Source organism: Pedobacter sp. CG_S7 (assembly GCF_040544395.1).
GTDB lineage: Bacteria > Bacteroidota > Bacteroidia > Sphingobacteriales > Sphingobacteriaceae > Pedobacter.
Genome location: NZ_JBEONS010000006.1, coordinates 57,672 through 115,342 on the forward strand (window position 1 = coordinate 57,672; position 57,671 = coordinate 115,342).

The 57,671-nt window shown below is 37.6% G+C and carries 57 protein-coding genes and 2 riboswitches (2 of these 59 cut by a window edge); of the genes, 20 read left to right on the forward strand and 37 right to left on the reverse strand.

The features are described 5' to 3' along the window. The 7 genes in view from AAKU52_RS05480 to AAKU52_RS05510 are tightly spaced (at most 33 nt apart) and all read right to left on the reverse strand, a layout consistent with a single transcriptional unit that may run on beyond the window. On the reverse strand, nt 1-221 hold the start of the coding sequence (locus AAKU52_RS05480; RefSeq protein WP_354331079.1) for an alkaline phosphatase family protein. It extends 1,138 nt beyond the left edge of the window; 221 of the gene's 1,359 nt are visible here — the first part of the coding sequence; it begins with the start codon at nt 219-221; the stop codon falls past the left edge of the window. 33 nt (nt 222-254) lie between these two features. Next, nucleotides 255-1,463 (reverse strand): metabolite traffic protein EboE, encoded by a 1,209-nt coding sequence (eboE, locus tag AAKU52_RS05485; RefSeq protein ID WP_354331081.1) that lies wholly within the window; start codon nt 1,461-1,463, stop codon nt 255-257. Next, nucleotides 1,464-2,636, reverse strand: a complete 1,173-nt coding sequence (locus AAKU52_RS05490) for a 3-dehydroquinate synthase (protein ID WP_354331083.1) — start codon at nt 2,634-2,636, stop codon at nt 1,464-1,466. It lies immediately after the preceding gene. 16 nt (nt 2,637-2,652) lie between these two features. Continuing rightward, the gene (eboC, locus tag AAKU52_RS05495) at nt 2,653-3,531 is read right to left on the reverse strand and encodes a UbiA-like protein EboC (RefSeq protein ID WP_354331085.1); all 879 of its coding nucleotides are present in this window, start codon (nt 3,529-3,531) and stop codon (nt 2,653-2,655) included. A 13-nt stretch (nt 3,532-3,544) separates the two neighbouring features. Beyond that, the gene (locus AAKU52_RS05500; RefSeq protein ID WP_354331086.1) at nt 3,545-4,531 is read right to left on the reverse strand and encodes a TatD family hydrolase; all 987 of its coding nucleotides are present in this window, start codon (nt 4,529-4,531) and stop codon (nt 3,545-3,547) included. Between the two features lie 2 nt (nt 4,532-4,533). Beyond that, nucleotides 4,534-5,241: an EboA domain-containing protein gene (locus AAKU52_RS05505; protein WP_354331088.1), complete on the reverse strand. Its 708-nt coding sequence runs from the start codon at nt 5,239-5,241 to the stop codon at nt 4,534-4,536. Between the two features lie 11 nt (nt 5,242-5,252). Next, on the reverse strand, nt 5,253-5,618 hold the full coding sequence (locus AAKU52_RS05510) for a transmembrane 220 family protein (protein ID WP_354331090.1): 366 nt from the start codon (nt 5,616-5,618) through the stop codon (nt 5,253-5,255). 240 nt (nt 5,619-5,858) lie between these two features. Next, nucleotides 5,859-5,951, forward strand: a riboswitch (TPP riboswitch). Nucleotides 5,952-6,050: 99 nt separating this feature from the next. Between AAKU52_RS05510 and pnuC the strand changes: the two genes are divergently transcribed. Both pnuC and AAKU52_RS05520 read left to right on the forward strand, forming a co-directional pair. After that, nucleotides 6,051-6,674, forward strand: coding sequence for a nicotinamide riboside transporter PnuC (pnuC, locus tag AAKU52_RS05515; RefSeq protein WP_354331093.1), 624 nt, complete (start codon nt 6,051-6,053; stop codon nt 6,672-6,674). A gap of 3 nt (nt 6,675-6,677) precedes the next feature. Beyond that, a complete protein-coding gene (locus tag AAKU52_RS05520) occupies nt 6,678-7,763 on the forward strand; it encodes an acyl-CoA dehydrogenase family protein (RefSeq protein WP_354331095.1) in 1,086 nt (361 codons plus the stop codon). Nucleotides 7,764-7,808: 45 nt separating this feature from the next. On the opposite strand, the gene AAKU52_RS05525 is transcribed toward AAKU52_RS05520, so the two are convergent. After that, nucleotides 7,809-8,678: a helix-turn-helix domain-containing protein gene (locus AAKU52_RS05525; protein WP_354331097.1), complete on the reverse strand. Its 870-nt coding sequence runs from the start codon at nt 8,676-8,678 to the stop codon at nt 7,809-7,811. 499 nt (nt 8,679-9,177) lie between these two features. On the opposite strand from AAKU52_RS05525, the gene AAKU52_RS05530 reads away from it, so the two are divergent. Both AAKU52_RS05530 and AAKU52_RS05535 read left to right on the forward strand, forming a co-directional pair. Beyond that, nucleotides 9,178-10,617: an MBOAT family O-acyltransferase gene (locus AAKU52_RS05530; RefSeq protein ID WP_354331099.1), complete on the forward strand. Its 1,440-nt coding sequence runs from the start codon at nt 9,178-9,180 to the stop codon at nt 10,615-10,617. A 3-nt stretch (nt 10,618-10,620) separates the two neighbouring features. After that, complete coding sequence (locus AAKU52_RS05535; RefSeq protein WP_354331100.1) at nt 10,621-11,568, forward strand: hypothetical protein; 948 nt, start codon at nt 10,621-10,623, stop codon at nt 11,566-11,568. A 47-nt stretch (nt 11,569-11,615) separates the two neighbouring features. Here AAKU52_RS05535 and AAKU52_RS05540 read toward each other — a convergent pair whose 3' ends face one another. Further along, nucleotides 11,616-12,203 (reverse strand): YciE/YciF ferroxidase family protein, encoded by a 588-nt coding sequence (locus AAKU52_RS05540; protein WP_502931017.1) that lies wholly within the window; start codon nt 12,201-12,203, stop codon nt 11,616-11,618. Between the two features lie 234 nt (nt 12,204-12,437). Here AAKU52_RS05540 and fabV point away from each other — a divergent pair, with 234 nt between their 5' ends. Then, nucleotides 12,438-13,631, forward strand: a complete 1,194-nt coding sequence (gene fabV, locus AAKU52_RS05545) for an enoyl-ACP reductase FabV (RefSeq protein WP_354331101.1) — start codon at nt 12,438-12,440, stop codon at nt 13,629-13,631. A gap of 76 nt (nt 13,632-13,707) precedes the next feature. Next, nucleotides 13,708-13,899, forward strand: coding sequence for a cold-shock protein (locus AAKU52_RS05550; protein ID WP_354331103.1), 192 nt, complete (start codon nt 13,708-13,710; stop codon nt 13,897-13,899). Between the two features lie 73 nt (nt 13,900-13,972). Here AAKU52_RS05550 and AAKU52_RS05555 read toward each other — a convergent pair whose 3' ends face one another. Together AAKU52_RS05555 and AAKU52_RS05560 are read right to left on the reverse strand one after the other, a co-directional pair. Next, on the reverse strand, nt 13,973-14,221 hold the full coding sequence (locus AAKU52_RS05555) for an isoleucyl-tRNA synthetase (protein ID WP_354331105.1): 249 nt from the start codon (nt 14,219-14,221) through the stop codon (nt 13,973-13,975). Further along, nucleotides 14,218-14,418, reverse strand: a complete 201-nt coding sequence (locus AAKU52_RS05560) for a hypothetical protein (RefSeq protein ID WP_354331107.1) — start codon at nt 14,416-14,418, stop codon at nt 14,218-14,220. The genes AAKU52_RS05555 and AAKU52_RS05560 overlap by 4 nt, the downstream gene beginning before the upstream one ends. Before the next feature lie 81 nt (nt 14,419-14,499). Between AAKU52_RS05560 and ileS the strand changes: the two genes are divergently transcribed. From ileS to AAKU52_RS05585, 5 genes are all read left to right on the forward strand, one after another. Then, nucleotides 14,500-17,895, forward strand: coding sequence for an isoleucine--tRNA ligase (gene ileS / locus AAKU52_RS05565; protein WP_354331110.1), 3,396 nt, complete (start codon nt 14,500-14,502; stop codon nt 17,893-17,895). Nucleotides 17,896-17,900: 5 nt separating this feature from the next. After that, nucleotides 17,901-18,284: a TraR/DksA family transcriptional regulator gene (locus AAKU52_RS05570; protein WP_354331112.1), complete on the forward strand. Its 384-nt coding sequence runs from the start codon at nt 17,901-17,903 to the stop codon at nt 18,282-18,284. Continuing rightward, entirely contained in the window at nt 18,284-18,886 is a 603-nt protein-coding gene (locus tag AAKU52_RS05575) for a lipoprotein signal peptidase (RefSeq protein ID WP_354331114.1), read from the forward strand. Before AAKU52_RS05570 ends, AAKU52_RS05575 begins: the two co-directional genes overlap by 1 nt. 77 nt (nt 18,887-18,963) lie before the next feature. After that, on the forward strand, nt 18,964-19,668 hold the full coding sequence (locus AAKU52_RS05580) for an SIMPL domain-containing protein (RefSeq protein ID WP_354331116.1): 705 nt from the start codon (nt 18,964-18,966) through the stop codon (nt 19,666-19,668). Between the two features lie 173 nt (nt 19,669-19,841). Next, nucleotides 19,842-20,156, forward strand: a complete 315-nt coding sequence (locus AAKU52_RS05585; RefSeq protein ID WP_354331119.1) for a hypothetical protein — start codon at nt 19,842-19,844, stop codon at nt 20,154-20,156. Nucleotides 20,157-20,227: 71 nt separating this feature from the next. Here the strand turns inward: AAKU52_RS05585 and serS are convergent, their stop codons facing one another. After that, the gene (gene serS, locus AAKU52_RS05590; protein WP_354331121.1) at nt 20,228-21,499 is read right to left on the reverse strand and encodes a serine--tRNA ligase; all 1,272 of its coding nucleotides are present in this window, start codon (nt 21,497-21,499) and stop codon (nt 20,228-20,230) included. A gap of 48 nt (nt 21,500-21,547) precedes the next feature. Between serS and rsmI the strand changes: the two genes are divergently transcribed. The 3 genes from rsmI to lnt are packed head-to-tail and all read left to right on the forward strand — an operon-like array spanning nt 21,548 to nt 24,562. Next, entirely contained in the window at nt 21,548-22,264 is a 717-nt protein-coding gene (rsmI, locus tag AAKU52_RS05595; protein ID WP_354331244.1) for a 16S rRNA (cytidine(1402)-2'-O)-methyltransferase, read from the forward strand. A gap of 24 nt (nt 22,265-22,288) precedes the next feature. Then, nucleotides 22,289-22,927 (forward strand): PH domain-containing protein, encoded by a 639-nt coding sequence (locus tag AAKU52_RS05600; RefSeq protein WP_354331123.1) that lies wholly within the window; start codon nt 22,289-22,291, stop codon nt 22,925-22,927. Nucleotides 22,928-22,930: 3 nt separating this feature from the next. Beyond that, nucleotides 22,931-24,562, forward strand: a complete 1,632-nt coding sequence (gene lnt / locus AAKU52_RS05605; RefSeq protein ID WP_354331125.1) for an apolipoprotein N-acyltransferase — start codon at nt 22,931-22,933, stop codon at nt 24,560-24,562. Here lnt and AAKU52_RS05610 read toward each other — a convergent pair. Beyond that, nucleotides 24,559-26,199 (reverse strand): NAD+ synthase, encoded by a 1,641-nt coding sequence (locus tag AAKU52_RS05610; protein WP_354331127.1) that lies wholly within the window; start codon nt 26,197-26,199, stop codon nt 24,559-24,561. The genes lnt and AAKU52_RS05610 overlap by 4 nt on opposite strands. A gap of 5 nt (nt 26,200-26,204) precedes the next feature. Continuing rightward, nucleotides 26,205-26,879, reverse strand: a complete 675-nt coding sequence (locus AAKU52_RS05615) for a porin family protein (protein WP_354331129.1) — start codon at nt 26,877-26,879, stop codon at nt 26,205-26,207. 173 nt (nt 26,880-27,052) lie between these two features. Between AAKU52_RS05615 and AAKU52_RS05620 the strand changes: the two genes are divergently transcribed. Together AAKU52_RS05620 and AAKU52_RS05625 are read left to right on the forward strand one after the other, a co-directional pair. Beyond that, nucleotides 27,053-28,324: an alpha/beta hydrolase gene (locus tag AAKU52_RS05620; RefSeq protein WP_354331131.1), complete on the forward strand. Its 1,272-nt coding sequence runs from the start codon at nt 27,053-27,055 to the stop codon at nt 28,322-28,324. Nucleotides 28,325-28,407: 83 nt separating this feature from the next. Then, nucleotides 28,408-29,187: a patatin-like phospholipase family protein gene (locus tag AAKU52_RS05625; protein WP_354331133.1), complete on the forward strand. Its 780-nt coding sequence runs from the start codon at nt 28,408-28,410 to the stop codon at nt 29,185-29,187. On the opposite strand, the gene AAKU52_RS05630 is transcribed toward AAKU52_RS05625, so the two are convergent. Genes AAKU52_RS05630 through AAKU52_RS05660 form a run of 7 tightly spaced genes read right to left on the reverse strand, consistent with a single transcriptional unit; the run spans nt 29,184 to nt 36,077 of the window. After that, nucleotides 29,184-29,903, reverse strand: coding sequence for a 2-phosphosulfolactate phosphatase (locus AAKU52_RS05630; protein ID WP_354331135.1), 720 nt, complete (start codon nt 29,901-29,903; stop codon nt 29,184-29,186). The two genes, AAKU52_RS05625 and AAKU52_RS05630, sit on opposite strands and share 4 nt — an antisense overlap. 19 nt (nt 29,904-29,922) lie before the next feature. After that, on the reverse strand, nt 29,923-31,002 hold the full coding sequence (gene gcvT, locus AAKU52_RS05635; RefSeq protein WP_354331137.1) for a glycine cleavage system aminomethyltransferase GcvT: 1,080 nt from the start codon (nt 31,000-31,002) through the stop codon (nt 29,923-29,925). A 39-nt stretch (nt 31,003-31,041) separates the two neighbouring features. Next, nucleotides 31,042-32,244 carry a glycosyltransferase family 4 protein gene (locus AAKU52_RS05640; protein WP_354331139.1) on the reverse strand — a complete coding sequence of 401 codons (1,203 nt, stop codon included), beginning with the start codon at nt 32,242-32,244 and terminating at the stop codon, nt 31,042-31,044. Nucleotides 32,245-32,260: 16 nt separating this feature from the next. Then, complete coding sequence (rnhB, locus tag AAKU52_RS05645; protein ID WP_354331141.1) at nt 32,261-32,872, reverse strand: ribonuclease HII; 612 nt, start codon at nt 32,870-32,872, stop codon at nt 32,261-32,263. Nucleotides 32,873-32,900: 28 nt separating this feature from the next. Beyond that, entirely contained in the window at nt 32,901-33,995 is a 1,095-nt protein-coding gene (locus AAKU52_RS05650; RefSeq protein WP_354331143.1) for an ABC transporter permease, read from the reverse strand. Next, complete coding sequence (locus AAKU52_RS05655) at nt 33,992-35,122, reverse strand: glycosyltransferase family 2 protein (RefSeq protein WP_354331145.1); 1,131 nt, start codon at nt 35,120-35,122, stop codon at nt 33,992-33,994. The genes AAKU52_RS05650 and AAKU52_RS05655 overlap by 4 nt, the downstream gene beginning before the upstream one ends. After that, entirely contained in the window at nt 35,100-36,077 is a 978-nt protein-coding gene (locus AAKU52_RS05660) for a hypothetical protein (RefSeq protein WP_502931018.1), read from the reverse strand. The genes AAKU52_RS05655 and AAKU52_RS05660 overlap by 23 nt, the downstream gene beginning before the upstream one ends. A gap of 42 nt (nt 36,078-36,119) precedes the next feature. On the opposite strand from AAKU52_RS05660, the gene ruvC reads away from it, so the two are divergent. Then, nucleotides 36,120-36,683, forward strand: a complete 564-nt coding sequence (gene ruvC, locus AAKU52_RS05665; protein ID WP_354331149.1) for a crossover junction endodeoxyribonuclease RuvC — start codon at nt 36,120-36,122, stop codon at nt 36,681-36,683. Nucleotides 36,684-36,797: 114 nt separating this feature from the next. On the opposite strand, the gene AAKU52_RS05670 is transcribed toward ruvC, so the two are convergent. The 12 genes from AAKU52_RS05670 to AAKU52_RS05725 all read right to left on the reverse strand — a co-directional run bounded on the left by AAKU52_RS05670 (nt 36,798) and on the right by AAKU52_RS05725 (nt 47,025). Continuing rightward, nucleotides 36,798-37,184, reverse strand: a complete 387-nt coding sequence (locus AAKU52_RS05670; RefSeq protein ID WP_354331151.1) for an acyl-CoA thioesterase — start codon at nt 37,182-37,184, stop codon at nt 36,798-36,800. Between the two features lie 46 nt (nt 37,185-37,230). After that, nucleotides 37,231-39,558 carry a 5-methyltetrahydropteroyltriglutamate--homocysteine S-methyltransferase gene (metE, locus tag AAKU52_RS05675; protein WP_354331153.1) on the reverse strand — a complete coding sequence of 776 codons (2,328 nt, stop codon included), beginning with the start codon at nt 39,556-39,558 and terminating at the stop codon, nt 37,231-37,233. A gap of 174 nt (nt 39,559-39,732) precedes the next feature. Then, a riboswitch (cobalamin riboswitch) is annotated at nt 39,733-39,921 on the reverse strand. Between the two features lie 204 nt (nt 39,922-40,125). Further along, entirely contained in the window at nt 40,126-40,341 is a 216-nt protein-coding gene (locus AAKU52_RS05680) for a hypothetical protein (protein ID WP_354331155.1), read from the reverse strand. A gap of 58 nt (nt 40,342-40,399) precedes the next feature. After that, complete coding sequence (locus AAKU52_RS05685) at nt 40,400-41,182, reverse strand: 5'-nucleotidase, lipoprotein e(P4) family (protein WP_354331157.1); 783 nt, start codon at nt 41,180-41,182, stop codon at nt 40,400-40,402. A 104-nt stretch (nt 41,183-41,286) separates the two neighbouring features. Continuing rightward, nucleotides 41,287-42,165 (reverse strand): ATP synthase F1 subunit gamma, encoded by an 879-nt coding sequence (gene atpG / locus AAKU52_RS05690; RefSeq protein ID WP_354331159.1) that lies wholly within the window; start codon nt 42,163-42,165, stop codon nt 41,287-41,289. A 27-nt stretch (nt 42,166-42,192) separates the two neighbouring features. Beyond that, nucleotides 42,193-43,767 (reverse strand): F0F1 ATP synthase subunit alpha, encoded by a 1,575-nt coding sequence (gene atpA / locus AAKU52_RS05695; RefSeq protein ID WP_354331160.1) that lies wholly within the window; start codon nt 43,765-43,767, stop codon nt 42,193-42,195. A gap of 53 nt (nt 43,768-43,820) precedes the next feature. Then, complete coding sequence (gene atpH, locus AAKU52_RS05700) at nt 43,821-44,369, reverse strand: ATP synthase F1 subunit delta (protein WP_354331162.1); 549 nt, start codon at nt 44,367-44,369, stop codon at nt 43,821-43,823. 29 nt (nt 44,370-44,398) lie between these two features. Next, the gene (gene atpF / locus AAKU52_RS05705; RefSeq protein ID WP_354331164.1) at nt 44,399-44,893 is read right to left on the reverse strand and encodes a F0F1 ATP synthase subunit B; all 495 of its coding nucleotides are present in this window, start codon (nt 44,891-44,893) and stop codon (nt 44,399-44,401) included. Between the two features lie 72 nt (nt 44,894-44,965). Beyond that, complete coding sequence (atpE, locus tag AAKU52_RS05710; RefSeq protein ID WP_062551197.1) at nt 44,966-45,175, reverse strand: ATP synthase F0 subunit C; 210 nt, start codon at nt 45,173-45,175, stop codon at nt 44,966-44,968. A gap of 38 nt (nt 45,176-45,213) precedes the next feature. After that, nucleotides 45,214-46,347: a F0F1 ATP synthase subunit A gene (atpB, locus tag AAKU52_RS05715; RefSeq protein ID WP_354331166.1), complete on the reverse strand. Its 1,134-nt coding sequence runs from the start codon at nt 46,345-46,347 to the stop codon at nt 45,214-45,216. A 17-nt stretch (nt 46,348-46,364) separates the two neighbouring features. Continuing rightward, nucleotides 46,365-46,730 carry a hypothetical protein gene (locus tag AAKU52_RS05720; protein WP_354331168.1) on the reverse strand — a complete coding sequence of 122 codons (366 nt, stop codon included), beginning with the start codon at nt 46,728-46,730 and terminating at the stop codon, nt 46,365-46,367. 70 nt (nt 46,731-46,800) lie between these two features. Next, nucleotides 46,801-47,025 carry an AtpZ/AtpI family protein gene (locus tag AAKU52_RS05725; RefSeq protein ID WP_354331170.1) on the reverse strand — a complete coding sequence of 75 codons (225 nt, stop codon included), beginning with the start codon at nt 47,023-47,025 and terminating at the stop codon, nt 46,801-46,803. A 153-nt stretch (nt 47,026-47,178) separates the two neighbouring features. Here AAKU52_RS05725 and porW point away from each other — a divergent pair, with 153 nt between their 5' ends. The 3 genes from porW to uvrC are packed head-to-tail and all read left to right on the forward strand — an operon-like array spanning nt 47,179 to nt 53,683. Further along, a complete protein-coding gene (gene porW, locus AAKU52_RS05730; RefSeq protein WP_502931019.1) occupies nt 47,179-49,632 on the forward strand; it encodes a type IX secretion system periplasmic lipoprotein PorW/SprE in 2,454 nt (817 codons plus the stop codon). A gap of 2 nt (nt 49,633-49,634) precedes the next feature. Further along, nucleotides 49,635-51,860, forward strand: a complete 2,226-nt coding sequence (locus AAKU52_RS05735) for a transglycosylase domain-containing protein (protein WP_354331174.1) — start codon at nt 49,635-49,637, stop codon at nt 51,858-51,860. Nucleotides 51,861-51,886: 26 nt separating this feature from the next. After that, nucleotides 51,887-53,683 carry an excinuclease ABC subunit UvrC gene (gene uvrC / locus AAKU52_RS05740; RefSeq protein ID WP_354331176.1) on the forward strand — a complete coding sequence of 599 codons (1,797 nt, stop codon included), beginning with the start codon at nt 51,887-51,889 and terminating at the stop codon, nt 53,681-53,683. An 8-nt stretch (nt 53,684-53,691) separates the two neighbouring features. On the opposite strand, the gene porN is transcribed toward uvrC, so the two are convergent. The 4 genes in view from porN to porK are tightly spaced (at most 19 nt apart) and all read right to left on the reverse strand, a layout consistent with a single transcriptional unit that may run on beyond the window. After that, nucleotides 53,692-54,579 carry a type IX secretion system ring subunit PorN/GldN gene (porN, locus tag AAKU52_RS05745; RefSeq protein WP_354331178.1) on the reverse strand — a complete coding sequence of 296 codons (888 nt, stop codon included), beginning with the start codon at nt 54,577-54,579 and terminating at the stop codon, nt 53,692-53,694. A 2-nt stretch (nt 54,580-54,581) separates the two neighbouring features. After that, on the reverse strand, nt 54,582-56,120 hold the full coding sequence (porM, locus tag AAKU52_RS05750) for a type IX secretion system motor protein PorM/GldM (RefSeq protein ID WP_354331180.1): 1,539 nt from the start codon (nt 56,118-56,120) through the stop codon (nt 54,582-54,584). Between the two features lie 18 nt (nt 56,121-56,138). Then, complete coding sequence (porL, locus tag AAKU52_RS05755; RefSeq protein WP_354331182.1) at nt 56,139-56,951, reverse strand: type IX secretion system motor protein PorL/GldL; 813 nt, start codon at nt 56,949-56,951, stop codon at nt 56,139-56,141. Between the two features lie 19 nt (nt 56,952-56,970). Beyond that, nucleotides 56,971-57,671: the 3' portion of a T9SS ring complex lipoprotein PorK/GldK gene (gene porK, locus AAKU52_RS05760; protein ID WP_354331184.1), read on the reverse strand. The gene runs 637 nt beyond the window's last position; 701 of the gene's 1,338 nt are visible here — the last part of the coding sequence; its start codon lies off the right edge, out of view; its stop codon occupies nt 56,971-56,973.

A 57,671-nucleotide genomic window follows, 5' to 3' on the forward strand; every position in this document is an offset into this window, starting at 1 on the left:
GCATCTATTTTATCGTACCAGCCATTGCCAACTACCCCATGTGTAGAAGGCAGCTTTCCAGTTAAATAAGTAGACTGTACAGCCGTTGTTACTGCAGGTAGTGACGGCGCTATAGAACAAAGATTATTACTTTTTATATAATTTTCAAGAAAAGGAGTATGCTTTCCAATTAAATTGGAAGATAATCCAACAACATCAATTACTACAGTTTTTTTCATCATTCTAACTCTATTTTTAAGGGTGATGAAGCTATCTTAAATAACTTCTTTGATTACCCAATTCAATTCATTGATAATTGATTGAGTGATTGGTAATTTTAACTGTTCCGGTAAAACTCCCCAAGTATAAGTTTCAACCTCCAAGTGGTTCGTAAATGGCGTGTTTTTTTGAATCTCTAAAACTTTCAAAATATCATCTTGTGTAGATTGTAAAAGTCCAATTTCTTTAACCGATATTGGAATATGGAAATGAGCTCTCCACTGTTCTACTGCTTTGTTATTAAAATCCTCCAGCGCCTGTGGCAAATCCGGATAACGCAATAATTGCCCATCTTTTTTTGCCGCTACCACCTGGTGTAAATAGGTAGGTTCATTAAAGGTTTCAAAACTTGATTTTATCTTTTCTCTTTCTTCGGCCGACCTGTTTAAATTAGCTTTTAAAGCAGCGCTGATTTGAATTTTGCCCACTTTAAGTCCTTTTTTGGCAAGCTCTGTTAACACATACTCATGAACTTCATAACCAACAGCAAAATGACAAACATCATAACATAAACAAAGATGTTTTTTGATCGCATTTTCAGCTTCAGCAGCGGAAATGTTAAACGACTTCACAAATTCGGGTATTCCAATAACCAGCAACTCATTTTCAAACCAATCTATGTATTCTCTACCGGTTTCTATGATTCCGTCTGGTTCTGGCTCTAAATCAAGGTGCATTAATTTACCTGTTTGCTGATAAATAATGTTTAGCTCCTTAATTACCTCAATGATATGGCGGGTAGAAGTGTACTTTGCCTGATTTAAAGCTTCTGCTGTTTTAAACCAATGCCTGTAGCTTAATGGAGAAGTAGAAATACCTCCGTCCATCCCCTCAGGCAACAACGATTCCAGAATCTTAAACAACCTGATGGTGTAATCCCTACGGTCGGTGGTTGTCCAATCTGGTGTATGCACATCCGCTTTAACTACTGTATGGTGGAAATCTCCATAAGGAAAACCATTTATAGTAAAAACATAAGCATCATTCTCCTGAAGCCACTGTTTAAACTTTGTCAAAGTAGCAGCATCAAGAAGCTCCAGGCTTGCGGCATGAGAAAGCCTTAAGCCAATTCCAAAAGATTGAACTGGTGCCACGGCCTTCTTTATTACCGGAAAATTTTGCTTTAAAATATCAAAATCTTCTGTCCAGTTTTTTCCAGAATGAATGTTTGTACAATAGGTTAAATGGCCTGAATTAGTTTTCATTTAGGTGTTGGTTTTTAAACGTTCCTTTAATTTCATAAAATCCGAAACATACTTACTTGCTTCCATCAGCAAGTGATGATCCATCTGGTTAACTTCACGACCTTTGCCGAGATCTGTTAACATGGTAATCGTTAATTTACCGCCAAGATGTTCCTGAAACTCCGTTAATCCTTTCAAGAGAGGCGATTGTAAGTCATTTATTTGAATTAGGGGATTTGTCAAATTGAAAAATTGCTTCAGTAGCTTTAAGATACGCTGCAGCTTTCCTTCTGTTAATAAGCCAGATAAAAAAGAATAGGAGCTGTCTAATGCAATCCCCATCGCTACAGCCTCGCCATGCGTAATTTTGAAATCACTCAGCTGTTCTAATTTATGTGCACTCCAATGTCCAAAATCTAATGGCCTTGAAGAGCCTGCTTCAAAAGGATCATCCCCTGCAATATGCTCCAAATGAAGTTGAGCACAACGTTTAATCAAGTAATCCATGCTTTCCGTTGCCCTGTTCACCAACTGAAACGCATGATTTTCAATCCAGCAAAAGAAATCAAAATCCTTGATCAGCGCCACTTTTATGGCTTCAGAAATCCCTGAGTTATAATCCCTGTCGCTTAAAGTTAACAAAAACTGATTATCATTAAATACCGCTGCAGGTGGTGCGAAGGTGCCCAGGAAGTTTTTCTTACCCTGAAAATTCACACCATTTTTAACCCCAACCCCTGAATCATTTTGTGAAAGGACAGTAGTTGGAATGCGAATGTGTTTAATACCCCTGTGTGCAACCGCAGCAGCATAGCCAACCAAGTCTAATACCGCACCTCCACCAATTGCAGCAATGTAGGAATGCCTGTCTATCCCATAGACATTCACCGCTTCAATGAGTTGTTCGAAAAGCTTGGTATCGTTTTTTGCAGTTTCACCTCCTGGCACAATGATGATGTCTTGAATCAATTTAACAGCTGTATGCAAATTAAAATAAGCTTTAATAGCATTTTGAAGGTCTGGATGTGCAGCTGCAACGCCCTGATCCAAAACAAACAGTATTTTTGGTAATACTGCTGCAGGTTTCTCTTTAAAGAAGTCCGACAGCAGAAGGTTTCCCTTATTAAAAAGTGATTCCGTAAAAAATATTTTATAATTAAACTTTACACTAAAAGATTGTTCTAAATGACTCATAATTTCAAATTCGTGACTAAGTAACCGCGAAGGTTTTACTTAACCATAGTGATAACGGTAACAACATTGCAATTATTAAAGCGACTTCCCAAGCGCCAAAGGCAGTAGCCCAGGCTGCATTCATCAAAATCAGTGCTATAACACCGGCTTTTACCGCTTTGCCTATGTTCTTACCCACCGGGTTAATAAAAGCTTTTATTAAGGGACGAAAAATCATCCAGGCAAAAGGCAGTACAAACACTAATGTTAGTATGAAATTGTTTTTTATATATGAAAAATACAGTAGGCTATTGATTACCACCAGGTAAAGTAACGAAGCAAAGTAGAGTGTTTTTTTACTCCCTCCATGCACTTCACCACGACTAATCATGGTTATCGACGCGATATAAATAATCGGTATAATGGCCAAAAACCACCACGATTGAATTTGTGGAGCCAAAATACTTATGCCCAAAAGCAGATTTAAACCTCTGCACAGCCCCATGTTTAAAGGCCCTAATATAAAATGGTGTTTCATCCATTTGTTATAGGTTAAACAAGCAACTACTATTAACAAGGAGATAGCTAAAGAAACAGGGTTTATTAAACCTGCCGCAATCACTCCGACGGCAAAAAAGGCAGCCCCAAATACAACCGCTTCTTTAACCGTAATCAATCCGCTGGGAATGGATCTTTCAGGGCGTTCAACTTTATCCAGCGCGGCATCAAAAACATCATTAAAAATAATTCCGCCACCATACAAGCCAATTGTTGAAATACAAAGCAGTAGAACGGGCAAGTAACTTTCAGCACCTAAAAAATAACCGGAAATGGCAATGCCAGCAAGCACATCAGCAACAGAAGTAACCACATTTGCTGGGCGCATGAGGCGGATATAACCTAATATTTTTTCCATCAAAATATATTGGTTAAGAAATAATGATTGAATTCTTATCTATCCTTGGCTGCTGTCCGCCACGTAAAATTGAATTGCTTTCAAATTTCTGTCCCTGGTCAACGGGCGTTACCTTCATAAAATCACTTTCATTAATTTGACCGCTTTGTGCGAAAGCCGTAATTGCATTACGGTAAGTTACCAATTCAATATCAGGCAAACTTATTCCTGATTTTTTCATTAAAGCAGCAGATTTAGGCACAGCAAGCGGGTCACTAATCCCCCAGTCGGCGGCAGAATTGATCATGATCCGTTCTGACCCATATTGTTTAACCACCTCTACCATGCGTTCATTTCCCATTTTAGTAAACGGATAAATGGTAAATGCAGCCCAAAAACCTCTGTCAAGAACTTCCTTCACTGTTTCTTCATTATTATGGTCTACAATAACACTAGAAGGTGAAAGGCCATGTTCTATCGCAATATCCATACTGCGTTGCGTTCCTTTTTTCTTGTCCCTATGAGGGGTGTGAATTTGAACCGGTAATCCAGCTTCTTTAGCAAGGTCTAATTGCAGTCGAAAATACTTTTCTTCTGCCGGGGTTTGATCATCAAATCCAATTTCACCAATGCCAACAACTCCCTCTTTATAAATATAACGTTGAAGTATTTCCATCACCTGCTCGGCCAATTTTTCATTATTGGCTTCGCGGGAGTTTAAACCAATGGTACAATAATGTTTGATGCCAAATTGCGAAGACCTGAATCTTTCCCAACCGATCAGGCTGCTGTAATAATCAACAAAACTATCTACTCCTGTTCGGGGTTGACCAAGCCAGAAAGCAGGCTCTATTAATGCAACAATCCCTGCATCGGCCATAGCCTGGTAATCATCAGTAGTTCGAGCAGTCATGTGTACGTGCGGATCAAAAAACTTCATCCCACTAATCTCACTCAGATCAAGATTGGTATGAACCTTTGTACCCTCATTTCTTTCATTCAAATTATCATTACAGCACATATTTAGCTATTTATATTTTTGTTAACCAATTTATAAATTTCAGTATTGACGGAACGATGGGCCGCCAATCGCTCCTGAATATAATCATTTAAGGTATCCGACAATGCAAGATTTGCCCTTTCTTGCAATCCAACAACATTGTTACTGTCTTTTTCAGTAAAAAAAGCTTTTAAAACCATTTGGTTCCATGCCGCTTCGGAAAGGTAGTGTGCCGGATAAGGGTTATGGTACATAATGGCTTCCAATATTGTACCTATATTACTGCGGATTCCTTCTTCACATTTGGAAATCCATTCTTCGGCATCATAAAAAACAGGCAATGCCGAGTAAAGTGCAACTAATTCATTCATTTCTGCTGTTGCAAAAAGGTATTTTAGTTTTTCTATATAATTATCTTTGTTTTGATAGGGTATTTGCATTAAAATCCACACCCGACAGAGCCTTTCTATTGACCAATCTTTTAAAGCATATCCTGGTAAAAGCGCATTTATTTGCGCAGACTCTTCTGCTTGGAGTTCAAGAACTTCTTTAGCAGCAAACCTTGATATTTGAGCAAAAGTAAGACTTAGTTGGCTTGAATTTTCTTCCGATTTAATCAAATTTATTTTACTCTCCAGCCATAAAAGAGCTTCCTTATTCAGGTTTCGCGCAATCATCCGAAAAAACAGTTGATCAAGCGCTTGTATTTCTTTAGTATCTATTAAAGTCATGAATTTAATTATTAAGCCACAAAATAGTTAATTGCAAGTGCCCCACTTATAATTAGTAGCCCAAAGAACTCTCTGGTCTTCTCAATATAAGGTTTTGTAGCCTGCATACTTTCCACTAAGCTGGGTTTCCCATATATTTTAATCCAATCCATCACGCCATCTTTTACAAAAAACAAAATTCCGGCATAAATAAGATAAAAGAAGATCACAATTAAAGATAATGTTGGATAAAAAATATTAAATACAGCCAACCCGCAGAAACCAGCAGCCACTAAATAGATAGGTATCCATAGCCAGGAATCATTATCATTTAAATTTACATAGGCGAATAAAATGAACGAAATACAGAAAAGGGAATTCAAAATACTAATCAGCATACTTATAAGGTTTAAATTTAAAGAATTATACCATTACTAAATACAATCGAATGCATGCCATTAACTCGTAATTCTAAATAAAGCGCATCAATTGATAAAACAAATTTAAAAACTTTAGCGAACAACACCCCATCTGTAAGGCACTAATTTCTTCTCAACCTCCATACGTGCTTTTAGCTTCCTATAGAAATCTTCGATTTTAAATTTTATGATTATATTTACCCACGAAATATACAATTTCCAATAACCTCGGGGTGCCATACTTAAGGCTGAGAATAAACCCGTAGAACCTTGACCGGATAATGCCGGTTAGGAAAGGTAAGCAACTGGTTTTCCAACTTACCTTATTTAATTTAGGCCAGCTTAAGTCTGACTTAACGTTTTAATATGCTCCTGTATCAAATCAGGAATTAAAGTTATGATGAAAAAAATATGGATTTAAAAGATTGGTACTTTACCTTTAACCAGCAGATTGCTCAAACCACCATGATCGAATGGCTTGCTGTTGGCTTTGGTGTTTCAGAAGTTTTTTTAGCTAAAAAAAACAACATCTGGCTTTACCCTATCGGCATTATTGCCATCTTGCTTTCCATGTATTTATTGGTGAATGTGCGCCTTTATGCCGAAACTTTACTGAATATTTATTATTTGGTAATGAGTGTCTATGGCTGGATGGCATGGCAAAAACGCGGTTCCATTAAAATGGTAGAGGTAAGCTGGACCAGTAAAAAGGAAATGAAAATCGCTATCCTTATTTCTAGTGTAGGCTTTGTTATACTTTACCTGGTGTTGAGACATTATACAGATTCTGATGTGCCTTTCTGGGATGCCTTTATAGCCTCCACTGCCTGGGCAGGCATGTGGCTGCTCGCCAGACGCAAAATTGAAAACTGGATTTTTCTTAACATCTCTAATCTCTTCGCTATCCCATTACTGATCCACAAAAAGCTGCCCATGTTTGCCGTATTAACCGCCATCCTGTTTATTGTGGCCATTTTTGGATTCCTGGAATGGAAGCACATCCTTAAAAAAAAACAGTTGGAACTTTCGATTTAAATTATGCAAAATATTTTAAGCAGCACCCTTAAAGAAAGCATTCGTGCCTATGCTGCTCCATCAGAAGAGTTGGGAGAACTACATCCCGGATTGTTAAAACTCGCCTATGATAATGATTGGTTTAAACTTTTTGTGCCAGAAATTTATGGCGGACCAGGATTAATGTTACCTGAAATTCTACGTTTGGAGGAAGCTTTAGCAGCCGAAGATGGAAGTTTAGGGTGGACCGTTACTCTTTGCAGCGGTGCAGGATGGTTTGCTGGTTTTTTGGATCCCGAACTTGCTAAAACTGTCTTTTCTGATAGAAAGGTCTGTTTTGCTGGCAGTGGTGCTGTGGGGGGAATTGCCGTAAAAACTGGCGAGAGCTACCTTATTAATGGCACCTGGAATTATGCCAGTGGAGCTGCACATGCAACGGTATTTACTGCAAATTGTATCTTACAGGATGTGGATGGACTTGAAATTTTGGACGAACAGGGCAATGCACAGGTGAAATCTTTTATCCTGAAAAGAGAGGAGGTTGATATTATTTCGGGATGGTCATATTTCGGACTTGTAGCAACTGGCAGTCATGCTTTTAAAGTGGCGGCGTTAAAAGTACCATTAAACAGGACCTTTGAAATTAATAAAGACATCAAGGTAGAAAAACTTGGTTTTGATTATCCTTTTTTACAGCTTGCAGAAACTACCTTAGCGGTCAACAGTTTGGGGATGGCGCAACATTTTATCAGGCTTGCAAATAGGTCTTTTAAGCTGCGTTCTGGTCAGAAGAGATACACCGACAGTCAAAAGGTCTTTTTCGAAAAAGAATTGTTGCGCTGTAATCAGGAACTTCAAAAGTTAAGGAATGAATTTTATCATGTTTTTGATCAATCCTGGCATCAGTTAATGGAAAATGGATTTATTGCTGCCCCACAGCTTTTAGCGGTTAGCGAGATTAGCCGAAAGCTTGCCCACAGCTCTCGAAGAGCGGCTGATGATTTATTCCCCTATTGTGGATTGGAAGCTGCTAAAAAAGAAACGGAGATCAATAGGGTTTGGAGAGATATTCATACAGCTAGTCAGCATTCCTTATTAACATTTGAGTGAAAAATAAACCATAGCACTTTGCCACAGCCCTAGACAATATAATTTTTATCTATTTTGTTTTCTAAACTTATCAGGAGTTACGCCGACATTCTTTTTAAAGAATTTCACGAAATAAGACTGATCGTTAAATGCCAGCTTATCTGAAATAGCAGCAACAGAAAGTTCCATATTAATCAGCAGGCGTTTGGCTTCCAGAATTACACGATTCCTAATCAATTGCCCTGCAGAAATGCCTAAATGGTTATTTGTTGCTGCATTAAGGTGATTTGGCGTTATGTGTAAAAGTTCTGCATATTGCTTTGGAAATCTATACGCTATAAAATGGGTTTCAATTAGCTTCTTAAAGCTATATAATAGGGTTTGATTATAAGAAAGCTGATGTACAGGATGTTTTAAGTTTAACACTCTTGCAACCTGGATAAAAATTTTCAGCATTAAAATACGGACCATATCTTCACTATAGAGATCAGTATTTTCACCCTCTTTCAGAATATCCTCAAAGAGCTCATTAATCTTACCCCATGAATCTTCTGGCAATACGCATATTGCACCAGATGACAGTTCAGCAAAAAAAATAAAGTTATGTAAATACAAGGGGTCAAATAAAAATGAATTGAAATGCGCTTCAGAAAAATTAATAAGGTAACCATCAACTTCGTCAGTAAAAGACCAGCTATGAACTTGTCCTGGTGTCATAAAATAAATGAGTCCGGGTAAAACCGGATATTGTTTAAAATCTATGGTTTGTGTTCCACTACCTTTCGTAAAATACACCATGTGGTAGAAAGAATGACGATGGGCAGAATGGAAGTGCTGGTATTTCTTAGCGTAATGCCCAAACCTGCTAACTATGATAGCCTCATTTTTGTAAGCGCCAAAGGTATTGATATCATAAACCGGAATGCCTTTTTTCATATCCAAAGATAGGCGATAGCTGCCTCAAAAACCATGGCCAAGGCTTTAATTATAGAATTACATTTTTGTTTAACAACAGATACCTGGCAAATAGCTCAATTAAACCAAGCTGAACTTTACACTATTATTGGCAGGTCTTTGCCAGGGCCTTGGTAGGTCTCTTGATTGCGTTAAGGACCTACCAACCACCTACCAAGGCCCTATCAATGACCTGCCAAATAAATCAGGACTATAACTTTTTCCAACAGCTGGATACTAGCATAAGCATTTCATGAAATCAGACCAAAGGAGACATAACCTTAGTATGATATACAAAAAAAAAGCCGCCATCTATAGGAATTAATTAAAAATTTAATAAAACTAACATTTATTTTGTTTTTTAACAATAATTATATTAATATTGAATATGAAAATATAATTTACATGTTAATTATTTTAATCTAAAAAAGCCATTTTTTAGACCATTATCTCCTACCATAACTTATTAATTCATGACAAAATGCTCTTTAATTCAATTAACTTTACCCTGTTTTTACCTGTTGTTTTTGCACTCTACTGGTTTGTTTTCAAAAACAACCTTAAACTGCAGAATATATTATTATTAGGTTCAAGTTACTTCTTTTACGCTTGCTGGGATTGGCGTTTTCTTTTCCTATTGGTTTTCTCCACTTTATTGGATTATTGTACGGGGATAAAAATAGCTGCAGCAACAAAACCACGGTGGAGAAAATTCTGGTTTTGGCTGAGCATATCCATAAACCTAGGTTTTCTTGGGGTATTTAAATATTTTAACTTCTTCTCTGCCTCCTTTGCTGAAGCGATAGCAAACCTTGGCTTACAAGTAAATCCGTGGACATTAAATGTGATTTTACCAATTGGTATTTCTTTTTATACTTTCCATGGACTATCTTATGTGATAGACATCTTTAAAGAAAAAATAAAACCGGAAAGAAACTTTGTTGATTACTCGGTTTTTGTAAGTTTTTTTCCCCTATTGGTAGCTGGGCCTATTGAAAGGGCAACACATCTTTTGCCACAAATTAAAACCAAAAGGACTTTTGAATACTCGAAAGCCGTTGATGGATTAAGGCAAATTTTATGGGGGTTGTTTAAAAAGATTGTAATCGCCGACAACTGCGCCTATTTTGCGAACACTATTTTCAACGACACGACAGATCAGTCGGGCAGCACACTTATATTAGGAGCCTTATTCTTTACATTTCAAATTTATGGTGATTTCTCTGGCTACTCTGATATCGCCTTGGGTACGGCACGTCTCTTTGGTATTGAATTATTAAAAAACTTCTCCTTTCCTTATTTCTCCAGAGATATAGCAGAGTTTTGGAGGCGCTGGCACATCTCCCTTTCCAGTTGGTTTAGAGATTATGTCTATATTCCCCTTGGTGGCAGTAAAGGTGGAACCTGGATGAAAGTCAGGAATACTTTTATTATTTTTATATTGAGTGGTTTCTGGCATGGTGCAAACTGGACTTTTATTATCTGGGGATTTTTAAATGCACTATATATCATGCCATCCATTTTGTTAAACACAAATAGAAATAATTTAACTATTGTAGCAAAGGGAAAATTATTTCCTTCCCTCAAGGATTTTGCACAAATCGTAATCACCTTCAGCTTAACAGTATTTGCATGGATATTTTTTAGGGCAAAAGATGTGCATCATGCATTTGATTATATCGCTGGTATATTTTCAGCCTCTGTGTTTTCCATACCCGTTCTTCCGGAATCTGGATTTATTATTTTATTCCTTGTATTCGTTTTCCTAACTATAGAATGGCTCGGAAGAGAAGGTAATTTCGCCATCAGTAAAATCACCATATTTCCTACTTCTTTTAGCTGGGCTGTTTACTTTGGCTTAATCCTGATGTTATTTATCTTCCAGGGAAAAGAACAAGCATTCATTTACTTTCAATTTTAACAAATGAAAAACTTTCTATTAAAGCTACTCACTTTTACCTTTTTTATTACGCTGTCTGGAGAGCTCATTATAAGGGTTTTAAAATTAACCCCAGACATACCACATCTCTATGTAGATCAAACCGGAATACAACGCTATGTTCCTGGGCAAAAAGGATATTTCTCGAAAGCAAACGAACAATGGGAAGTTAATAATTATGGTTGGCTTGGTGTAGCAGATGTCAAAAGTGACTCTATTATTTCCATCATTGGAGATTCCTATATCGAAAATATGATGAATCCGATCTCCTGCAATCAAGGCAGCATTCTTAAATCGTATTTTAAAGATTACGGTTTTTTTGAGGCTGGCAGATCTGGGGTTACTTTTATTGAGGCCATGCAAATCACCAAACTACTGGATTCAACCATCAAACCCAAAATGCATTTGATTTATGTGGCTGCAGATGATTTTTCTGAAAGTAATGCAACTTTCAGGTTTAAGGATAGAATGCAGCTTAACCTAATCAGTAATACTATTGTAAACGGTGAATTAAAGGCTCCCGGACTAAAAAAAATACTCTACAACTGTAAAGTACTGTATTATTTATACTTAAGGTTTCCTTTATTTGTGAGCGAAAAAAATAAAGAGTCACACACTGAAGCTGCAAAAAAAGTCAAAACAATAGATGTTAAAAGTTTAAAAAGTATCTTGAGCTACTGCCAAAAGAATTACGACCTAAGTAAAATCGTTCTGGTATTTCATCCAGATACGCCGAAAGAAATAGATTCTTTAGCAAGAGAATATGGGTTTAAGACAATAGAGCTGAATACAACAGGAGATAAAAAAAGCTGGGCTGTGAGCAGTGTTGATGGGCATTGGTCCTGTTATGGGCACCATGAAGTTGCTAAGCAAATAAGGGCCTACCTCGCCACTTACATAAACAGAAATAAATCAAAAATTGCTTTAAACTAAAGAGGCCTATGACTTTGGTCATAGGCCTCCTGTTATTTAATAATAATCTACTCTTGAGCAGCCTCCTCGTTTATAAAGTTCTCGGCCACCTGGGTTAAAGCTGCATCAGTTGCTTTTTCATTTTCCAATGTTTGATTTAATAATTCTTCCACATCGGTGTGACCCATGTTTTCTGCAAATGCCCTTAGCGTACCGTAAGTTGCAATTTCATAGTGCTCCACCTTTTGTGCAGCTAAAATTAAGCCTGCATCTCTAACTAAGGTGCCAGCATTAGTATCTTCGATTATACTTTCTGCCTCAGCAAGCAGGCCTTCCATGGCTTCGCATTTTTTAGCAATTGCCTTTTCACCCAACAGTTCAAACACCTGCTCTAAGGTATAAATATGACCTTGAGTTTCTTCAGTATGTTTCTCAAAAGCAGCAATAAGCTCTGGACTTGTGGCTGCTTTCTTCATTTTTGGTAACGCTTTCACCAAATGTTTCTCGGCCCAATAAACATCTTTCAACTCGTCAATGAAGAACTTATGAAATTCCGAATGTTCCATCTTACCCGTTTTACCGCTAGGTTTTGCAGCTCCTTTAGTCGTTTTTGTTGACATTGATTTTGTGTCACTCATTTTTGTTGTAGTTGCCATAATGATTTACTTTATAGGTTACTAAAATTTTATATATAACTTATTGAAATAAAGAATGTTTGTCATATTTTAAAAAAAGTTTAGCTTCATTTTTTAAAAATAATGCACACCACTTAAGCCATAAAACACAGAATATTTACTTTTTATATTACAGGAATTAATAAAAAACATTAGGTTTACGTTAATTTTGCAATTCGGTTTCTTTATTTACTGTAGAATTATTAAAAACGTAATATGATTATTGTTCCTAAAACACGTGGTTTTATCTGCCTTACTTCGCATCCAAAAGGATGTGAACAAAATGTAAAAAATCAGATTGACTACGTAAAATCGAAAGGTCTTATAGAAGGACCCAAAAAAGTATTGATTATTGGTGCTTCCACAGGATTTGGTTTGGCATCAAGAATTACCAGTGCATTTGGGTCAAACGCTGCCACAATAGGCGTGTTTTTCGAAAAACCTGCTGCCCCGGGCAAACCTGGTTCTGCAGGTTGGTATAACACTGCAGCTTTTGAACAACAAGCACAAAAAGCCGGCTTATATGCAAAAAGCATTAACGGTGATGCTTTTTCAAAAGAAATTAAACAAAAAACGCTCGACTTGATCAAAGCCGATCTTGGACAAATAGATTTAGTTATTTATAGCTTAGCTTCCCCAAGAAGAACACATCCGGAAACTGGCATCACTTACAATTCGGTATTGAAACCAATAGGCCAAAACTTCACTAATAAAACAGTGGATTTCCATACCGGAAATGTCTCAGAAATTTCAATTGACCCAGCTAATGCAGATGAAGTGGAAAATACCGTAATGGTAATGGGTGGTGAAGATTGGGAGATGTGGATAGATGCATTGAAAGCTGAAAACCTTTTAGCAGCAGGCGCAACAACAATAGCCTATTCTTATATAGGCCCATCACTTACGGAAGCTGTATACCGTAAAGGCACCATCGGACGTGCAAAAGATCATTTAGAAGCAACAGCCATTAGCTTGGCAGAGAAATTGAAAGAAATTGATGGAAGGGCCTACATTTCGGTTAACAAAGCTTTGGTTACCCAAGCCAGCTCTGCTATCCCAGTTATTCCTTTATATATTTCATTGCTTTATAAGGTGATGAAGGAAAAAGGTATCCATGAAGGGTGTATTGAACAAATACAACGCTTATTCCAGGATCGTTTATATAATGAAGGGGAACTTACATTAGATGAAAAAGGAAGAATCAGAATTGATGATCTGGAAATGAGAGCAGATGTACAAGAAAAAGTTGCGGAGTTATGGGCTCAAGCTACAACAGAAACCTTGCCTACTCTAGGAGACTTAAAGGGTTACCGAACAGATTTCTTTAATTTATTTGGATTTGAGGTACCAGGAGTAGATTATAATACCGACGTAAATGAAATAGTAACCCTACCCGGATTGTTGGATTAAATTATTTTTTTTAATTTATACTAATATTCAAATAATTATATTTACATTTGCCATTCAATTTTTTAATAACAATACAATGCAAGAAGGAATAGTAAAATTTTTTAATGAGTCTAAAGGTTTTGGTTTTATCGTGCCAGCAAATGGTGGTGCAGAAATCTTTGTTCACTCAAGTGGCCTATTAGGCGAAATCCGTGAAAACGATAAAGTTTCTTATAATGAAGAACAAGGTCGTAAAGGGTTAAATGCAGTAAATGTTCAAGTAATCTAAAGTTCCTTATTACATATATTGTAAAAACCGCCCTCCTCAAAAAGGGCGGTTTTTTCTATTACAAGCTTTTTTTTTAAACTTCTTTATCTTCTATTACCTCCTCATCAGGGTCGAGCTGCACCTCTCCTTCCTTATCTTCCTTTGCGAAGAACAGGGGATACAATAATAACAGAGCTCCAACCATGAATAGAAAACCTGCTACTTCCAAGGCATAAACACTGGAACTCATTTTACGCGTGCCCATCCACTGATAAACACCTAGTGCAATTACACCTAAAATCAGGACTATAACCGCCTTTTGCAGTTTAAGTTTTTTTATCATCTGGTAGATTGTTTATTTTTTTTCTTTTTTATAAAACTTATAACAACAAAAATCAATCCAATTACCTCTAGCAACATACTTGCAATAATTAAAGCGATGGCCGAAGCGATGTTAGTATCCTTTATTAGCAGGGCTGCCGGCATAAAAACTACCGCAGCAACCATACATATCATCCCAATTTTCAGGTGTTTAGTCATAAAACAAATTAACCACAAAGCTACCATTTCCCATTCTAATACGTTAACTTTGCGTCCTTAATTTTTAAGGATACTGGATAGATGTATAAGGAATTCAAACAACTGGAACTAGCTAAAATAGGCAAAGAAATACTTGATTTTTGGAAATCGGAGAACATCTTTGAAAAGAGTATTTCTACCCGTTCTGAAGCGAACACATTTACTTTTTATGAAGGCCCTCCATCAGCCAATGGAATGCCAGGGATTCACCACGTGATGGGTCGGGCAATTAAAGATATTTTTTGCCGCTACAAAACACTAAAAGGTTTTCAAGTGAAACGTAAAGGTGGTTGGGATACCCATGGCCTACCCATAGAACTTGCTGTAGAGAAAAAACTGGGCATAACCAAAGAAGATATTGGTAAAAAAATTAGTGTTGAAGCATATAATACCGCCTGCCGCGAAGAAGTAATGAAATACACCGACGTATGGAATGACCTTACCGAAAAGATGGGCTATTGGGTCGATCTTGAAAAACCATATATCACTTACGAAAATGACTACATGGAAACACTTTGGTGGATCCTTAAATCATTTTACGACAAAGGTTTATTATATAAAGGTTATACCGTTCAGCCTTATTCTCCAGCTGCGGGAACAGGTTTAAGCTCTCATGAACTTAACCAGCCTGGCACTTATAAAATATTAAAAGACACCTCCATTACGGCACAATTTTTCTTGAAAAAAGAACAAGAGCACCCGTTAATACCTGTGCTATTTGATAATGAAAAGGAAGAGACCGCTATTATTGCTTGGACTACCACGCCATGGACTTTACCATCGAATTGTGCTTTAGCGGTTGGTGAAAAAATACGCTACGTAAAAATTAAAACATTTAATCCATATACCTTTCTGCCGGTGAATGTTATTTTAGCCAAAGAATTGGTGGCTAAACACTTTAAAAATGAAGCCAAAGAGCTGGCCTTTGCAGATTATAAGGGTGGCGACAAATTAATACCTTGGACTATTACTGCTGAGTTTGGTGGCAAAGAAATGGTTGGCTTACGCTATCATCAGTTGATGAATTATGTAACCAATGAAGATTTAGAGCAAAATGCCTTCCGTGTTATTCCTGGAGATTTTGTAACCACAGAGGATGGTACTGGTATTGTACACACTGCTTCAATTTTTGGTGCAGACGATTTTAGGGTGGCCAAAGAAAATGGCGTGCCCTCTGTTTTAGTGAAAGATGAGAAAGGTAACGAAAGTCCGCTTGTAGATAAACAAGGTAAATTTGTTACCGAAGTAGTAGATTTTGCTGGCCGTTATGTAAAAGAAGAATATTATAGCGACCAAGAACGCCAACAAGCTGATTTTAAACCTACAGATGTGCTAATTGCCATCAAATTAAAAGAAGACAATAAAGCATTTGACGTTAAGAAATATGAGCACAGCTATCCACATTGCTGGAGAACTGATAAACCCATTTTATATTATCCATTAGACAGTTGGTTCATTAAAACCACTGCCGTAAAGGAGAAGATGGTGGCTTTAAATAAAACCATCAACTGGAAACCGGAAGCTACTGGAACAGGTAGATTTGGCAACTGGCTTGAAAACCTGGTTGACTGGAACCTATCGCGCTCAAGGTATTGGGGAACGCCGTTACCAATCTGGCGCACAAAAGATGGAGCCGAAGAGAAATGTATAGGCTCTCTGGCAGAACTTAATACAGAGATTAAAAAATCTGTGGAAGCAGGCTTTATGGAGGCTTCCTTTGAATTGAAAGACATGCACCGCCCCTATGTTGATGATGTAATTTTAACCTCTCCAAAAGGGGAAAAAATGATCAGAGAATTGGATTTAATTGATGTTTGGTTTGATAGTGGTGCGATGCCTTATGCCCAATGGCACTTCCCTTTTGAAAATGCAGCAGAATTTGAAAGTGCTTATCCAGCAGACTTTATTGCTGAAGGTGTAGATCAAACCCGCGGCTGGTTCTTTACTTTACATGCAATTGCAGTAATGCTTAGTGAAACCAGTGATGAAATTAAAGCCGTAAACGAGCGAGTTGGCAATCCTGGAATCGCCTTCAAAAATGTAGTTTCCAATGGGCTGGTGCTTGACAAGAATGGCAATAAAATGTCTAAACGTTTAGGCAATGGTGTTGACCCTTTCAGTACAATTGAAACTTACAGTGCTGATGCCACCCGTTGGTACATGATCAGCAATGCCTCACCATGGGATAACCTTAAATTTAACATGGATGGTTTAGATGAAGTGCGCAGAAAGTTTTTTGGAACATTGTACAATACCTATGCATTTTTCGCTCTATATGCGAACATTGATAAATTTACTATTGATAAGAACAATGAAACACCTGTTTCAGAACGTAGTGAACTTGACAGGTGGATTTTATCCTTACTTCAAAACCTCATTAATGAAGTTGATGAAAGTTATGACACCTATGAACCAACAAAGGCAACAAGAGCCATTCAAACTTTTGTAGACGAACACCTGAGCAACTGGTACATCCGCTTATCCCGTCGCCGCTTCTGGAAAGGGGAAATGACCACCGACAAAAAAGCAGCTTACGAAACCTTATACACTTGTTTAACAAGCCTCTCGCAGTTGATGTCTCCTGTAGCACCTTTCTTTGCCGACTGGCTTTACCAGAACTTAACAAATGGCATAAATCTGAAAAATACAGCATCAATACATCTTACTTTGTGGAATGAAGCCGATAACCAGCTGATCGATAAAGAACTGAATGAACGGATGGAGCTGGCGCAAAAAATATCCTCCATGGCCTTATCACTGCGTAAAAAAAGCAGCATCAATGTTCGGCAACCGCTAGCTAAAATATTATTGCCCGTATTGGATGAAAAATTTGCTAAAAAAGTAGAATTAGTTAAAGAATTAATTCTTTCTGAAACTAACATTAAAAATATTGAGTATATTAGAGATACTGCTGGTTTTATAAAGAAAAAAATTAAACCTAACTTTAAATCACTCGGTCCAAAGGTTGGTAAAGACATGAAGCTAGTTGCTGAAGTTATTAACAATTTAAGCCAAGAGCAATTAACAGCATTTGAAACCAATGGAGAATTTGTAATTCCAGGTACGGAATACCTTATTCAATTAAATGACGTAGACATCATTGCAGAGGATATTCCAGGCTGGCAAGTAACGAATTTAGGGAACCTAACTGTTGCACTTGACATTACCATTACGCCAGAATTGAAACAGGAAGGTTTATCGAGGGAATTAATTAACCGGATTCAAAACCTAAGAAAGGAATTAAATTTTGAAGTAACAGATCGGATCAGGGTTTATTTACAAAATGATAACATGATCACAAATGCTGTACAAGAAAATAAAGCATACATTTGTTCGGAAATTTTAGCAGATGAGTTAATTATAGTAGAAAGCATTATTAAAGGAAACAAAATCGTAATAGACGATGTTGAACTAGAAATTTCGATAGAAAAACAATAATTATTATGGAAAAACCAATAAAAACAAGGTATTCTGATAGCGAATTAAAAGAATTTAAAGACCTGATCAACGAGAAATTACGTATAGCAAAAGAAGAATTTCTTTCCTTAACCTCCTCCCTAAGCAGTCCTAATTCAAACGGGACTGAAGACACCTCTGGCACTTATAAAACCTTAGAGGATGGTTCAGCGACATTAGAAAAAGAACAAATTAACCAATTGGCTGCTCGTCAGAAAAAGTTTATTGAAAACCTTGAAGCTGCATTAGTACGCATTGAGAATAAAACTTATGGTATTTGCAGAGAGACTGGTAAACTCATACAAAAAGAACGTCTGCGTGCAGTACCACACGCAACCTTAAGTATGGAAGCTAAACTGAAGCAAGCATAATGAAAGGCTATACAAAACCTTTATTGATTATCTTCTTCATCCTCCTCATGGACCAGGCCTTAAAAACCTGGATAAAAACCAATATGTATCTTGGTCAGGAATTTAAGATATTAGGCAATTGGTTTATTATCCATTTTACGGAGAACAACGGTATGGCCTTTGGACTAGAATTTGGTGGGGAATTTGGTAAGCTGTCTTTGTCCCTTTTTAGAATTGTAGCTGTAGCCGGTATCGGTTATGGTCTTTATTACTTAATTGAGAAAAAATACCACAGGGGTTTAATATTAAATGTAGCAATGATCTTTGCCGGAGCTTTAGGAAATATCATTGACTCTGTATTTTACGGTAAAATATACAATTATGCTACTTTATTTCATGGCCGTGTAGTTGACATGTTTTACTTCCCGGTATTGGAAGGCATCTTCCCTAATTGGATACCTATTTGGGGTGGAGAAGATTATATTTTCTTTAGACCAGTGTTCAATGTTGCGGATGCAGCTATTTCAGTAGGTGTTATCCTTATTCTTATTTTCCAGAAAACTTATTTTAAAGAAGAATTTACAGAAGAAATTGGCCCTAACAATGAGGTAGTTGAAGAATAAACTCAACAATTGACCTTTAATTTGTGAATTTGGTATGATATTTTCATCTCCTATATTAAACATCAAAAGAAAATATTATGAGAAAGTTATTAGCTCTTGCCTTTGTTGCCTTATTTAGCCTGAGTGCTATGGCTCAACAAGTAGATCTTCGCCGCAAAATAAATGTTAGTGGTAATGCTGAAGCAGAAGTTACCCCTGATATTATCTACATGAGTATCTCTTTAAAAGAATACTTGAAAGATAATAACAGCAAAAAGAAGGTAGAAATTACAACTTTAGAAAACCAACTGTACAGTGCGGTTCAAAAAGCTGGTATTGCCAAGGAAAACTTAATGATTAACAATATTTCGAGCTATAGTTATGCTACGGAAAAAAAGAAAAATCCTGATTTCTTGGTCAGTAAACAATACCGTTTAAAGGTTACTGATTTAAATAAATTCAATGCCATCATGGATGCGATAGACTCAAAAGGCATCGCTTATACCAATATTGACAGCTACGATTATTCAAAAATTGAAACCTTAAAGCAAGAGTTAAAAATCAAAGCGCTTAAAGCGGCTAAAGAAAAAGCGACCTATATGGTGGAAGCGCTTGGTGATAAATTATATAGAGTTCTTGAAATACAGGAAGTCAACAATGAAGTTTATCCACAACAGAATTACCGCAACAATGCAATGATGATGAAGACTAGCAGTTCAGATGCAGAATCTGCTGCTGCAGAAATTGACTTCAAGAAAATAAAATTAAATTATGTAGTTAATACAGTATTCGAAATCAAATAATTGCTCAATACACTATACAGTTTTATTTCCTTATATTAAGTATAACTTGCTTAAAAGACACAAATACCAATGTAAGTAATTAAAAACAAAGGCTTTATGATTTTTAAAAAAAACCTACCAAAATTGTTGGTAGGTTTTTTGTTATTTAGGATTGTATCCTTAATAAAAAAAATATGAAAAAATTAATTTACTCCCTGACCCTTGTATTTATGTTAGGCATTACTGCTAACCCTTTAATGGCTGCCGGCACTAAAGACAAAAATAAAACTGAATTAACAGCAGAGCAACAAGTTCAGTTCAAAAAAATTACTAACCGTGTTGAAGAAATCAGAAACATGGAGAAATCAGATTTGACAAGATCAGATAAAAAAGAATTGCGTAAAGAATTGAAAGAATTGAAAAACCAGGCACGTGCGATGAACGGTGGTGTTTATCTTTCAGTTGGTGCAATTATCATTATTATATTATTATTGATCTTGATTTTATAATCATAAGTTTAAATAACAAAAAAGCCCTCTTACCCATGCGTAAGAAGGCTTTTTTGTTATTTAACTAAGGTTTAATCTATAATATCAAATCCTGTATATTTCACTAAAGCTGGTGGAATTATAATTCCAGCAGGGGTTTGATAGTTTTCTAATATAGCGGCAACAATTCTTGGTAATGCTAAAGCACTCCCATTTAAGGTATGAGCCAATTGTGTTTTACCTGTAGCTCCTTTAAACCTCAATTTTAAACGATTACTTTGGTAAGTTTCGAAGTTAGATACAGAAGACACTTCTAACCAGCGTTGTTGTGCTGCACTCCAAACCTCCATGTCGTAAGTCATAGCTGCAGTAAAACCCATGTCCCCACCACATAAACGCAGTACACGGTAATGCAAACCCAATTCCTGTAATAAAGATTGGACATAAGCACTCATGCCTTCCAGGATACCGTAAGATTGATCAGGATGAGCAATCTGGACCACCTCTACTTTATCAAACTGGTGTAAGCGGTTTAAACCACGTACATGTGCGCCATAAGATCCTGCTTCTCTGCGGAAACACGGCGTATAAGCACAGTTTTTAACAGGTAATTCTTCCTCTTTTAAAATCACATCCCGATATAAGTTAGTAACCGGAACTTCAGCAGTTGGAATTAAATAAAGATTGTCTACTGTAGAATGGTACATCTGGCCTTCTTTATCAGGTAATTGCCCAGTCCCAAAACCAGAAGCTTCATTCACTAAAAGTGGCACTTGCACTTCACGGTAGCCTTGTTCGGTGGCATGGTCTAAAAAGAAGTTAATAAGCGCCCTTTGTAAACGCGCACCTTTTCCTTTATACACAGGAAAACCGGCACCGGTAATCTTAGTACCTAATTCAAAATCAATGATATCATATTTTGCCGTAAGCTCCCAATGTGGCAAAGCTTGCTCCGTTAATTGTGCAGGAGACCCGTGGATATAGACCACTTCATTTTCTTCTGCAGTAGAGCCCGCCTGAACCAGGTGATGAGGAATATTAGGCAATTGTACCAAAAGATGATACAACTGTTGTTCTGTAGCGGCTAATTGATCTGAAAGAGGTTTTATTTTCTCTTTATTAACGCTAGTTTCCAACTTCAGCACTTCAGCTTCATCCTTTTTGCCATTACGCATCAGCTCACCAATCTGTTTGGCACTTGAGTTTGCTATAGCCGAAAGATTGTCTAAAGATGTTTGTGTTTGTTTACGCTCATCATCTAATTGGATGATTTCATCTACCAGCTCGAGCTGTTTAAAGTGACGGGCACCTAAGCGTTCTAAAACTTTCTCTCTATTTTCACGGATATAGTTAACTTGCAGCATTATTTATATATTTTGAACAAAGATAATAAGAGTTTGGAGACACAGAACATGGATGGTAAACTATTTCTTGTTCCTACCCCAATTGGGAATCTGGAAGATATGACTTTCAGAGCGATTAGGGTATTGAAAGAAGCGGATGTAATTTTAGCGGAAGACACGCGTACCAGTGCTCCCTTGTTAAAACATTTTGGCATAGACAAAAAAGCTTATTCCCATCATCAACATAATGAACATAAGGCTACTTCGGAGATCATTAAATTTTTGAAAGAAGGCAAAAATGTGGCCTTAATATCTGATGCGGGTACCCCTGCCATATCAGACCCCGGGTTTTTCTTAGTTAGGGAGGTAATTAAAAATAACCTTGAAGTAGAGTGTCTGCCTGGTGCAACAGCTTTCGTGCCAGCCTTGGTAAACTCTGGTTTACCCACAGATTCTTTTGTTTTCGAAGGCTTTTTACCGGTAAAAAAAGGAAGGCAAACACGCCTTAAAAAATTGGCTGAAGAAGAGAGGACCATCGTTTTATATGAAAGTCCACACCGTCTTTTAAAAACGTTAGAAGAATTCGCACAGTTTTTTGGCGAAGACCGGCAAGCTTCTGTAAGTAGGGAAATCACTAAGATGTATGAAGAAACAATTAGAGGTACTGTATCAGAGATAAAAACATATTTTGAAAACAATATTTTAAAAGGAGAATTTGTAATTTGTGTTGCCGGTAAACCCGAAGGAAAGAAAACAAAGGCTGATAAGCCGATTTACAAAAAGTAAATAACCCTTGAAAATTTCTAACCCATGATGTCAATAGATAAATTTATAAACGACGAGCAAGACCCTAAAACTGTTGAAAAAGTATTGGGTAAAATTCGCGACTTGATGAGCAGCAATGAAGCCCTGATTTATTTAGCTGTTCAAAAAAGGCCTGCGGTAAACCTGATGCCCGATTGTATAGTAGTTAGCAATAAACGTATCTTTTATTGTGAACCGGCAAACTTTGGTATCACCATGAACTTTAAAGACATTTCATGGAAAAGCATCAAAGAAGTATCTTTTAAAGAAGAGCTTTTTGGTTCTAAATTTATTTGCGTACCACAGCATGGAGAAAACATTGTAACAGAATATATTCCCAAAGCACAGGCCCGAAAGTTATACCAGGCAGCAAAACAACAATTAGACGAGTTTAAAGAAGAACTACTCAAAATTGAAAAAGAGGAAAAACAGTTTACTGATACCTACACTTATATGGAGGAAGAACCATTAGAAATCACAGTCCCAGTACCTCAAGTACAATTAGAAGCTCAGCCAGTATTTCAGGTAGAACCAGAAGATGAGACAACCCTTAAATTAAGGAAATTAAAAACTTTATTTGATAAGCAATTAATTACCCTGGAAGAATATGAGGCTAAAAAAGCAACTATTTTAGATAGTTTTTAACAAATGAATTCAAAACATACCATTTCCCTTGCCTTATTAAGTGCATTTTTAATGTGGCTAGCCTGGCCTCCTATTCCATACACCACACCAATACTGCTAATCGGACTAGTTCCCTTGCTGATTGCTATTGATAAAATTAAATTCAGTGAGACCTTAAAAAAAGGAAAGCAAGTTTTTTTAACTGCCGGAATTACTTTTCTGGTTTGGAATACCAGTTGTATTTACTGGGTTTACAATGCCATTAGTGCAGATAACAATGCTGTTGTTTCCTTCCTGGTATCCCTTATCCCTTTTGGGTTAGGTGCATTATTAATGACCTTCGCCTTTTGGCTATATTACCGCTTAAGTTTATATGTTACCAAGAAATTAGCTTATGCTGGTCTTATCAGCTTTTATATCGCGATGGAATACCTGCACCAAACCTGGGATCTTTCTTTCCCCTGGATGACTTTAGGTAACGGTTTTTCAGGCATGCACCAGCTTGCTCAATGGTATGAATACACCGGTGTTTACGGTGGTTCTTTGTGGATCCTGTTGAGTAATATCTTTGCATTTGAAGCCTTTAAAGCTTTCAAAACTCAAAAAGGTTATTTTAAATACCGCCAATCTTTATTATGGGCATTAATTGTTATACTACCTGCTGCATTCTCTCTGATCAGGTATAAAAGCTACAAAGAAAAAATAAATCCAGTAAACGTAGTAGTCGTTCAACCTAATATAGACCCCTATCAGAAATTTGGAGGCATCAGTGCAGCTGAACAATTGAAAGTGCTTACCCAACTTTCAGACAGTGTTGGACAGCCCAACACCGAATATTTCTTCTGGCCTGAAACAGCATTACCAACTTATAACGATGAGGAGCATATCCGCAGCAGCGTAGAATTCAGCGTATTGCAGCAATTTATTCGAAAATATCCTAATGGATCTTTAGTTACAGGTTTAGAATCGGTTAAAACTTATAACGAGCCTGAAACTATCAGTGCTAAACTGGATCCAAATTCTGGAGTTTACTATGATAATTTTAATGCTGCCATGCAGGTAGAAAACTCTGCTGATGTGCAGTTTTACCATAAATCAAAATTGGTACCCGGCGTAGAGAAATTGCCATTCCCAACAGCATTGGCCTTTCTGAAGCCGGTGTTTGCACAATTGGGAGGAACCGTTGGTGGCTGGGGCTGGCAAGAAAAACCTAGCGTATTTTATTCCTACAGCGGCATTGGGGTAGCACCTGTAATTTGCTACGAATCTTTATGGGGCGACTGGATTGGCCAGTCTGTAAAAGCTGGCGCACAATTCATCGCAATCATCACTAACGATGGATGGTGGGGAAATACCTCTGGCAAGGACCAACATTTTATGTACGCTAAATTAAGAGCTATAGAAAACCGGAGGTGGGTGGTCCGCTCTGCCAATACTGGTATTTCCGGCTTTATAGATCAAAAAGGAGATGTGGTTAAAAGAAGTGAATGGTGGATCAGGACAGCACTAAAAGCAGATATCAACTTAAATGATGAGCTTAGTTTTTATACCAAAAGTGGCGATCTGATTGCGAAAGCATTAAGCATAATTGCTATAGTCCTTGCCTTAATTATCCCCTTTAAACGCTGGATAAAAAAGACAAGGCCCACAATTTAAGATAAATATTTACCGACTAAAGGCATTCTTCTACCCATGCCAAACGCTTTTGGCGACACCCGTAAAATTGGTGGCGTTTGATAACGTTTAAATTCTGCCGAGTTAACCATTTTGATGATGCGGCGTACCAGAGCTTCCTCAAAACCCTGTGCAATAATGGCGCAAGAGCTCTTACGCAACTCTATATATTGGAATAAAATTTTATCCAAAATAGCATAATCCGGCAAAGAGTCAGAATCTTTTTGTCCAGGTCTTAATTCTGCCGATGGTGGTTTCACCACTGTATTTTCAGGAATTACTTCTCCGTCTTTATTGATATATTCAGTCAGTTGATAAATCTGGGTTTTGTAAACATCTCCGATTACGCCAATAGCACCACACATATCGCCATAAAGGGTTCCATAACCCACAGCACACTCACTTTTATTAGAAGTATTCAACAAAATGTAACCGAATTTATTAGACATCGCCATCACCACAATTCCCCGGCAACGCGCTTGTATATTCTCTTCCGCCACATTGAATGGTAATCCCTTGAAAGCGGGCTGTAACATTTTATCAAAAGCATCCGCAGCATCTTTAATCTCAATCACTTCATGCATGCAACCCATATTGTTAACTAAATCCAGGGCATCTTTTATAGAATGAGCTGAAGAATATTTAGAAGGCATCAATACGGCCATAACATTTTCAGGACCCAGAGCGCGACAGGCCAAAGCACAAACAATTGCAGAGTCAATTCCTCCAGACAAACCTAAAACAGCTTGTTTAAACCCAGATTTAGCAAAATAATCTTTAATACCAAGTACCAAAGCATCATGTATTTGTGCAATGTCTGGCGTTACTTCACGTACAAAAGGTTTCAAGCCTTGTATTTTATGACCTGCAAACTCATAAATACGAAGCTCCTCTTTAAAATAAGGCATTTCATCTAATAGATTTCCATTTGCATCAAAAACCAACGACCCACCATCGAAAATTATTTCCGTTTGTGCACCTACCTGGTTCACATAAAACAGTGGCAATTGATACTTTTTAGCATTATCAGATAAAACAACTACACGCTCTTCATCATGACAATAAGAAAAAGGAGAAGCAGCAATATTGATCATCAAATCTGGCTGCTGTTTGATCAGCTCATCCATAGGGTTGGTAACATATAAAGGATTAGCATTGATATTCCACAAATCCTCACAAATGGTCAGGGCTATTTTCTGTCCTTTAAACTCAATACATTCAAATGTTGTAGCGGGCTCAAAGTAGCGATATTCATCAAAAACATCATAATTAGGAAGCAATGCTTTTTTTGTAACTGTCTTAACCTTTCCTTCCTCAATGAAATATGCGGCGTTATAAAGATCCTTACCAGCAGCCTGTTCATTTTTTACGGGTAAACCTATAATGCAGGCAATACCATGGCAATGTGCCGCTATTTGTTGAGCCGAAGTCTCACACAGATCAGTAAACTCTTCAAATTCCAGAAAATCCCTTGGCGGATAACCACAAACAGCTAATTCAGCAAAAACAACCAGGTCAGCACCTTGTTCTTTCGCTAGATTGATATTGTCAATAATCTTTTTAGTATTGGATTCAAAATCACCAATATGGTAATTCAGCTGTGCTAATGCGATATTCATATTCATTAAAAGAATAAACCAAAATTAACGCCTACATAATGATTACGCACATTTCTACCTGCATCTTTCACTATATTGGTAAAACCATTATTATAAGTCAGTCCGGCACTTATGCTGGTACGGTGATCTAAATCAAATTCACCCCCTGCACCCAAAATTAATCCAGCCCTGTAAAACTTAGTATAATCATTAATGTTTTTGTTACTCACAATAGGTTTCCCTGCCACTTCAGCATCCTGTTTAGCTCCAATATTAAAGTCATTGGAAAAACCAAATTGACCATACCAGCTTAAATCACCTATCTTATCGGTCCGCAGTTTAACAGTAAAAGGGATTTCTATATACTGCAACTTATATTTTAAGTCGTAGGCCGTATTCATACTATTGTTTGAGCCATTGTGATACAAATTAGGATCAATTTCTGTGCTCTTTCCGTTAATAGTTGTTACCATTAACCCAGTAGAAAAGCTATAGTTATCCGCAAAATTAAAATCACCTAAAAGACCGTAAGTAAAACCTAAACTAAGGCCATTTCCCTTACCATTTTCAGTTTTTAACCAGCCAAAAGTAGGGTGAGCTGTTAAGCCTAACCTAAAGCCATAATCTGGTGCCGCAAAATTTTGAGCAAAAAGAGAAGTGGAGGAGAAGAATAAGAGTACTGCTATCCAGATTTTTTTCATGGGTATTTATGTTTTTAAAGATACTGAAGCTATCTGCGTTTATAACGCAAAGATTGACAAATCTATCTATTTTTTCTATTTACTGTACATTTTTCCAATAATCAACTCCTTGCATTAATAATAAAAAGGAATTTATGGAACAAAAATTTTATATCTTTAAATTTTTAATAATTATGAAAAAAATATACCTTTTTGTAGTAGTATCCTTGTTAACTATATTCTGCGTTAATGCCCAAACAGAAACTAATCAAACTGTTGTTAAATTTATTAAATACTATAAAGCTAATCAGCCTGACAGCATTTTCACCCTATTCTCTCCTGAAATGAAAGCGGCACTTAAAATGGAAGGAACGAAGCAGTTTGTTGCACAATTAAAAGGATCACTGGGTGAGTTTGTTAAAAGCAGGATGATAATTTCACCATCAAGTCAATTTACTGAGTTTCGTTTAAGTTTTGAAAAGCCTATGGTGGAAATAGCGTTAATCATTAAAGATAAATTAATCGCAGGAATTCAACAAAGACAAATTGAAGCAGTTAAAAATGACCCTGTTGAAATGGAAAGTCCAGATAATTTTTCGGTAAATAATACTTTCGGCAACCTGTCTGGCACCCTAATATTACCAAAAAATAATGGCAAAATACCAGTGGTATTAATGATTGGAGGCTCCGGGCCAACAGACAGGAATATGAACCAGGGACAAGCATTAAGATCGAACTCTTTTTTAATGCTGGCTAAGGGGCTTGCTGAAAATGGGATTGCTACCGTGCGTTATGATAAAAGAGGCGTCGGTAAAAGCAATGCTGCGTACCAATCTAAGGATGTAAAATTAGATGATTTTATAAGCGATGCTAATCTGTTTATTGCCAAGCTAAAAATGGACCCAAGATTTTCCAAGGTGATTGTTCTTGGTCATAGTGAAGGTGCTGCTATAGGAATAATGACTTCCTTAGCTACAAATCCTGATGCTTTGATCTCCTTATGCGGCTATAAAAATGACATGGCTGAGCTATTAAAAAGGCAGCTTAAAGTTTTGGTCAGTGCAGCGGACTTTAAAATTACGACTGAAATTTTATACAGTTTAAAAGCAGGAAAAATAGTATACAGAAAATTCAATCCTGCTCTGGAAGATCTATTTTCCCATGCAGCACAATCATTTATCATGTCTACCATGAAATACAATTCGACTTTGGAAATGAGTAAAATTAAAATCCCCGTTTTAGTTGTAGGCGGCACTACTGATCTGCAAATAGGAATTGACGAAGCGAAACAACTTGCTAAAGCTAACCCAAAGGCTACCTTAAAATTGATTATAGGAATGAACCATGTTTTGAAAGCCGCACCTGCTGATAGAACGCTTAACTTACAAACCTATAATAACCCTGAAATTCCAATCCATAAAGACCTTGTACCCCTGTTAACTGAATTTATAAGTAAGGTTAAATAACGTTCATTTTATGTTCCCCCTATTTATTTCAAATCCGAAAAAATTTCACCATCTTACAGTACAGCAATAACAATTAAAATCTCATGGCAAAAGTTGGCATCGTCTTATCAGGGGGAGGAATTCGGGGCATCGCACATTTGGGCGTATTAAAAGCCTTCATCAATGCAGGCGTTACTTTTAGTCACATTAGCGGTACCAGTGCAGGAGCCATTGCAGGTGCTTTTTATGCCGCTGGCATTGATCCTGAGGAAGGATTGAATATCTTCATCAAAAGTAAGCTACTCCGCTTTATGAGGCCAGCTATGGGTAGTCTTGGTTTAATAAATCTTGAGTATACCACACATTTGTTAAAAGAATACTTTCCAGAAGACAAGATAGAAAAACTAAAAATACCACTTACCATTGCCGCCACCAATTTTACTAATGGCAAACTAGTTTACTTCAACAAAGGTCCATTAATCAAAGCCCTACAGGCCTCCAGCTGCATACCCGGCATTTTTAAACCTATTATGATTGATGAACACCTGTATGTTGACGGAGGGGTATTAAATAATTTCCCTATAGAACCGCTATTAACCAATTGCGATTTCATTATCGGTTCATCCTGCAATCATCTGAGAGCTGTAGAAAAAGTTAGCACTTTTAAATCGCTGGTAGTAAGGTCGGTCAGGATGTCCATAAACAAAGATATGGAACAGAAAGCAGCCTTCTGCAATATCCTCATTGAGCCTAAAGGAATGGGTGAATTCAGCACCTTTGACGTTAAAAAAGCGGAAACAATTTATTGGCTCGCATATGAAGAAACCCTGAAGACCATTAAAGGAAATGAAGTATTAAAAACACTTACAGAAAAACTGGCTTAAGCTAACGGCAAAGCCACTAATTTATCGCCTGTTAAAATAGGTATCACCTCACAAATGTTTAACTGCAAACAAAATAGCACATCCTCTTCTATGTTTAATGCCGCTAAGCGGTGACTATGAGACGATTTGGTAAGATAAGTGCGTACATCAGATTTTGCCAAAGCATATAAATCTTCGGCAGCAACACTAGAATCATCAAAATGTGAAAAGCTTGCCCTCAACCGAGAAACCACAGCACCCGCAAACAAGGTGTCTTCCAGGTTAAACTGGTCCTTCCAACCCGCGCAAAGCAGCAGCACATCTTGATCCTGGCTGATCAACCAGTTACATAAAATATCGAGGTTCAAGAAAGAACCTATCACTACCTGGTGTGCCCGGGACCTTGCCATGTGCAAAGCTTTGGTACCGTTGGTTGTCGTTAATACAATTGTTTTTCCCTGCACCTTTTCTGTGGTATAAGAAAATGGGGAATTGCCGAAGTCATAACCTTCCACCACTTCCCCATTTCTTTCTGCCGCCAACAGGTAATTCAACCCTTTAAAATTTAGGCAATCTTCCACCTGCGACACAGGAATGATGGCCTTTGCCCCATTATGAATACCGTAAACCATAGATGAAGTAGCTCTTAAAATATCAATTACTACTACAATACTCTCTTCAATAGCGTATAAATCCAGGAGTGCTGGTGTTAAACACACTTCAATTTTTCTTTCCATCTATAGTTTTGCTGTACCTTTATTTATAAAATGGAAATTTAACAACTTTAGCTTTGATCTTTACATCACGGATCAGGATATAGATTTCTGTACCTTCTTTAGCAAAATCCTTCGCTACATAACCCATACCAATGGCTTTTTTAAAAGAAGGCGATTGTGTACCTGAAGTAACTTTTCCTATCACTTTACCTTCAGCATCAACAATTTCATAATCATGACGTGGTATACCACGGTCAATCATTTCAAAGCCCACCAGTTTTTTGGTTACACCAGCTTCTTTTTGTGCCATCAAGGCCTCAGAATTGGTGAAATTTTTGGTGAATTTAGTAACCCAGCCCAATCCCGCTTCAAAAGGGGAAGTGGTATCATCGATATCATTGCCATATAAGCAGAATCCCATTTCTAAACGCAAGGTATCCCGGGCAGCTAAACCGACAGGCTTAATATTAAAAGGTTTGCCCGCTTCAAAAATAGCATCCCAAATGGTATCCGCATATTCGTTCTCAAAATAAACCTCAAAACCACCCGCACCTGTATAACCTGTAGCCGATACCAATACATTCTCGACACCAGCAAATTTGCCTTTCTTGAAATTATAGTATTCCATCGAAGCCAAATCTATATCTGTTAAGCTTTGTAAAGCCTCCGCTGCTTTTGGACCTTGTATGGCCAATAAAGAAGTTTTATCTGAAATGTTATGCATTTCCACACCAGCTGTATTGAACTTCTGAATCCAGTTCCAATCTTTCTCTATATTCGATGCATTAACAACAAGCATGTAACTTTTTTCGTTCATGCGGTATACCAGCAAATCATCTACAATTCCGCCCTCTTCGTTCGGTAAGCAAGAGTATTGAATTTTGCCATCATATAATTTTGAGGCATCATTACTGGTTACACGTTGAATAAGATCTAATGCTTTTTCCCCTTTAAGGATGAATTCGCCCATGTGGCTCACATCAAAAACACCAACACCGTTTCTCACGGTATTGTGTTCTGCATTGATGCCTTCATAAGTTACGGGCATATTGTATCCTGCAAATGGCACCATTTTAGCACCTAAGGAAATGTGTTTATCTGTTAATGGGGTATTCTTCATGCTTTTTGTATCAAAATGATGGCCAAAAATACACAAATTTTACGCATTTATTAATTGTTGGTAAATTTGTACCATTCTTTGTGAAATGATGGAAATATTATAGTTTTTTTCTGCCGTTTTCCTCGCGTTATCCCCTATTTCAGCCAATTTGCCGGGGTTAGTAATACACTGTAATATAGAGCGGTAAAACTCATCTGGCGTATCGGCAATAAGGATATCTTTTCCATGCTCACATTTTATCCCTTCTGCTGCCATAGTAGTAGCAATAATACACTTATGCATGGCCATACCTTCAATAATTTTAACCCTCATGCCACTTCCCGACAACAAAGGAACAATCATAATGGCTTTGGAGTTGATAAATTCAACGGCATCTAAAATCTCCCCTTCCACTACAACATTATCAGAATCATAATCAAAAAACTGCTGCTGCATATGCTTTCCAGCGATATAAAAACGCAATTCGCTGTTCAGCTTTTCAATATCAGGCCATATTTCATCAAGAAACCATTCTAGTCCTTCTTTATTCGGCTGCCAGTCCATTGCCCCCAGATGGAATAAGGTTGGAAAACCATAATTAACAGACTGGGTAATGTATTTCTCAAAATCTAGCGCTACAGGAAAAACCTCCAAATTGGTTGCACAACCCATACGTAAAATACTCTGCCGGTCGGGTTCAGAAATTGCAAATATTTGATCGAACCTATTGATTTGTTCCGTTTCGTAAGATTTTAACCTTCTGGCCAGGAACTCCAGGTATTTGCGCCTTGGTATAAACTTTTCTCCGTAAGCAAGGCGCTCCCAGACATCGAAGACAATATTGTGTGCTCTATAGATTAATTTCGCTTCACTGTGTGCTTTAACCACATCAAGATAAGGAACCACATACAAGCCTTCGAACTGAATAATATCAAAATCGTTCTCATGAAGTACATTTTCTAAAAGCTTTGCTGCTTCTTCATCATAATAACGGGAAACATTATAAGATTCATTAGAAAAAATGTTACGAAACATTCCCCAATAATTTATATCAGTATCAATAGCAAAAGAATGAAATTTAATGTTCTCAAAAACCGGATCATAAATATCATCCACATCAACAGGGTTTTTACTGGTATTGATGCTAAAAAGGGTAACGTCAACATTTAGTTTAAGCAAGCCCTTTATCGTGTTATAAACCACGATGGGATAACCACTGTTAGGTGGAAAAGGAACGCGATATGTTAAAATGAGGACTTTCAATTAGTAAAACTACAAATTATCCCTCATTATTTTCAAATAGAACTAACTGTGGATCACTGATATTAAAAGTTTTTCGATGGTATGGCGTTAAACCATGGTTAAGAGAAGCATTTCGGTGTATAACGGTAGGATATCCCTTATTCTGATGCCATTCATAAAGCGGATACTCTTTTCCCACCTTCACCATGTATTCATCGCGGTGGGTTTTTGCTAAAATAGAAGCTGCTGCGATATTCAGGTATTTGCCATCGCCCTTAATAATGCAGGAATGGGGTATTTCAGGATAGGCTTTAAACCTGTTGCCATCAATACTTAAATATTGGGGTGGAGTGCTTAATTTTTCAATAGCCCGGTGCATCGCCAGAAATGAAGCATTCAGGATGTTGATTTGATCAATCTCCACATTATCAACCGATGCAACAGCCCAGCAAATAGCCTCTCTTTCTATAATAATACGTAAATGATCACGTTGCTTATGGCTAAGCATTTTAGAGTCGGTGAGCTCACCGGCAACAAAATCTTTAGGCAAAATAACCGCTGCAGCAAAAACAGGTCCGGCCAAACAACCTCTTCCAGCCTCGTCACAGCCCGCTTCTAAAAATTCTTCCTGGTAGCAGTTTAACAACATTTGCCAAAGATAAGAAATACGAAAGAAACTAAACCGTTACGTTTTGAGATTTTACATCGAAGGCATCCCTTAAGCCGATGGCCAGTAAATTAAAAGCATACACGGTGAGCATAATGGCCACACCAGGTAATACGGCAAGGTAAGCTGCATCCATAATGATATAGCCATAATGCTCCTTGATCATACTCCCCCAGCTAGGCATAGGCGGTTGTGCCCCGAAGCCAAGGAAACTTAACCCTGATTCCAATAAAATGGCCGAGGCAAAGTTGGCCGAAGCAACCACTAATATTGGTCCTGCTATATTGGGTAAAATATGTTTGATGATAATTCTGGGTGTCGAAAAACCCAATGCTTTCGAAGCCTCTACAAACTCTACTTCCTTCAAAGCCAATACTTGTCCGCGTACCAAACGGGCCACATCAACCCAAGTAGATAAGCCTACGGCAATAAATATTTGCCAGAAACCCTTACCCAAAGCAAAAGAAATAGCGATAACCAGTAAAAGAGAGGGCAAAGACCAGATTACATTCATTAACCAACTGATGCCTGCATCAACTTTACCGCCATAATAACCGGCAACGGCACCCAGGCTGATGCCAATAAACAGGGAAATTAAAACGGCCATTAACCCTACCGATAGGGAGACACGAATACCTAAAATCAATCGGCTCAGCATATCCCTGCCATACATATCTGTACCCAGCCAAAAGGTTTGCTGATAAACGTTTTTCCCCGAAACCAGTGGATAAGCAACTTCTTCTGCCTGTTCATCCTCACCAATATATTCTCTGGCTAATAGGGTGTTTCCAACTATCCGATGGGCTGTTATGGGAATACTTTTGAAGTTTGCTTCCTGTCCGTATAACATCTTTTCAAAAATACCGACTTCCTTTACTTTGTCGTTTCTACTGATGACCAGAAAGCTGAAGGTCCGCCCTGGCTTCTTATTACTTAGCTGTAAATGCATGGTACTGGCCATTGGCGTTTGATCTGGCGTTATTAAATAGCCAGCAACACCCATTAACATCATCAACAAGATAAAGAGCATACCGCCAAAGGCAAGCTTATTCTTTTTAAATTTTTTCCAGATTTTTTGCGTAGGACTTTGGTTGCTCTTGCTCATTTCACCATTCTTCCCTTCCAGTTGTACTTTCCAGAATTACCTGCAATGCCAATATAAATAAGGTATACAATATGCATGAGGTTGAGTATCGGTAGCAAAGGTAACAGTTCCCTCCTTTTTGCAAATTTAGTAACATCCCATAAAAATATAAATTCTATCACCATCTTCAGCAACAATTGCAGCAACGCTACTTTAAAAAAAGCTGGATTAAACAATCCTGTAAATAGATTTAAAAGAATGCTCAGGTTAAATAACCATACAAAAACCCCCAGAACGATGATGGATTTATTTTTATACCGTGTACTTTTCGAAGCCCAGCGTTTGCGTTGTTGTATAAATTCAGATATGGTAGGTTTGGCCTGTGTATAGACTAAAGCATCATAATTTTTGAGGAAGCCAATTTTATTGTCGTAACGTACAGCCATTTTGTGGAGCAGCAATTCATCATCGCCGGAAGCCAGATCGTCTATACCTTTAAAACCACCAACTTCATAAAATGCAGCCCTTTCATAAGCCAGGTTGGCACCATTACAGGTAGAAGGCTTCTTATTTCCAATGGTAGAAGCGCCCAAACCGATAAGGTATAAAAATTCTAAGGCTTGTGCGCGTTCAAAAAAGTTTTGCTCTGCAGTATACAGTACCGGGGAAGAAATCATTTTATAATCGTTCTCTTCGTAATAGCTTACAATCGTTTTCAACCAGTTTGGTTGCATCCTGCAATCGGCATCGGTGGTGATGATTAATTTTCCACTGGCATCGCCTATGGCAGTTTCTATAGCTTTCTTTTTATAAGAATTGATGGTTTTTTCTTCCTGCAGGCTAATCAGTTTAATTCTTGGGAAGCTGGAAATGATTTGCCCCGTTTGATCGGTTGAATGGTCGTCTATAAAAATAACCTCCATTAATGCCGGGTCATAATCCTGTGCCAGTAGGTCTGCTATGGTTTTAGCAATTTGATCGGCTTCGTTTCTTGCCGCAACAATGATGCTTACCGTTGTTGTGCCTCGCTTAATTACAGTCTTGTAGTTTTTCAATTGATGCCAACCTCTAATAAAAGACAGTACCACCAACAAATACACGAGCGTTAGAAAGGCAGAAAAATAATTAGCTGCGTTGAGTATTTCCAAAGAAATTGAGTTTAAAAACAAAATATGAGCCTAATATAGCAGGAATTATAATATTTATCAGCCAAATGCTGGCAGTGCAGGCTACAACAGCGGCATTTCTATCAGTTACATATTTAAAAAAGAATAATGCGGTCATACTCCTGATACCTATATCGAATAAATCTAAAGATGGCAGGGCCGATTGTACAAAAAACAGAATACAGACCATCATTACGATATCTGTGGCTTGCAGTTCAGGTACCAGCCAGTAAAACATAACAAAATATTGTGTACTGAAAACAACATACCTTGCCAGGCAAAAGAGCAGGATTTTTGATAATTCCACTTTTTTGTAGCGTGCCAACACTTTATAAAAGCGCTGGTATTTCCTGGTCCACCGGATAGACAATAAAATACGATTCAGCCACTTGATATTGAAATATAAAACGAGAAAGAACAAACAAAAAATTGAGGCAAAGGCACTTAAGGCAAGAAATAACTCTGTGTTGAGCAATTTAAATTGATAGACAAACACGCAGAGTGCTATGGAACCAAATACATTGGTTAAAACGAGCTGCCCAATATTACCCACGGCCATTGCGATTACGCCTATAATGCGTCTTTTAGGGGATAAAAAGAATACCCTGCCGCCGTATTCGCCTAAGCGGTTGGGTGTAAAAATAGCCCAGGTTAAACCACAAAACACAGACTCAATAGATTTCCAGAGACTCAGCTTTTCGATGCTTTGTATGAGTCGCTGCCATTTCATTGCTTCTAAGCCCCAGTTCAGTAACATTAGAAAGCACACAAAAGTCATAACGGTTACAATTTCATAACGGGGTATGGTTTGTAACATCAAAAGAAATTCTTTTAAATCATTATTGCTGCTGAGCTTCAAGTAGATAAACCAAAAGGCAAAGAATACAATTGCAATTTTGAGACTATAAGATAATAGCTTTTTATATGGGGCTGTCAAATTTTTACTTTTACTGTCTGCAAATATGCTTAATATTGTTCTATGTTGGTGGAAAAAAAGGAAAGGGTTATCATGGGAATTGATCCCGGCACGGCTGTAATGGGCTATGGGGTGATTTTGGAAAAGGGGAGCAAGATTGAATTGATCACCATGGGGATAGTGCGCATGGAACACCTGGACGATCATTTTTTGAAACTGCAGCGTATTTTCGAGAAAACAATTGTTTTACTGGAGCAGTATAAACCTGATGTTTTGGCTATCGAGGCCCCATTTTATGGCAAGAATATACAGGTGATGTTAAAATTAGGTCGTGCGCAGGGCATTGCCATGGCAGCGGCCTTATCGAAAAAAATTCCTGTAACAGAATATGCACCGAGAAAAATCAAGCAGTCGATTACTGGTAATGGCAGCGCCGGAAAAGAACAAGTAGCGGCAATGCTGCAACGATTGCTGAATTTTAAGGAAACACCAGAATTTTTAGATGCTACGGATGGTTTGGCGGTGGCTGTTTGTCATTCTTTTCAAAGAGTAGACACCAGTGGTAAGGGTAAGTCTTACTCCGGATGGGAAGCTTTTGCTAAGGATAATAAGAAAAGAGTACAGTAAAAAAAGGTATTGAAATCGAGGTTAACGCAATGTTAACGCAATGGTAACGCAATATTAACGCAATGCTGATACAATCAAACACTGCGTTAACATTGTTTAAAAACCCTGTTATGTTTATTTCAATATTGGAGTAGGTTTCTTGTCATCACCCATCGCCACAAAGGAAAACTCACCAGTTACTGCCTTTTCCCTTAATTCAGAATACATTTGCTCTATGTAAATTTCCACTTTCACTTTCATGCTGGTATTACCGATATGAGACACCATCCCTACCAGTTCAATGATGGTTCCGGCAGGGATTGGTTTTTTAAAATCGATTCTGTCGCTGCTCACTGTAACCATTTTCTGGCGACTAAAACGAGTTGCGGTAATAAAAGCAACTTCATCCATTAAATGCATCGCCGTACCACCAAACAGCGTATCGTAATGATTGGTGGTACTTGGAAATACAGCTTTAAAAATTCTCGTTTCTGAAGCTTTTATTTTTTCTTCTATTGTCATGTTATGATGGTTTTCCTTGTGGGTCTTGTTTAAAAAAGACACAAAATTAAGCTATTGAAATTTCAGTTTTGACAGCTACCCGTAAGGTTTTGGCAGCCTTTACCATTTCAATGAGGGCACTTTTTGTTTCTTCCCAGTGCCTGGTTTTTAATCCGCAATCTGGGTTTACCCATAATTGAGCGTCAGGAATTACTGCCCGTGCTTTTTCTAATAAAAACATCATTTCTTTACTGGAAGGCACCCTTGGCGAATGAATGTCATAAACACCTGGTCCAATTTCATTTGGATAATTAAATGCCGCAAAAGCATCCAGTAATTCCATTTGCGAACGGGAGCATTCAATGGTAATCACATCGGCATCCATATTTGCAATATGCTGAATGATGTCATTAAACTCTGAATAGCACATGTGGGTATGTATTTGCGTGGAATCCTGAACACCGCTGGCTGAGATTTTAAAGGCATTGACCGCCCATTGCAAATAATTTTCCCAATCTGCTTTTCTCAAGGGTAAACCCTCGCGTATGGCCGGTTCATCAATCTGGATAATTTTTATTCCTGCCTTTTCAAGGTCTGCAACCTCATCGCGTATAGCAAAAGCTATTTGTTTACAGGTTTGGGCACGGGGTTGATCGTTTCTAACAAACGACCATTGTAATATGGTTACAGGCCCGGTAAGCATGCCTTTAACCAATTTTGGGGTTAGTGACTGTGCAAATGAAGCCCACTTAACTGTCATTGGTTCCTGGCGGTAAACGTCACCAAATATAATAGGTGGCTTTACGCACCTGCTACCATAGCTTTGTACCCAGCCAAATTTAGTAAATGCAAACCCATCCAGCTTTTCGCCAAAATACTCCACCATATCATTTCGCTCAAATTCGCCATGTACCAATACATCCAGACCTATTTCTTCCTGGAAACGAATGGTGGCTATTGTTTCTTTTTCAATCAGGTCCTGGTATACTGCTGCACTAAGCAGGCCTTTTTTCAACTTTGTTCTCCAACTCCTTACTTCCGGGGTTTGTGGAAATGAACCAATAGTTGTGGTAGGAAAAAGTGGAAGCTGCAGGCTTTGCTGCTGTAAAACCTTTCTGTCATCAAAAGGAAGGTTACGGAGACTATCTTTTGCTGTAGCAGCAGCCACCCTTTGCTGTACGGCTGTTTGATGAATTAAAACAGAAGACCTGCGACTGTTGTTTTCTTCTATATTTTGTTGCAGTTTCGCTTCCAGGCTTTCATTTTTATGGGGATTAACCAGTTTACTTAGGGTAACTACTTCAGTTACTTTTTGTTTGGCGAAGGATAACCACTGTTTTATTTCATCCATTAAGGGCTCATTGGCCGTTTCGAGCGACAAATCACATGGCGAATGGATCAATGAACAAGAAGGGGCTAAGATTACCCTCTCCTCACCTAATTTCTCAACAGCGCTATTAATGAGTTTTAAGGCTTGCTCATAATCAGCTTTCCAAATATTTCTTCCATCTACAACACCAATGGAGAGTTTCATTTGGGAAGGAATTACCTCAAAAACAGCTTCTAATTGTTCCGGACAACGAACCAAATCTACATGTATGGCCTGCACAGGTAATGAAAATGCTAATTCTAAATTATCTCGAAGACCTTCAAAATAAGTCGCCACCATCAATTTAAGGTTTGGAAACAAACGCCTTATTTCTTTATAAACCATTAAAAAGGCTCTTTTCTCGTCTTCGGTTAAGTCCATGGCCAAAAAAGGTTCATCAAACTGTACCCATTCTACATTTCTTGCAGATAATTGCTGTAGCAACTGGATGTATACGGGCAATAAATTTTTGATCAGTGAGATCCTATGAAAGCCGGCTTCTTTCTCTTTCCCTAATAGCAGGTATGTGATTGGGCCTAAAATAACTGGTTTGGTAAAAAGCCCCAGTCTTTTAGCTTCCTCATATTCATCAGCAATCTTAGTTGAAAAAAGTTTAAACTGCTGATCTTTATAGAATTCAGGAACAATATAATGGTAATTGGTATCAAACCATTTGGTCATCTCCATGGCAATGATGTCTAATCCGTCTTTTTGATAACCTCTGGCCATGGCAAAATAAAGATCAATTTCTTTATGAGCCCCATTTAAAATGACTTCGTGGTAACGGGATGGAATTGCACCTACCGTTAAAGACATGTCTAATACCTGGTCGTAAAAGGAAAAATCGTTGGAGGGAATAAGGTCAATGCCTGCTTCTTGCTGCAATAACCAGTTTTGTTTGCGGATTTCCCTGGCTACCTGTTCCAGGTTTTGAAGTGTTGATTTGCCTGACCAATATTGCTCGCAGGCTTTTTTGAGTTCTCTGTTGCTACCAATGCGCGGGTAGCCTAGATTGTTTGTTAGCATTTTAATAACTTTTAAAGATTAATAATCTGTTAAAAGCTCTTTTAGCAGGACTTCGCAATGCGCGCTCATTAAAAAAGAGATAGAATTCGTTATAAACAGGCATCTTTCTCCATAGAGAAATGAATAGCCTATAAAATACATAAAAACCTGACCCCTGCTTCAAATCGCGAAAGCATTGTCAATTCGGTTTAGGCAGGTATCCTGACTTGTAACATTTTTACAAACCTTCCCATTCTTCTTAAGAACAGTGGTTATGATGAGTAAAAACCTTTTGTGTTACTTACAGTTGCGCGACAGTTCGTGATTTACACACGATTCCCTATTAATCTACAATTAAGCAAAACCTTTACCGGTTGATAAAGAAATAAAGTAAAGAACTTATGAGGTCAAATATAGCTTAAAAAATGAATTAACACTTATCGGCCCAATCATAATCTTGCAACTAACGGTCAATACCATTTTGCACACCACAATAGATTAAGCTTTTTCCAATCTTCAGCAATAACCAAAAGAGGCATTTCATTTTTTACAATGAAATGCCTCTTTTTAGTTACAGCTTATATAAAATTAAGCTGCTAGTATTTTAAATACTGCTTTACAGCAGATAAATGCACCTACAAGTAAAATAACCCAAGAAACAATGGATAAGATCATTGAATCACCTGCAAAACGAAGGAACACACCAACCATACTGGCAATGATACCAATAACTAATAATTGATAGATAGCGTTTTGATTTGCTCTTTGCATGCTTTCTGTATTGTGTTTTGGTGTCTGATCCATAATATTTTTCTAATTAATGCACAAAAATAATTATTAATTCCTTAATAAGGCATAATCCTTAATAAGTTTTTAAAGCTTTGATCCTTTGTTCTGCTTTTTCATTTTCTTTCAAGTCTTTTCCCTGATAAAATTGCTTCTCCCAATCGCCGTACATAGGGTTTGGGAACACAATATACTTGGTTCCAAACAATTGCTGCGCACGGTCTACTTCTACTTTGGTGTTTTTATTTTCCCTGTAAAACACATTAGAAAGATCACTGAGGTTATCACCACACAACAATAAGATGTTATAGTTCTCCATGATGCTTTTTCGGCGGGGCTCTTTATCAGCAGTCGAGCTATTCAAAAGCAAATGTGCCGCATCAGCATTAGGGAAACCAAAACGTTTTAAATTCTTTAGTGTACCCTCCAATTCTGATGTTAACCTGTTGCTCACATAAAACACCTCTACGTTAAAACGGGCAGCAAACTTAAGAAAGCCCAATGCGCCAGGTATAGTATCTGCAATGCCTTTACTAGTCCAGTTTACCCAATCTTCCTGGTTATAGCTCAGGCCTTTTTGAAGTTCCTTACCCTGAAACGGAGAGTTATCTAAAACAGTTTCATCGATATCTACCACTACACAATTTCGTTTCAGGGTATCTGCAGTTTTCAACTGTTCTAACAACGACAAGCGGGCGAAGTTGAAGGCCTGAAAGGTCAATGCCCGCATTTCACCTGAATGCTGTTGCCATAAAACAGCATTGGTATAATCCCTGAAGCCTGTTTTATTGTTTTTCTGTGCTAATATGCCCAGCGGTAAAAGTAGGGTGATGAAACTAAAGCTCAGAAATCTTTTCATGTTTTAATTTTATTTCAAAATTTATAATCGCCAGTTTGGGCGGTACTGATATACAAAAAGCCTTTATCCGCATGGATAAAGGCTTTTTGTATAATGCTATTTAATTATCCATTTAGGGCTGCAGCACCACTCACAATCTCTGAAAGTTCTGTGGTAATGGCTGCCTGACGAGCCTGGTTGTACGAAAGTTTTAAGGCTTTTAACAAGTCGCCAGCATTTTCTGTTGCTTTATCCATCGAAGTCATCCTTGCACCGTGTTCTGATGCATGTGAATCTAACAATGCTTTAAACAACTGAATTTTGATCGACTTAGGAATCAATTGTTCTACAATTTCTTCTTTAGAAGGCTCCAGGATATAATCTGTATTGGTAGTGATCGCTGCAGTAGTTTCTGCCTTTGGAAGAGGCAATAATTGTTCTGTTGTAACAATCTGCATTGCTGCATTTTTAAAGCGGTTGTAAATAACCTCTACTTTATCAAAATCCCCTTTTTGAAATCCAGCCATGATGGCATCAGTAATTTTAGTTACATTTTCAAAGGTAAGAGCAGCATATACTTCGTTATTGTTTCCAATGACATTGTAATTGCGTTTTTCGAAAAAATCCTGAGATTTCTTACCGATGGCCACAATACTTACATTTCCGTTTTTAAACTGCTCGCTATATTTTTCAGCGATCAAATTATTTGCAGCTTTAATTACGTTCATGTTAAAAGCACCTGCCAACCCACGGTTTGAGGCTACTACTACAATTAACACCTTATTAGGCTCACGTTCCTGAGTGTAGGGTGAGGAAGATCCTTCCAGACTAGCAGAAAGATTTCCTAAGATCTCTTTAAGTTTTGTAGCGTAGGGACGTAATTGTATAATAGCATTGGTGGCACGTTTTAACTTAGCAGCCGAAACCATTTTCATGGCTTTGGTAATCTGCTGTGTAGATTGTACCGACGCTATACGTATTCTTACTTCTTTTAAATTAGCCATTCTTTTTTAATCTTCTGCCAGAGTAAATTAGTATTTACCTACTAGTTCTTTAGCTACTGTTTCTAATACACCAGTAACGCTATCATCCAATTTACCTGCTTTTAAAGCACTTAAAGTTTCAGGGTGACGTAATTCTAACTGTTGTAGATATTCTGCTTCAAATTCTCTAACTTTTTTTACAGGAACTGTACGCATTAAGTTTTTTGTACCGATGTATACAATCGCAACTTGTTTCTCTACTGTTAATGGAGAGAACTGTCCTTGTTTCAAAATCTCCACGTTACGTGCTCCTTTATCTAAAACAGATTTCGTTGCCGCATCAAGGTCTGAACCGAATTTAGAGAAAGCCTCTAATTCACGGTATTGTGCCTGGTCTAATTTTAATGTACCAGCAACCTTTTTCATTGACTTGATTTGTGCATTACCTCCTACACGTGATACCGAGATACCAACGTTTATAGCCGGACGAACACCTGCGTTAAACAAATTAGATTCTAAGAAGATCTGTCCGTCTGTAATTGAAATTACATTGGTTGGAATATAAGCAGAAACGTCACCAGCCTGTGTTTCAATAATTGGCAATGCCGTTAATGAACCACCACCTTTTACGATACCTTTCAACGATTCTGGTAAATCGTTCATTGACTGAGCAATGTCATCATTCTGGTTGATTTTTGCAGCACGCTCTAACAAACGGCTGTGAAGGTAGAAAACGTCTCCTGGATAAGCTTCACGACCTGGTGGGCGACGAAGTAACAAAGAAACCTCACGGTAGGCTACTGCTTGTTTAGATAAATCATCATAAACAATTAAAGCAGGGCGACCAGTATCACGGAAGTATTCGCCAATCGCAGCACCTGAGAAAGGAGCATAAAATTGTAAAGGAGCAGGGTCTGCCGCTGAAGCGGAAACAACAACTGTATAAGCCATTGCACCATGTTCTTCTAATGTACGAACAACGTTTGCTACAGTACTTGCTTTTTGACCACAAGCAACATATATACATAAAACAGGATTTCCTGCTTCGTAAAATTCTTTTTGATTGATAATGGTATCAATACAAACGGCAGATTTACCAGTTTGACGGTCGCCAATTACCAACTCACGCTGACCACGACCAATTGGAATCATTGCATCAATAGCTTTGATACCTGTTTGCAATGGCTCATTAACCGGCTGACGGTAAATTACACCTGGTGCTTTACGCTCGATCGGCATTTCGTAAGTCTGGCCTATAATAGGTCCTTTACCATCGATAGGCTCGCCCATTGTATTAACTACACGGCCTAACATACCTTCACCAACTTTAATAGAGGCAATCTTTTTGGTTCTCTTGATGGTATCACCTTCTTTGATGTTGTCTGATTGACCTAACAAAACCACACCAACGTTATCTTCTTCAAGATTCAATACAATACCTTGCAAACCACTTTCAAATTCAACAAGCTCGCCTGATTGAACTTTAGTTAAACCATAAACACGGGCAATACCATCACCCACTTGTAATACAGTACCAACTTCTTCTAATTCAGCTTCTGATTTAAAGCCCGCCAATTGTTGCCTGATAATTGCCGATACTTCGTCTGGTCTTACCTCTACCATAATTTATATTTTCTATTGTAAATCAGTAAATTTTTATCTTTTATATTTTTGAATTATACCACGCCCTGGGCAAATTCGTTTTTTAATTTATTTAACCCGCTGGCTATACTTGCATCAAATTGCTTATCGCCAACTTTCAGAATAAAACCACCAATTAGGTTTGAATTCACTTTTTCTTTGATCACCACTTCGTTTGCGCCCAATTCCTTTTTCACCAAAGCAATAATTTCCACTCTGTTTTCGGCAGTAAGCGCTATTGCTGAACTCACCTCTGCAGTAACAATGCCCTTAATTGTATTGTATTGGGTAACAACTTGTTTTGAAGCTGAAAAAACGATGGCCGAACGACCTTTACTTACCATTAGTTTCAAAAATGAAATGGAAATGGTGTGCACCTTGTCCTGAAATAAATCAACCAGTATACCTGCTTTTTTATCAATCGGGACAATCGGGTTAGTAAGAATAGCTTCTAATTCCGGGTTATCATCAATCACCTTAGAAATTAAAGCCATATCTCCTTTTACTTCTTCCAGAGATTTATTTTCAATGGAAAGATCGATGACGGCTTTGGCGTATCTTGATGCTGCTTTATTTTCTGACATTTTAATCTTCTTTAGCTAATTGATTGCAATTAGTTTAATTCAACATCTTTTAAAAGATTGGCTACCAAATCTTCTTGTTTAGCCCTGTCTTGTAACTGACCACGTAAAACGCGTTCTGCAATTTCAAGGGAAAGTGAAGAAACCTGGCTTTTCAATTCATATAAAGCAGCTTTCTTTTGGTTTTCAATTTCATTTTTCGCTTTATCAATCAATTTAGCACCCTCAGTCTGAGCCTGAGTTTTTGCCTCATTAACAATGCTATCTTTTAAAGCTTTAGCCTCTTTCAACATCAAATCGCGTTCTGCACGTGCAGTCTTCATCAACTCCTCATTTTGAGCTGTTAAACGAGCCATTTCTTGTTTAGCAAGTTCTGCTTTGTTTAATGCTTCGTCAATAGATTGCTCCCGCTCTTTAATTGCCGCTAATATTGGTTTCCAGGCAAATTTACCTAAAATAAACATTAACAATAAAAACGCTATTGTTTGAAAAATAACTAAACCAATTTCAGGTACTAATAATTCCATTTTCTATATTTATATCTTGTGTTGTCTTCTTTAAAAATTTGTACCCGATTTTGCAACCGGGTACAAGTTTATCTAGCCATTACCCATTAGGGCAACTACTACTGCGAAAAGCGCAACAGCCTCAACGAAGGCAGCAGCGATTAACATTGCAGTTTGGATTTTAGAGGCAGCTTCTGGTTGACGAGCAATACCGTCCATTGCAGAACCACCAATTCTTCCGATACCTAGACCAGCGCCAATCGCAGCTAATCCAGCACCAATTGCAGCAATACTTCCTGTAATCATGATTTTATATATTAATAGTTGTTAAAAAAATTCAATTAATGGTGTTCTTCTATAGCCATACCAATAAATAAGGCCGATAAAATAGTAAATATAAAAGCTTGGATAAAAGCAACCAATAACTCAATTGCGCCAATAAAGACAGCAAATGCGATAGAAATAGGTGCGATATACAAACTGTTGAAAACGAATATTAAACAAATTAATGATAACATTAAGATGTGACCTGCTGTGATGTTTGCAAACAAACGAATCATTAACGCAATGGGTTTAGTAAAAATACCAACTATCTCTACTGGTATCATCACAATCCACATCAACTTAGGAACGTCTGGTGCAAAAATATGCTTCCAGTAATATTTATTACCGTTAAATACAGTCAACAAAAAGGTAGCTAAAGCAAGTATCATGGTTACAGCTATATTACCTGTAAGGTTAGCCCCACCTGGTAAGAAAGGTATCAATCCTAACATATTATTAAACCAGATAAAGAAAAATACAGTAAGTAAATAGGGCATAAAACGCTCATATTTATGTCCTAGATTTGGTTTGGCTATATCATCACGAACGAAGATGATAATTGGCTCCATCCAGGATTGTATTCCTTTTGGTGATTTGCCGTAATTCTTTTTATAACCATTGGCTACGGATAAAAACACAGCAAGGATAATTCCTATAGAGATTAATAAAGTGACAACATTTTTTGTAATGGATATATCCAATAACGGACGAGCGTTCAAGGCATGGTGTTTCTCATCTAGCTCAACATATTGACCGTGTTCATTTGGAGTGGCAGATGCATGGTAGATTTTCTCGTGCATTTTAACAAAGCGCTGACCGTCTTTTTCGACAACAACTTTAGCATCATCATCATATTGAAAAGCACCTGAACTGAAATTTACTAAACCGCTTTTTGTGTATATGATTACGGGTAGCTGAATATAGTACTGTCCAATTACATGCCAGCTATGTGAATCAGCAATGTGATGCAAGGCAAATTTACCAATGTCAAACTTCTCCTTAGCTTGTGGCTCTGAATGAGTGTCGACGGTCACTTGTGTACTGTCCACTTGCGAAAAAGCAGGGGAAGAAATAGAAAAAAACGCTAAAAAAAGCGTAAAAACAACAATTAGCCTATTCACTTTATTATCAAAAACGTGGTTACAATCCATTTACTCGCAGATTTTTACTATTTATTTTGGTGGCGCAAGTTACGTAACAAACAGTATATTTCAAAGCAGCTAAACAATAAATATAAAGAAAAAAAGTTGAGAACAAATACGAGGCCACTTCCGGTACTTTTAAGGCTGTAAATCAGCACGAAAGCCATAGAAAAAAGCATTTTCAACGCTATTGACCCCATGATGGCCATTATTCCAGTTTCAGGACTACTTTTTGTACCCAAATAAACCATCAAATAGGCGATATAGGTGATGCCACCGAGGAAGCCAAACACAAGCCAGAACTTAGGGACTAGCATTGTCTTTTCGGGAAAAAGGAATGGTAAATAATAGGCAATAATACCTAAAACCAAACAATATAAAAAGTAACTCAATGTAAACTTGCTTAAACTCAAATCAGTATATTTTTTACAAAAGTATGAAAATAGCGTTTGTGAGTGCTGCTTATTTTTTATTCAATTGTTTAATAACCTGATATAAAGACAAAATTACGCCTAGCAGACTAAAGATTGCCGTAAAAATTGGCTTCTTATTTTGTTGATGTTGATCAATCTTATGCCCTATAAATGCAAATAAACCAATCGTAGCCAACATTTGGAAGCCCATACCGGAATATTTAACCATACTACTGGAAGTGTTCTCCTCTTTATTTGCATTAGGATCTTTCATACCGCTAACAAATTAATTAATTGAAATAATTTAAAATTAATTGCTGAATAAAATATTTTTGCTTACTTTTTATTGATATTGATTCAATCTATACATTTGAAACACTCTTTTATTCCTAGTTTAAAGATAACATTTATTTGCTTCAGCATTAGTTTGCTTTGCGCTTGTGCTACGCAAAAAGACACCTTTACTAGTAGGGGAATGCAAAACATTACCGCAAAATACAATTATTTATATAATGCTAATTTAATTTTAAAAAATTACGAAGAGACATCCAATGACAGTTACTCCACTAACTATCAACAGGTTTTACCTATTTACCTGACAACAGACACAGCGGTAGCACATACACAAGCGCTTGATAAAATTATTGAAAAGGCACGAACGGTCATCGCTGAAAAAAGTTATAATAAATATATGGCAGATTCTTACCTGCTTTTAGCGAAGGCTTATTTTTTTAAGGGCAATTACTTTTTGTCACTGGAGTATTACGACTATGTAGTACAAAATTATGCAGCTGATCTACCCATTTATCTAATGGGATTAGATGGAAGTGCACGGAGTTTAATGCAGTTACAAAATTTAGTTCACGCAAACCCTATTTTAGATACCCTGGAAGCAAAACTGCCTGAGGTAAAGAAAAATAAGGTAAACCCACTAGCTACTTTGGCACAAAGCAAAATTATAAAGGGAGAATTTGGTGCCGCAATTATATACCTGCAGGCGGCATTAAAGGAAGGCATTGGAAAAAACCAAAAAAACCGCTGGTATTATATTCTGGCTCAACTCTATGAGGCTGAAAAAAATTACTCAAAGTCACTTTACTATTATAAAAAAGTTGAAAAGAGTAATGCGCCTTTTGATTTGTATTTCAATGCGTTATTGAACAGGGTTAAATTGAATGGATCAGGAAAAGAAAATAAAAAAAGCATAGCGTCGAAACTTGAGGCCTTGATGAAAGAGGATAAAAATAGAGGCTTTCTGGATCAAATTTATAACCAACTGGCAATTATAACTGAAGAAAATGCAGGATATAGCCAGGCAGAAAAATATTACCAGCGTGCAATTAAGGAAAACATAAACAATCAGTACCAAAAAGGCTTTTCCTATCTGCAACTGGCCGAACTTTATTTTAAGCAATTCAAAAATTACCCGAAGGCGAAAGTTTATTTTGATAGTGCCTTAACCATCCTCCCTAAAAACTACCCGGATTATGAAATAATCCTAAAAAAAGGAAAAAACCTGGAATACTTGAGTAAACATTATGCCATAATTGCCCAACAAGAAGTGTTGCAAAAGCCTGCAAAACTTCCGGAAGTAACCGAAGAAACTATGCAGTTTTCTTTTGATCTTAAAAATCAGAGCAGCAATAATGTTACTTTTTATTTTAGCAATCCAACTGCACTTAGTCAGGGCTTTTCTGACTTTAAAAAACAATGGGGTAACAGAAAGTTAGCAGATAATTGGCGTCAAAGCATTCACAGTACAATTTCAACAAACACGTTTAATGACAATAGTTCCGGATTGCCATTAAATCCTGATGCAGAGCAGCAGCTTACAACTTTGCCCCTTACACCAGAATTACTGGCGGCCAGCGATGATATCATACTGGAAGCTTACCTTGAAATTGCCAGTTATTACCAGTATGATTTAAAAGATCAGGCCGAAGCGGCAAAAATATATCAATTGCTACAGGAAAAGTTTCCAGAGAACAAAAAGGTTGCAGCAATGCAAAAAAGTACTGACCCGGTGTTGTCTGCAAAAAGAGCCGAACAGGAATTTGACCTCCTGCGAAAATACAATTTGGCTTTTGATACTTATGAAAAAAGAAATTACAAGAAGGTCATCGAAGACGTAAACACCATTTTAATTGCTGGAACCGATAATGCTTTCGCTGCACAGTTTTCGTATTTGAAAGCCCTTGCTATTGGCAGAACTTATCCGATTGATAGTTTGATTGCTGCTTTCAAAAACAATCCCAGCCTTTTTGATCATGACCCGATAATTGGCCCATTAGTAAGAAGTCACCTTGCTTATATTCAACAGCACCTGGTACAGTTTAAAGCAAGAACAATTGCAATAGTTGATACGGACGCATCTGAACTTCCGTTTTTGGATCAGCATTTGCTGAATTCCAGTTTAAACCCATCCCTACCAAAAACACAACGAAAAGCCTTACCTTCGCCTATTGTTAAAAAAGAAGAGCAGTTAATTAACGTGGTAAAGAAAAATATAGTAGCCGGAAGTGTATTTAATAATACTCCCTCCAACAGCTATTATTTTGTAATTGCAGTAACCAATACAAGTACCACTTTAAGTTCATCGCGATTCGGCATAGGCCAGTTTAACCGCGGAAATTACGCTGATATTGGGTTAAAACATCGATTAATAGAATTTGACAATGATCAAATCATTTACGTCGGGAACTTTAGTAATTTTGAAAATGTAAAAATATATGCTGATGGAATTACACCACAACTTCAACAGATAATGAAGGTTCCAGCCAATAGCTATAACAGCTTCATCATCAGCAAAGAAAACTTTGAAAAAATAAACAACACAATCCTTTTAAACGAATATATAGAATTCTATAAAAATAATTTTTAAAAATGAGCAATCCCCTGTCGTCAGCAGATATTAAAAAATACAACTTTACCATTTGGAAGTTATTAATAACAGGTATCGTTCTGTTTGCCATATTCATTGTTTCTATCGGTTTTGGTGTTTTTGGCACCCTCCCTTCTTTCAGAGATATAGAGCATCCAAAAAGTAACCAGGCCACAGAAATTGTTGCCGAAGGTGGTAAAGTAATGGGTACTTATTTTGTACAGAACCGCTCTAATGTAACTTATCCCGAAATATCTCCTTTTGTGATCAATGCCCTAATTTCTACCGAAGACACTCGTTTTAAGGAACACTCTGGCATTGACTTTAAACGTACTTTCACCATTATTTTTTATAACCTGATCGGTAAAAAACAAGGAGCGAGTACCATTACCCAACAGTTGGCATTGAATCTATTTTCGGAAGAGGGAAGACAAAAAAACTTCTTTAAGCGATTAATGCAAAAGTTTCAAGAATGGGTAATTGCAGTGAAACTAGAAAGAAACTATACGAAAGAAGAAATCATTACGATGTATCTGAATACGGTTGATTTTGGCAACCAGGCTTATGGTATAAAGTCGGCCGCCAGAGTTTATTTTAACACCACTCCCGATCAATTAAGCGTTACCGAAGCTGCTACTTTAGTGGGCCTGCAAAAAGGCATTACCCGTTATTCTCCAACCAGAAATCCTGACCGTTCTTTAACTCGCCGAAATACAGTAATGGCGATGATGGTAAGAGCCAATAACCTCACTGCGGAACAATTTGATATTGAAAAACAAAAACCGCTTGGCCTTGAATTCAATGCTGCCAATGTGAGTGATGGCATTGCCCCTTATTTCAGGTCTGTGTTGAAAAATGAAGTCAGGAAAGTTTTTGAAGAACGCTCTATTCTTAAGGCAGATGGCACACCATACGACCTTGACCGGGACGGTTTAAGAATTATTACGACCATCAATTATGACATGCAGGTTTATGCAGAGGAAGCACAAAAGGAATATATGAAACTGCTGCAGGCACAATTTACAAAAAGTTGGAAGGGCAGAAACCCTTATAAAGGTAAAGAACTGCAAATTGAACAAGGTATCAAAAGATCTGACCGTTACAAGGCCTTAAAACTGGAAGGAAAATCAGTTGAAGAAATTAAAAAGGATTTCAACACTCCTACCGAGCTAAGTATATTTACCTGGAAAGGAAATATTGATACCTTAATGAAGCCTATAGATTCCGTAAAATACTATAAAATGCTGTTGCGCAACGCGATGATGGTTATGGATCCTCAAACAGGATACATTAAGGCATGGGTTGGCGGCATTAATTACGAACATTTTAAATATGATCAGGTAAAAATGGGTACACGCCAGGTGGGTTCCACGGCAAAACCTTTTACCTATGCTGTAGCTATCGACAATGGTTATTCGCCTTGCTATACCGTGATGAATGAGCCTGTGAGTATTGATGTTCCTGGTGGACAGCCATGGGTGCCGCGTTCTTCTGGTACAATTCCTGGGCCTATTACTTTACAAAAAGCTTTGGCCAATTCGCAGAATTACATTACCGCTTATTTGATGAAGCAGGTTGGCCCAACGGCAGTGTCAACGCTTGCCCAAAAAATGGGGATAACTTCTGATGTCCCTGCCTATCCTTCTATTGCATTGGGTTCTTTTAATGCCTCCATCTATGATATGGTAGGTGCTTATAGTGTTTTTGCTAACAAAGGGGTATGGACAGAACCTACTTACATTCTGCGTATTGAGGATAAAAATGGCATTGTATTGTACGACAAACGGCCAAGCGTGCATCCGGCTTTAAATGAAGAAGTAGCCTACGTAATGACCCGCATGTTAAGAGGGGTGGTACAAAATGGTACAGGTTCCAGGTTAAGTTATAAATATGGTATCAAAACCCCAATTGGTGGGAAAACAGGAACAACTCAGAATAATTCGGATGGTTGGTTTATGGCTATCACACCACAATTGGTAGCTGGTGTTTGGACGGGCTGTGAAGACCGTGCCTTCCATTTCATTAGCACCCGTGAGGGTGAAGGTGCCAATACTGCCTTGCCTATTTTTGCAGGCTTTATGAAACGTGTATATGCCAATCCTAAGTTAAAAATTGGTAAAGAAGATTTTGCAGCGCCTAAAAATGGGACTTCCATCGTTTATGATTGCAATCAATACCAGCTGCAGGATTCAACTAAAACTACGCAAGAAGATAAATTAGGCTTTTAATTTTTAGATCCTTATCCCCCCTTCCAATGAGTGCTTTCGACCATAAAACGGCTCTTGCCGATATTCCGCACCGGCCTGGTGTTTACCAGTTCCGGGATGTTGAAGGCATCCTAATTTATATCGGTAAAGCCAAAGACCTGCGTAACCGTGTAGGCTCCTATTTTAATCAGGATAACCAGATGAATGGTAAAACCAAGGTCTTGGTTTCTAAAATCAGGAACATTACTTTTACCATCGTTGACACTGAAATTGATGCATGGCTGTTGGAAAACAGCCTGATTAAAAAACACCAGCCAAGGTATAACATCATGTTGAAAGATGACAAGACCTACCCTTGGATCATCATCAAAAAAGAACCTTTTCCAAGGGTGTACTGGACCAGAAACCGGGTAAAAGATGGCTCGACTTATTTTGGCCCTTATGCTTCTGTTGGCATGATGCATACCATTCTGGACCTGATAAAAGAAACTTATCCTTTGCGCACTTGTACGCTCCCCTTAACACCTGCAAATATTGATGCCGGTAAGTTTAAAGTTTGCCTGGAATACCAAATTGGTAATTGTAAAGGACCTTGTCAGGCTTACCAAAAGGAAGATGACTACAACAAAAACATAGAAGAGATCAAGGAAATTCTAGGTGGAAAAATTGGGAATGTAATCAAAGACTTGAAGCAGATCATCAAAAATGCAGTTGTGGAACTTAATTTTGAATTGGCACATCATTTTCAGCTCAAACTGCTGGTACTGGAGAAATACCAAAGTAAATCTACCGTAGTAAATAGTTCCATTACCAATATTGATGTGGTGAGCATTGCTTCTGATGAACGATATGCCTTTGTAAATTACCTCAAGATTATAAATGGTAGTATTATACAAGCGCAAACTATTGAGATCAAAAAGCGACTTGATGAAACGGATGAAGAACTATTAACACTGGCTATCACAGAATTCCGGACAAAATTCGAAAGTACTTCCAAAGAAATCATAGTTCCTTTTGAGATTACCGTATCTGATCCTGAGCTGAGGTTTACAGTACCTAAGGTTGGGGAGAAAAAAAGCCTGCTGGAGCTTTCCCAAAAAAACGTGATTTATTTTAAGAAAGAAAAGCTGAACCAATATGAGAAGCTCAATCCAGATTTAAGGTCTGACCGTATTCTAACGCAAATGCAGAAGGATTTAAGGCTAACCAGGCTTCCACAGCATATAGAATGTTTTGACAACTCCAATTTTCAGGGGGCATACCCTGTGTCAGCAATAGTTGTTTTTAAGGATGCCAAGCCTTCTAAAAAAGATTACAGACACTTTAATGTTAAAACCGTAGAAGGCCCGAATGATTTCGCCACAATGGAGGAAGCAGTTTTTAGGCGATACAAGCGGATGCTAGACGAAGAGCAGCCATTGCCTCAACTGATCATCATTGACGGTGGTAAAGGACAGTTGTCTTCCGCTATGGCGAGTCTAAAGAAGTTAGGGATAGAAAAACAGGTGACAATAATTGGAATAGCTAAAAGACTGGAAGAACTTTACTATCCGGGGGATAGTTTTCCTTTGTACCTGGATAAGAAATCAGAGACTTTAAAAGTTATTCAGCAACTGCGTGATGAGGCCCATCGTTTTGGAATTACTTTTCACAGGAAGAAAAGAGATCAAGGCACGCTTAAAACTGAGTTGGAAAGTATTGCAGGGATTGGAAAAACAACGGCGGACAAACTCTTGCGCCACTTTAAATCTGTAAAGCGGATTAAAGAGGCACAAGAGCAGGAATTGGCTGAAGTATTAAATAAAACGCAGGTTAAAACACTTTTGGAATACTTTAATAAGTAAGTAATCCATTAGTATTTCCACATCCGCTTTTGAAATTTGTCCAAAGACTTTTCTATCCTTTCAGATTCTGCAATCAACTTTGGATCTTTAGGATCAGTTGCACCCAGAATCTCCATGATTGTTTTATTTCCTGGATTGGTCTCTTTAACAATAATACTGGAAAATAAACGCCTGGTAAAAAAATCATCGTAAGTCATAACCGAAGCGTCATTACGTGGGTTCAACAACCTTTTCTTGCTGAGTATTTCCCTGGCTTCATCAAAATAGATCCAAAATACAGGCTGCCAGTTTCCTTCAACCATTTTCATTGGAGCAATTCCAACAATTCGTGGTTCAAATACGGCACGCTTGATATCCAAAATCCAGTCTTCTTTGATCCTGTATTTAGAGAAATCATCTGGCCTTAACCTTTTGAGTGTTGGCTTTGCGAGTTTGCCTGTAATTTGATCTTGCGAGCCTTCGGTGTATCCTCTAGCATTTTGCAAGGCTTCTTGAGCGGTCAAAGCAATTTTAAAGGAATCATTATCTTCTAAAACTCTCCCAGCTATAGTATCTTTTGAAGAATATGCGGTAAGTTCCTCATCCTGAATAGCAGTAAGAAATATTTCAATCAATTTATACTGATCATTATTTAAAACACTATTCACAGAATCTGTTAAATCCATTTCCCGCCAGATACGTTTAGAATAATAAACATCTTCTTCCCGAACAGCTGCATATGGTACAACAGTATTGCTATCTACATCTATACGTGCAGAAAAGCCATCTTTTGGTGGTGTTTTAGTTTTTTTAATTACCAATGGGGCAGCTGTATTTGCTGTGGTTTTTGTTGACTGCGCAAAAGAAATTGATCCTAATGTCAACAAACCGAGTGTATACAAAACCTTATTCATCATAGCTATCTTGTTATAAATGTTATATTATCAAGCACCTTTTGTCTACCATCAGGGCCTTCACAAACAATATCTTTAAAAATCACTGTAGCCCCCGGCTTAATAGAACTCAAGGCACCTTTAATTTGGCCATTGAAGCCCGAGCCACTACAGGATATACTTACCGCATCTGAACGTGGATTTATAAATGTGGCAGAAAATCGGAGCACTTTATATTTAACATCAAAAACGAAATCTTCCAGGAGTGTTTCCATTTGGCTGGCAGACTCCAACCATTCAACTTCTACACTACCACCAGATTTACCACGAACCATTGCTTTTGGGGTAGGTAATGCTTTTACCCTAAACCTTTGCGATCCAAGAGTAACGGTCTTACCAGCATTATTAGCTGTAACATTAATACTCACTTCTTTGCCAATCTGGGCACCACCTACGTTGACAATATATTTACCATTAGCACCACTCATACTACCACCACTGATACTTGCCTTGACACTCTCTAATGGAAAGCCGGCAGCAGAAACGGAAAAAGGATTAGCTATACCAGCATAAATGACATTCATTTTATCTGGAGAAACCGTTGCTGAAGGCTTTGCAACCTGATAAGTTTGTTCCGGTGTTCTGTATTCTTTAATTTTTCCGTCTGTTTGTTTGACCCTTATAATACCTGCCCATTTGAACACACCAACACTTGAAGTGCCACCAGAGTAACTTCCTTTACCATCTTTTATGGCTAGGTTATTACCATTTACCCTGATTTCCGGACTAGACTTAGAGTCACTTGCCGTTAAAAATACTTCGGCCTTGTACGGCTGTCCCTGGATAACATAAGAAGTTGGTGCTACAGCAACCGCAGCAAACTGATCTAAATTAACGAGCGACTTATCCATGTTACCAAATAATTTTTTAACCACTTCAGCTTCTGCATTTTTAGTGTCAGCTTGAATTTTCGTCAATATGGTATTGGCTGCCGTTAGAGGAGTGCCTTCACCAAAATTAATATCTGACCATTCTCTTTTACCATTAACATGTTTTGTAGCATCCTTAGCCTCCAGGGTAAATGTTACAGCTTTACGATCTTCAGGATTTAATAAGCCGATTAGCTTTTCACGAGTTTCATTGATTTTAGCCTGTAACTTTTGCCCTTCTTTTTTATTGATCATGATGTCCTGGGCAATATCTTGATTAGCCCTTTCTACCAGATCACCAGTCTCTGGATCAATGCCATTACCCTCTTTTTCAAATTGTTGCTTCAAACTTTCAATTGCACTATTGAGTTCCTCAGCATAAGCTTTAGCCTTATTTGCTTTTTCCCAAATCGGCTGCGCCCTTTCAGGCTCATCTTTTAATTTCGTGTTTTGAAAGGCAGAGAATAACTGTTCAACACTTGTATTAACGTTTGATTTAGACGCTTCCAGACTGTCATTAATATTTTTGAAGGCGTTTAATATTGTATCAGACACATTCAAGGCAAGCATGGCTAACAATACCAAATACATGACATTGATCATCTTCTGCCTTGTGGTCTCTTTTGCTCCTGCCATTATCGCTCAGTTAATTGATTAAACACGTGGTTGATTCATCGCAGTCAGCATATTACCATAAATAGCATTCAGAGAAGAAAGGTTTTTTGCCAATTTACCCACTTCATCCTTGAACTGTTTAGAATCTTCCATCGATTCGTTAAAATTGTTCATGGTTAATGAAAGGTTCTGGTAGAATTTATTCATGGACTTTAGGTGAGCCGTAGAGTCTTGAAGTTCCAATTCATAGACTGCATTTAAAGCAGAAAGATTTTTAGCCAGCGTATTAACCTGTTCATGGTAAGCTTTAGCGTCACCAGTATTTTGTCCCATTTCTACCAATTGTGCTGTTGCCTTCCCAAAAGCCTGATTTAAATGATCAAAACCAGCTGTAGCAGTTTTAATTTTTTGTGTAAACTCATTACTTGCCTCCGCGGCATCAGCTACTCGTGAAATAGACGCTACTTTATCGCCAAATGTTCTTAGTCCAGCACCCAGGCTTTCTATCAATTCAGGCCCTATTTTAGCATCAGACATCATTTTATCCAAAGCAGCAGTATGGGAAAAAGAGGGTTGATTTACAACCACAGAACGCGAAGCAGCAACAGGTAATTCACCTGTAAAATCTTCACTTAATTCTGGATAAACTTTTTTCCATTCCGGGTCGGGTTTTGGCGGAAAAAATCCTGTTACAAAAAATAAAATCGCTTCAATTCCGAGGCCAAATCCTATAATATAATTTCCCCATATTCCTCCGAGGTGGAGAATTTTAAAAAGCACGCCAATAATTACAATACTGGCACCCCAGGAAATTGCTTTGTGTAACCAATCAGTTTTAACTTGTTCTGCCATCTTAAGTTTAAATTAAAAATTATTTAATATTAGTGCCGGGATATGATGCAACACATCGGAATCCAATGTAAGATCTTGGTTGATCTTGGAATTCATAAGTAGATACTGAATTTTGTAAAAAGTAAGCGATGTCCTTCCAAGAACCTCCCTTAACTACTTTACGCTTCAAATACTTACTGTCAGTTGGTTTTGCAGCATAAGTGAAATTTGGATTAAAGTCATTCAACAAGCCAACTGATGAAGGATTATAAGCGGTGGCGGTCCATTCGGATACGTTTCCAGACATATTATAGAGCCCAAAATTATTTGGTGAATAAGACCTAACGTTTACTGGAAATAAACCGTAGTCAGGGGTATAAATACCCGCATCATTTTTAAAGTTGGCTAATAAATGGCCTTTATCGCCATTAAGAAGATCGCCATCCCAAGGATATTTTGCATCTTGTTCGCCTGCTTTTGCTGCATATTCAAATTCGGCTACAGTAGGTAACCTGAATTCAAGTTTTGGTTGTTTTCTAGAACCTCGGTTACCAGCATACTTTCTAGTAAGCCACATACAATAGGCATTAGCCTGTTCCCAGGTTACTCCTACAACAGGAAAATCATTAAATGCTGGATTATTGAAGTAATCTTTAACCATTGGATCATTTTCAGAATAACCATAATCAACCTTCCAGGCTAAAGTATCTGGATAAACTTTGATTGAAGGAAATTCATTGG

Coding starts and splice junctions, on each gene's coding strand:
- eboE (WP_354331081.1), bottom strand. CDS start 1,463: ATGAAAACTAATTCAGGCCATTTAACCTATTGTACAAACATTCATTCT.
- AAKU52_RS05490 (WP_354331083.1), bottom strand. CDS start 2,636: ATGAGTCATTTAGAACAATCTTTTAGTGTAAAGTTTAATTATAAAATA.
- eboC (WP_354331085.1), bottom strand. CDS start 3,531: ATGGAAAAAATATTAGGTTATATCCGCCTCATGCGCCCAGCAAATGTG.
- AAKU52_RS05500 (WP_354331086.1), bottom strand. CDS start 4,531: ATGTGCTGTAATGATAATTTGAATGAAAGAAATGAGGGTACAAAGGTT.
- AAKU52_RS05505 (WP_354331088.1), bottom strand. CDS start 5,241: ATGACTTTAATAGATACTAAAGAAATACAAGCGCTTGATCAACTGTTT.
- AAKU52_RS05510 (WP_354331090.1), bottom strand. CDS start 5,618: ATGCTGATTAGTATTTTGAATTCCCTTTTCTGTATTTCGTTCATTTTA.
- pnuC (WP_354331093.1), top strand. CDS start 6,051: ATGGATTTAAAAGATTGGTACTTTACCTTTAACCAGCAGATTGCTCAA.
- AAKU52_RS05520 (WP_354331095.1), top strand. CDS start 6,678: ATGCAAAATATTTTAAGCAGCACCCTTAAAGAAAGCATTCGTGCCTAT.
- AAKU52_RS05525 (WP_354331097.1), bottom strand. CDS start 8,678: ATGAAAAAAGGCATTCCGGTTTATGATATCAATACCTTTGGCGCTTAC.
- AAKU52_RS05530 (WP_354331099.1), top strand. CDS start 9,178: ATGCTCTTTAATTCAATTAACTTTACCCTGTTTTTACCTGTTGTTTTT.
- AAKU52_RS05535 (WP_354331100.1), top strand. CDS start 10,621: ATGAAAAACTTTCTATTAAAGCTACTCACTTTTACCTTTTTTATTACG.
- AAKU52_RS05540 (WP_502931017.1), bottom strand. CDS start 12,203: ATGGCAACTACAACAAAAATGAGTGACACAAAATCAATGTCAACAAAA.
- fabV (WP_354331101.1), top strand. CDS start 12,438: ATGATTATTGTTCCTAAAACACGTGGTTTTATCTGCCTTACTTCGCAT.
- AAKU52_RS05550 (WP_354331103.1), top strand. CDS start 13,708: ATGCAAGAAGGAATAGTAAAATTTTTTAATGAGTCTAAAGGTTTTGGT.
- AAKU52_RS05555 (WP_354331105.1), bottom strand. CDS start 14,221: ATGATAAAAAAACTTAAACTGCAAAAGGCGGTTATAGTCCTGATTTTA.
- AAKU52_RS05560 (WP_354331107.1), bottom strand. CDS start 14,418: ATGACTAAACACCTGAAAATTGGGATGATATGTATGGTTGCTGCGGTA.
- ileS (WP_354331110.1), top strand. CDS start 14,500: ATGTATAAGGAATTCAAACAACTGGAACTAGCTAAAATAGGCAAAGAA.
- AAKU52_RS05570 (WP_354331112.1), top strand. CDS start 17,901: ATGGAAAAACCAATAAAAACAAGGTATTCTGATAGCGAATTAAAAGAA.
- AAKU52_RS05575 (WP_354331114.1), top strand. CDS start 18,284: ATGAAAGGCTATACAAAACCTTTATTGATTATCTTCTTCATCCTCCTC.
- AAKU52_RS05580 (WP_354331116.1), top strand. CDS start 18,964: ATGAGAAAGTTATTAGCTCTTGCCTTTGTTGCCTTATTTAGCCTGAGT.
- AAKU52_RS05585 (WP_354331119.1), top strand. CDS start 19,842: ATGAAAAAATTAATTTACTCCCTGACCCTTGTATTTATGTTAGGCATT.
- serS (WP_354331121.1), bottom strand. CDS start 21,499: ATGCTGCAAGTTAACTATATCCGTGAAAATAGAGAGAAAGTTTTAGAA.
- rsmI (WP_354331244.1), top strand. CDS start 21,548: ATGGATGGTAAACTATTTCTTGTTCCTACCCCAATTGGGAATCTGGAA.
- AAKU52_RS05600 (WP_354331123.1), top strand. CDS start 22,289: ATGATGTCAATAGATAAATTTATAAACGACGAGCAAGACCCTAAAACT.
- lnt (WP_354331125.1), top strand. CDS start 22,931: ATGAATTCAAAACATACCATTTCCCTTGCCTTATTAAGTGCATTTTTA.
- AAKU52_RS05610 (WP_354331127.1), bottom strand. CDS start 26,199: ATGAATATCGCATTAGCACAGCTGAATTACCATATTGGTGATTTTGAA.
- AAKU52_RS05615 (WP_354331129.1), bottom strand. CDS start 26,879: ATGAAAAAAATCTGGATAGCAGTACTCTTATTCTTCTCCTCCACTTCT.
- AAKU52_RS05620 (WP_354331131.1), top strand. CDS start 27,053: ATGAAAAAAATATACCTTTTTGTAGTAGTATCCTTGTTAACTATATTC.
- AAKU52_RS05625 (WP_354331133.1), top strand. CDS start 28,408: ATGGCAAAAGTTGGCATCGTCTTATCAGGGGGAGGAATTCGGGGCATC.
- AAKU52_RS05630 (WP_354331135.1), bottom strand. CDS start 29,903: ATGGAAAGAAAAATTGAAGTGTGTTTAACACCAGCACTCCTGGATTTA.
- gcvT (WP_354331137.1), bottom strand. CDS start 31,002: ATGAAGAATACCCCATTAACAGATAAACACATTTCCTTAGGTGCTAAA.
- rnhB (WP_354331141.1), bottom strand. CDS start 32,872: ATGTTGTTAAACTGCTACCAGGAAGAATTTTTAGAAGCGGGCTGTGAC.
- AAKU52_RS05650 (WP_354331143.1), bottom strand. CDS start 33,995: ATGAGCAAGAGCAACCAAAGTCCTACGCAAAAAATCTGGAAAAAATTT.
- ruvC (WP_354331149.1), top strand. CDS start 36,120: ATGTTGGTGGAAAAAAAGGAAAGGGTTATCATGGGAATTGATCCCGGC.
- AAKU52_RS05670 (WP_354331151.1), bottom strand. CDS start 37,184: ATGACAATAGAAGAAAAAATAAAAGCTTCAGAAACGAGAATTTTTAAA.
- metE (WP_354331153.1), bottom strand. CDS start 39,558: ATGCTAACAAACAATCTAGGCTACCCGCGCATTGGTAGCAACAGAGAA.
- AAKU52_RS05680 (WP_354331155.1), bottom strand. CDS start 40,341: ATGGATCAGACACCAAAACACAATACAGAAAGCATGCAAAGAGCAAAT.
- AAKU52_RS05685 (WP_354331157.1), bottom strand. CDS start 41,182: ATGAAAAGATTTCTGAGCTTTAGTTTCATCACCCTACTTTTACCGCTG.
- atpG (WP_354331159.1), bottom strand. CDS start 42,165: ATGGCTAATTTAAAAGAAGTAAGAATACGTATAGCGTCGGTACAATCT.
- atpA (WP_354331160.1), bottom strand. CDS start 43,767: ATGGTAGAGGTAAGACCAGACGAAGTATCGGCAATTATCAGGCAACAA.
- atpH (WP_354331162.1), bottom strand. CDS start 44,369: ATGTCAGAAAATAAAGCAGCATCAAGATACGCCAAAGCCGTCATCGAT.
- atpF (WP_354331164.1), bottom strand. CDS start 44,893: ATGGAATTATTAGTACCTGAAATTGGTTTAGTTATTTTTCAAACAATA.
- atpB (WP_354331166.1), bottom strand. CDS start 46,347: ATGGATTGTAACCACGTTTTTGATAATAAAGTGAATAGGCTAATTGTT.
- AAKU52_RS05725 (WP_354331170.1), bottom strand. CDS start 47,025: ATGAAAGATCCTAATGCAAATAAAGAGGAGAACACTTCCAGTAGTATG.
- AAKU52_RS05735 (WP_354331174.1), top strand. CDS start 49,635: ATGAGCAATCCCCTGTCGTCAGCAGATATTAAAAAATACAACTTTACC.
- uvrC (WP_354331176.1), top strand. CDS start 51,887: ATGAGTGCTTTCGACCATAAAACGGCTCTTGCCGATATTCCGCACCGG.
- porN (WP_354331178.1), bottom strand. CDS start 54,579: ATGATGAATAAGGTTTTGTATACACTCGGTTTGTTGACATTAGGATCA.
- porM (WP_354331180.1), bottom strand. CDS start 56,120: ATGGCAGGAGCAAAAGAGACCACAAGGCAGAAGATGATCAATGTCATG.
- porL (WP_354331182.1), bottom strand. CDS start 56,951: ATGGCAGAACAAGTTAAAACTGATTGGTTACACAAAGCAATTTCCTGG.